The sequence below is a fragment of the Thermoactinomyces sp. DSM 45891 genome, from assembly GCF_900119485.1.
GTDB lineage: Bacteria > Bacillota > Bacilli > Thermoactinomycetales > Thermoactinomycetaceae > Baia.
Genome location: NZ_FPJZ01000020.1, coordinates 1 through 41,806 on the forward strand (window position 1 = coordinate 1; position 41,806 = coordinate 41,806).

The 41,806-nt window shown below is 40.8% G+C and carries 37 protein-coding genes, 9 tRNA genes, 1 rRNA gene and 1 pseudogene; 13 read left to right on the forward strand and 35 right to left on the reverse strand.

Features of this window, described 5'->3' with window-relative positions; all coding sequences use genetic code 11:
• The 9 genes from BT147_RS12870 to BT147_RS12910 all read right to left on the reverse strand — a co-directional run.
• On the reverse strand, positions 1–288 hold a 288-nt coding region (locus BT147_RS12870), incomplete at its 3' end, for a helix-turn-helix domain-containing protein (RefSeq protein WP_143187890.1).
• Positions 289–305: 17 nt separating this feature from the next.
• Complete coding sequence (locus tag BT147_RS12875) at positions 306–569, reverse strand: nucleoside/nucleotide kinase family protein (protein WP_072336110.1); 264 nt, start codon at positions 567–569, stop codon at positions 306–308.
• 327 nt (positions 570–896) lie between these two features.
• Positions 897–2,288, reverse strand: coding sequence for a 23S rRNA (uracil(1939)-C(5))-methyltransferase RlmD (gene rlmD, locus BT147_RS12880; RefSeq protein WP_072336113.1), 1,392 nt, complete (start codon positions 2,286–2,288; stop codon positions 897–899).
• A 91-nt stretch (positions 2,289–2,379) separates the two neighbouring features.
• Complete coding sequence (locus BT147_RS12885) at positions 2,380–3,393, reverse strand: fumarylacetoacetate hydrolase family protein (protein WP_286119490.1); 1,014 nt, start codon at positions 3,391–3,393, stop codon at positions 2,380–2,382.
• A gap of 42 nt (positions 3,394–3,435) precedes the next feature.
• Complete coding sequence (locus BT147_RS12890) at positions 3,436–4,560, reverse strand: MGDG synthase family glycosyltransferase (RefSeq protein WP_072336119.1); 1,125 nt, start codon at positions 4,558–4,560, stop codon at positions 3,436–3,438.
• 83 nt (positions 4,561–4,643) lie between these two features.
• Positions 4,644–4,922, reverse strand: a complete 279-nt coding sequence (locus BT147_RS12895) for a small, acid-soluble spore protein, alpha/beta type (protein WP_072336122.1) — start codon at positions 4,920–4,922, stop codon at positions 4,644–4,646.
• A 105-nt stretch (positions 4,923–5,027) separates the two neighbouring features.
• The gene (locus tag BT147_RS12900) at positions 5,028–5,657 is read right to left on the reverse strand and encodes a cell wall hydrolase (RefSeq protein ID WP_072336125.1); all 630 of its coding nucleotides are present in this window, start codon (positions 5,655–5,657) and stop codon (positions 5,028–5,030) included.
• Between the two features lie 178 nt (positions 5,658–5,835).
• Positions 5,836–6,450, reverse strand: coding sequence for a superoxide dismutase (locus tag BT147_RS12905; protein WP_072336128.1), 615 nt, complete (start codon positions 6,448–6,450; stop codon positions 5,836–5,838).
• 91 nt (positions 6,451–6,541) lie between these two features.
• Positions 6,542–7,687 (reverse strand): HAD family hydrolase, encoded by a 1,146-nt coding sequence (locus BT147_RS12910; protein ID WP_072336132.1) that lies wholly within the window; start codon positions 7,685–7,687, stop codon positions 6,542–6,544.
• Between the two features lie 177 nt (positions 7,688–7,864).
• On the opposite strand from BT147_RS12910, the gene BT147_RS12915 reads away from it, so the two are divergent.
• Both BT147_RS12915 and BT147_RS12920 read left to right on the forward strand, forming a co-directional pair.
• Positions 7,865–8,785 (forward strand): L,D-transpeptidase family protein, encoded by a 921-nt coding sequence (locus tag BT147_RS12915; protein WP_072336136.1) that lies wholly within the window; start codon positions 7,865–7,867, stop codon positions 8,783–8,785.
• Between the two features lie 171 nt (positions 8,786–8,956).
• Positions 8,957–9,898 (forward strand): L,D-transpeptidase family protein, encoded by a 942-nt coding sequence (locus BT147_RS12920; RefSeq protein WP_072336139.1) that lies wholly within the window; start codon positions 8,957–8,959, stop codon positions 9,896–9,898.
• Positions 9,899–9,961: 63 nt separating this feature from the next.
• On the opposite strand, the gene BT147_RS12925 is transcribed toward BT147_RS12920, so the two are convergent.
• Complete coding sequence (locus tag BT147_RS12925; RefSeq protein WP_072336142.1) at positions 9,962–10,888, reverse strand: glycosyltransferase family 2 protein; 927 nt, start codon at positions 10,886–10,888, stop codon at positions 9,962–9,964.
• Between the two features lie 158 nt (positions 10,889–11,046).
• Between BT147_RS12925 and BT147_RS12930 the strand changes: the two are divergent.
• Positions 11,047–11,829: pseudogene (locus BT147_RS12930) on the forward strand (TylF/MycF family methyltransferase); the annotation flags it as partial.
• 160 nt (positions 11,830–11,989) lie between these two features.
• Here the strand turns inward: BT147_RS12930 and BT147_RS12935 are convergent.
• Complete coding sequence (locus tag BT147_RS12935) at positions 11,990–12,907, reverse strand: glycosyltransferase family 2 protein (protein ID WP_072336148.1); 918 nt, start codon at positions 12,905–12,907, stop codon at positions 11,990–11,992.
• Positions 12,908–13,108: 201 nt separating this feature from the next.
• On the opposite strand from BT147_RS12935, the gene BT147_RS12940 reads away from it, so the two are divergent.
• Together BT147_RS12940 and BT147_RS12945 are read left to right on the forward strand one after the other, a co-directional pair.
• Positions 13,109–13,489 carry a BlaI/MecI/CopY family transcriptional regulator gene (locus BT147_RS12940; RefSeq protein ID WP_072336150.1) on the forward strand — a complete coding sequence of 127 codons (381 nt, stop codon included), beginning with the start codon at positions 13,109–13,111 and terminating at the stop codon, positions 13,487–13,489.
• A gap of 42 nt (positions 13,490–13,531) precedes the next feature.
• A complete protein-coding gene (locus BT147_RS12945) occupies positions 13,532–15,103 on the forward strand; it encodes a M56 family metallopeptidase (protein WP_286119494.1) in 1,572 nt (523 codons plus the stop codon).
• A 113-nt stretch (positions 15,104–15,216) separates the two neighbouring features.
• Here BT147_RS12945 and BT147_RS12950 read toward each other — a convergent pair whose 3' ends face one another.
• Together BT147_RS12950 and BT147_RS12960 are read right to left on the reverse strand one after the other, a co-directional pair.
• Complete coding sequence (locus BT147_RS12950; protein WP_072336156.1) at positions 15,217–15,570, reverse strand: hypothetical protein; 354 nt, start codon at positions 15,568–15,570, stop codon at positions 15,217–15,219.
• A gap of 215 nt (positions 15,571–15,785) precedes the next feature.
• Positions 15,786–16,043, reverse strand: a complete 258-nt coding sequence (locus tag BT147_RS12960; protein WP_083426564.1) for a lasso peptide biosynthesis B2 protein — start codon at positions 16,041–16,043, stop codon at positions 15,786–15,788.
• Positions 16,044–16,142: 99 nt separating this feature from the next.
• Between BT147_RS12960 and BT147_RS12965 the strand changes: the two genes are divergently transcribed.
• Positions 16,143–17,045 carry a DNA-3-methyladenine glycosylase family protein gene (locus BT147_RS12965; RefSeq protein WP_072336165.1) on the forward strand — a complete coding sequence of 301 codons (903 nt, stop codon included), beginning with the start codon at positions 16,143–16,145 and terminating at the stop codon, positions 17,043–17,045.
• 71 nt (positions 17,046–17,116) lie between these two features.
• On the opposite strand, the gene BT147_RS12970 is transcribed toward BT147_RS12965, so the two are convergent.
• A complete protein-coding gene (locus BT147_RS12970) occupies positions 17,117–17,518 on the reverse strand; it encodes a hypothetical protein (protein ID WP_072336168.1) in 402 nt (133 codons plus the stop codon).
• Positions 17,519–17,693: 175 nt separating this feature from the next.
• On the opposite strand from BT147_RS12970, the gene BT147_RS12975 reads away from it, so the two are divergent.
• Positions 17,694–19,460 carry a HAMP domain-containing sensor histidine kinase gene (locus BT147_RS12975; protein WP_072336171.1) on the forward strand — a complete coding sequence of 589 codons (1,767 nt, stop codon included), beginning with the start codon at positions 17,694–17,696 and terminating at the stop codon, positions 19,458–19,460.
• A 63-nt stretch (positions 19,461–19,523) separates the two neighbouring features.
• Here the strand turns inward: BT147_RS12975 and nadA are convergent, their stop codons facing one another.
• From nadA to BT147_RS12990, 3 genes are read right to left on the reverse strand one after another with little or no spacing between them, the layout of a single operon-like run.
• The gene (gene nadA / locus BT147_RS12980) at positions 19,524–20,627 is read right to left on the reverse strand and encodes a quinolinate synthase NadA (protein ID WP_072336174.1); all 1,104 of its coding nucleotides are present in this window, start codon (positions 20,625–20,627) and stop codon (positions 19,524–19,526) included.
• Positions 20,618–21,475 (reverse strand): carboxylating nicotinate-nucleotide diphosphorylase, encoded by an 858-nt coding sequence (gene nadC / locus BT147_RS12985; protein WP_072336176.1) that lies wholly within the window; start codon positions 21,473–21,475, stop codon positions 20,618–20,620. Before nadC ends, nadA begins: the two co-directional genes overlap by 10 nt.
• Positions 21,476–21,487: 12 nt before the next feature.
• A complete protein-coding gene (locus BT147_RS12990) occupies positions 21,488–22,999 on the reverse strand; it encodes an L-aspartate oxidase (protein WP_072336180.1) in 1,512 nt (503 codons plus the stop codon).
• A 183-nt stretch (positions 23,000–23,182) separates the two neighbouring features.
• Here BT147_RS12990 and BT147_RS12995 point away from each other — a divergent pair, with 183 nt between their 5' ends.
• Together BT147_RS12995 and BT147_RS13000 are read left to right on the forward strand one after the other, a co-directional pair.
• The gene (locus BT147_RS12995; protein ID WP_143188008.1) at positions 23,183–24,331 is read left to right on the forward strand and encodes a cysteine desulfurase family protein; all 1,149 of its coding nucleotides are present in this window, start codon (positions 23,183–23,185) and stop codon (positions 24,329–24,331) included.
• 58 nt (positions 24,332–24,389) lie between these two features.
• Entirely contained in the window at positions 24,390–25,049 is a 660-nt protein-coding gene (locus BT147_RS13000) for an Asp23/Gls24 family envelope stress response protein (RefSeq protein WP_072336186.1), read from the forward strand.
• A gap of 45 nt (positions 25,050–25,094) precedes the next feature.
• Here BT147_RS13000 and pepV read toward each other — a convergent pair whose 3' ends face one another.
• The 5 genes from pepV to BT147_RS13025 all read right to left on the reverse strand — a co-directional run bounded on the left by pepV (position 25,095) and on the right by BT147_RS13025 (position 30,334).
• Positions 25,095–26,519: a dipeptidase PepV gene (gene pepV / locus BT147_RS13005; protein ID WP_143188009.1), complete on the reverse strand. Its 1,425-nt coding sequence runs from the start codon at positions 26,517–26,519 to the stop codon at positions 25,095–25,097.
• A 142-nt stretch (positions 26,520–26,661) separates the two neighbouring features.
• Entirely contained in the window at positions 26,662–27,657 is a 996-nt protein-coding gene (locus tag BT147_RS13010) for an inorganic phosphate transporter (RefSeq protein WP_072336189.1), read from the reverse strand.
• A complete protein-coding gene (locus BT147_RS13015) occupies positions 27,650–28,270 on the reverse strand; it encodes a DUF47 domain-containing protein (RefSeq protein WP_072336192.1) in 621 nt (206 codons plus the stop codon). The genes BT147_RS13010 and BT147_RS13015 overlap by 8 nt, the downstream gene beginning before the upstream one ends.
• 244 nt (positions 28,271–28,514) lie before the next feature.
• A complete protein-coding gene (locus BT147_RS13020) occupies positions 28,515–28,853 on the reverse strand; it encodes a hypothetical protein (RefSeq protein WP_072336195.1) in 339 nt (112 codons plus the stop codon).
• On the reverse strand, positions 28,850–30,334 hold the full coding sequence (locus tag BT147_RS13025) for a vWA domain-containing protein (protein ID WP_072336198.1): 1,485 nt from the start codon (positions 30,332–30,334) through the stop codon (positions 28,850–28,852). Before BT147_RS13025 ends, BT147_RS13020 begins: the two co-directional genes overlap by 4 nt.
• Before the next feature lie 282 nt (positions 30,335–30,616).
• Here BT147_RS13025 and mnmA point away from each other — a divergent pair, with 282 nt between their 5' ends.
• Both mnmA and BT147_RS13035 read left to right on the forward strand, forming a co-directional pair.
• Positions 30,617–31,720, forward strand: coding sequence for a tRNA 2-thiouridine(34) synthase MnmA (gene mnmA, locus BT147_RS13030; RefSeq protein ID WP_143188011.1), 1,104 nt, complete (start codon positions 30,617–30,619; stop codon positions 31,718–31,720).
• A gap of 126 nt (positions 31,721–31,846) precedes the next feature.
• Positions 31,847–33,148, forward strand: coding sequence for a hypothetical protein (locus BT147_RS13035; RefSeq protein WP_072336203.1), 1,302 nt, complete (start codon positions 31,847–31,849; stop codon positions 33,146–33,148).
• A gap of 226 nt (positions 33,149–33,374) precedes the next feature.
• Here the strand turns inward: BT147_RS13035 and BT147_RS13040 are convergent, their stop codons facing one another.
• The 3 genes from BT147_RS13040 to BT147_RS13050 form a co-directional block, all read right to left on the reverse strand.
• Complete coding sequence (locus BT147_RS13040) at positions 33,375–35,291, reverse strand: FtsX-like permease family protein (protein ID WP_072336206.1); 1,917 nt, start codon at positions 35,289–35,291, stop codon at positions 33,375–33,377.
• 160 nt (positions 35,292–35,451) lie between these two features.
• A complete protein-coding gene (locus BT147_RS13045; protein WP_286119492.1) occupies positions 35,452–36,039 on the reverse strand; it encodes a GH25 family lysozyme in 588 nt (195 codons plus the stop codon).
• A gap of 128 nt (positions 36,040–36,167) precedes the next feature.
• Positions 36,168–37,889 carry a SulP family inorganic anion transporter gene (locus BT147_RS13050; RefSeq protein WP_072336221.1) on the reverse strand — a complete coding sequence of 574 codons (1,722 nt, stop codon included), beginning with the start codon at positions 37,887–37,889 and terminating at the stop codon, positions 36,168–36,170.
• 257 nt (positions 37,890–38,146) lie between these two features.
• Between BT147_RS13050 and BT147_RS13055 the strand changes: the two genes are divergently transcribed.
• Positions 38,147–39,094 (forward strand): Rieske 2Fe-2S domain-containing protein, encoded by a 948-nt coding sequence (locus tag BT147_RS13055; protein WP_072336209.1) that lies wholly within the window; start codon positions 38,147–38,149, stop codon positions 39,092–39,094.
• 89 nt (positions 39,095–39,183) lie between these two features.
• Here the strand turns inward: BT147_RS13055 and BT147_RS13060 are convergent.
• The 3 genes from BT147_RS13060 to BT147_RS13070 form a co-directional block, all read right to left on the reverse strand.
• Positions 39,184–39,260 (reverse strand) — tRNA-Arg (locus BT147_RS13060).
• A gap of 41 nt (positions 39,261–39,301) precedes the next feature.
• Positions 39,302–39,378: transfer RNA gene (locus BT147_RS13065), tRNA-Arg, on the reverse strand.
• A 40-nt stretch (positions 39,379–39,418) separates the two neighbouring features.
• Positions 39,419–39,495: transfer RNA gene (locus tag BT147_RS13070), tRNA-Arg, on the reverse strand.
• A gap of 181 nt (positions 39,496–39,676) precedes the next feature.
• Between BT147_RS13070 and BT147_RS13075 the strand changes: the two genes are divergently transcribed.
• Positions 39,677–40,297 (forward strand): hypothetical protein, encoded by a 621-nt coding sequence (locus BT147_RS13075; protein WP_072336212.1) that lies wholly within the window; start codon positions 39,677–39,679, stop codon positions 40,295–40,297.
• A 51-nt stretch (positions 40,298–40,348) separates the two neighbouring features.
• Here BT147_RS13075 and BT147_RS13080 read toward each other — a convergent pair.
• The 7 genes from BT147_RS13080 to rrf form a co-directional block, all read right to left on the reverse strand.
• Positions 40,349–40,422 (reverse strand) — tRNA-Cys (locus tag BT147_RS13080).
• Positions 40,423–40,431: 9 nt separating this feature from the next.
• Positions 40,432–40,505: transfer RNA gene (locus BT147_RS13085), tRNA-Trp, on the reverse strand.
• A gap of 7 nt (positions 40,506–40,512) precedes the next feature.
• A tRNA-Thr gene (locus BT147_RS13090) sits at positions 40,513–40,585 on the reverse strand.
• Positions 40,586–40,664: 79 nt separating this feature from the next.
• A tRNA-Thr gene (locus BT147_RS13095) sits at positions 40,665–40,737 on the reverse strand.
• 10 nt (positions 40,738–40,747) lie between these two features.
• Positions 40,748–40,823: transfer RNA gene (locus tag BT147_RS13100), tRNA-Phe, on the reverse strand.
• Positions 40,824–40,826: 3 nt separating this feature from the next.
• Positions 40,827–40,920, reverse strand: a tRNA-Ser gene (locus BT147_RS13105).
• A 640-nt stretch (positions 40,921–41,560) separates the two neighbouring features.
• Positions 41,561–41,677 (reverse strand): 5S ribosomal RNA (gene rrf, locus BT147_RS13110).
• Positions 41,678–41,806 lie beyond the last annotated feature (129 nt).

The following is a 41,806-nucleotide window of genomic DNA, read 5'->3' on the forward strand; positions in this document are numbered from 1 at the left end:
CCAAGTCCGTACGGTTTGAGGAGAAGGTATGTTGAAAACAGCGGCTGCTCTTCTAATGGACGCTCCTGTTTCGTTTATAAAATTAAGTACGTCCATTTTAAACTCGACAGAGTGATTTGTATATCTTTTCTGTAAAGCTTGGTAACCATGTTCTTGATATAGAGACACCCATTTCACTACATCCATTTCTCCTACTTGATACCGTTGAGCAATGGTTTTGTACGACTCGACGCCGTCGAGATAGGCTTGTACAGCTTTCAATTTTATTTCTAATGAATATTTAGCCATAGAAAAAGCACCTCCAACTATTGGATTTTAATTTCATGTCCAACAATTGGGGTGCAGTTCAATTGGTCTACAGGCTTACGTAGTTCTTGTAGTAGATTACTCCATCGAATACGATCCCACTGCAGATAATAGTACTCACACCACTGTGCCTCATCGGTATCATATCGCTGTTTTCTCGGTACAATGTGATCGTCCATATGAATGATGGTAACAGGGATGTTGCTCAGCAAACACAGATCTTCCAGTTGGGCTGTAAGGGTTGTTTTCCCTGATCCGCTCAACCCATCGACTCCTAATAAAAAGGGCTGGTTTAAATGGTATCTCTCGAGGCATCGGTCTATAATATGGGATGCTCTTGAAGTCGTTTTCAATGTTGTTCCCCTTCCGTTGTTCTTTCCAAAAACACTTCTTCATCAAACTATCTTCTCATCCAAGATCTGTTGATTAACGATAAGGAAGTACAGACTAGGGACAATGTGTCTGATCACTCATTGCGGGTTTCGCCACTTGCCATTGCTAGCGGACTTGCTTTTCACATCCTCACAGGTCCACTATTTGAGCTGTGGTCAGATATATGCCCCAGGCTTACTTCACACTAATCAACACAATCACTTCTTATACACAAACCGACAAACCGCTTCAATATGAGCTGTTTGCGGAAAAAGATCCACCGGAATAATATTTTCTAACTCGTAACCCGCTTTTAATAGTTGCTCACTATCTTTAGCGAGTGTAGCTGGGTTACAAGACACATAGATAAACCGTGGAACCTTCACTTCGCATAATGTATCTACCATAACCTGCCCTAATCCTGCACGCGGGGGATCAACGACGATCACATCAGGTGTCAGTCCCTGCTCTACCCACGAAGGAATCAATTCCTCAGCTTGTCCAAAATAGAATTCGATATTATCGACCTCATTGATCTCCGCGTTCTCTTTTGCATCTGCCACTGCTTCTTCAATGCTCTCAATCCCCATTACTTTCTTCGCATCTGCAGCTAACCAAATCCCGATCGTTCCCACTCCACAGTAGGCATCAATAACCGTTTCGGTCCCTGTCAAAGAAGCCACTTTCTTTACTTGGTCGTATAAAACCTCTGTCTGCTGTGGATTTAATTGATAAAAGGCCCGTGCAGATAGGTTGAACATATAATCACCAAGACGATCTTGTAGCTTCTCTTCTCCCCACAGCACTCGTGTCTCTTCGCCAAATACCAACGAGGTATCCTCTGGATTCCAGTTGTACACGATACTGACTAACTCAGGTGCCCGCTTACGGATCCCTTCCACTAGCTGTTCCTCTTGCTCCAATTGACGAATCGACGATACGATAACGAGCTGAACCTCATCCGTGCGAAATCCTATCCGCGCAACTAGATGCCTGATCCCTTTACTCCGCTTGCCACCGTCAACCACAGGGATTCTCAGGCGCTCCACTACTTTTCGACAACGCTCTAAGATATCATTTAGCTTCGGATGATGTACTTTACATTCACTTGCATCTACCAGATGATTCGAGTCAGCTGTATACAATCCCATCGCTACTTTTCTTCCTATTTGCTTTACAGGAAGTTGGGCTTTATTGCGGTATTTCCACGGGTCCTGCATGCGAATCGTTGGCTCTATCGGTAATTCAGTCAATGAAGTATAGCGCCTAAACGATTCTTCAATCTGTTCCCGCTTCAGCCTAGCTTGGAAGCGTTTATGAATATGTTGAATCGTACATCCTCCACATCGATCATACACAGGACACTCCGGCTCCACACGATAAGGGCTACGCTTGATTACTTTCATTAACTCACCATAGGCAAACCGATCCTCAACCTGACCTATGCGAACTTGGACCTCTTCTCCCGGTATCGCGCCCTCTACAAAAACCACTTTCTTTTGAACGTGTCCTACTCCTTCACCATTAATCCCTAATTTTCGAATCGGAATCGTAACAACCTGTCCTTCTTCTAAGCGGCTCTCCTTCGATTGCCGTGTCTCTTTTCTCATTTGCTGTTGTTGCTGTTGTTTTCGAATAATCTATCGCTCCCGTTCTCTAAGAAATAAAAACCCTCTCCTATGGATGGAGAAGGTAATGATACTAATCCCTACTAATCCGATTACAGAGTATACCTAACCGCTCAACTTCTAACTCTATGATATCACCTGGTTCTAGATAGCGATGTACCTCTGTACCTAATTCTAATAAACAACCTGTGCCTACTGTCCCAGAACCAAATACTTCCCCTGGAACCAACTCACAATCTTGAGAAGCATGGGAAACCATCTCAGAAAATGTCCAAGTTAAATCGCGTAAATTCCCTTTTGATACCTGCCTCCCGTTAATTCGGGCAACCATTTTCAGATCCCAATGGTCTCCTTTTCGTCGATCCTCTAGTGCAGAAAGTGGAACAAAGTAAGGCCCCGTCGATGTAGCAAAATCTTTTCCCTTAGAAGGGCCTAAGCCCACAGCCATCTCTTTTCGCTGGATATCCCTAGCACTCCAGTCGTTTAGAATCATCAAACCAGCTATGTGATCACGTGCATCCTCTACCGCGATATTTTTGCCACGCTTTCCAATTACACAGGCAACCTCTAGTTCAAAGTCTAAGCAAGTTGTATAGCCTGGTTTTTTAACCTTATGATCCATTCCCACCATGGCCCGATGATTCGAGAAATAAAACACAGGGAGTTCATACCATTCTGGAATCATGCTAAGCCCGCGCTTCTCACGACATGTTCTCACATGCTGCTCAAAACCATAAAAATCACGAAAGCTAACTGGCACTGGGAGTGGAGGTAATATCAGAAGTTCATCTGATTCAAGAGCAATTCCTTCTCCCTCCACTTTGCATTTAGAGACATCAAACTGTGCCACTTTGTTTACGACACTTTCTAAGATGCGAAACTCATTCTTACCTCTTTCTAACAAGGTTAGTAAATCCGTTGGTAGCAAATGTGGAAACACTTCCTGCTGTTCCTGAATCAGCCATTGCTGAGCGAATACCGCATCTACAACCCAATCATCTTGCATAAAGCCTAAGCGGGAACTCGCTACATCATGGGTTTGGATATTTAATTCATCCGCCTTTATCTTGTAGGTTACAATTTGCAAAGAAGTTTCCTCCCCTTTTCTAATATCTAGAAACTTCGTCACTTACAGCATATAAATTTTATTAGGGGTTAATGCAAAAGTTGCTTCTAATATTTTTGATGCCGAATCTGAAGATATAATTCCTTCAAAACGATCCACACACTGACGGGAGTTAAAGCCTACTAGAAATTGCTTGTCTAATTGCAAACAAACCGTAGCTAATCGTGTAATGACGGCAACACGATGCTTCACTAAATATGCTTGGTTTGCTTCTTCTTGACCCGGAAAAGCCTGAAATAAAAACATAGGTAAACGTTTAGCAATTGCTTCGGTAATCGTAATGCCACCTGGTTTCGTCACCAGTAAATCCGCCGCCGACATGTACAAATCCACTTGATCACAATACCCCAACAAACGGACTGGCGATGCAAACAGGCGTTTACTAAGTCTCTCTAATAAAGCTTCATTGCGACCTGTAAACACAACAAACTGAATATCAGAAATCGAGCTCATCTCCATCACCATCTGCTCCATGGGTCCAAGCCCCATTCCGCCACCCATGACTAGTACAACTGGCTTCGTAGCAGGTAAAGCGAGTTCCTCACGTGCTTGTTCCCGAGGAATCGTTTGATAGTAACGAGGCTGAATAGGAATTCCGGTTTCTATTACTTTACACCCTGATTTCCATGTAAGTTGCTCCATCTGTTGCTCATCTAACAACTTTTTAGGCACACATAAAACATCTGGCACCTGTACAACCCACATAGGATGAAGTTCATAATCGGTAACCACACCCACTGTGGGAATATCCCTCCATATTGGTGGTAGCAATAAAAGAGAGAATGGGTGTGTAGTCACAATTCGTGTAGGATTAAATTCATTTAATAAGGACAGGACTTTTTTTCGAATTGTGCGCCCCAATTTTTCAATAATTTCACTAGATAATTGCCGTATCACTTTCGATTGATAAGTCCAGTCATAAAGATAATGATAAAAAAATGGAACCTTTGCCAACATCCCATGATAGCCTGATTGCACCAAAGGATGAAGGGACTTAGGAATCAACTGTAATAGGTCAACTGTCTCCGCTTCCACGCCTGGTACTTTACTAAATTCCGCTTCCAACGCTTTGGCCGCGGCGTTATGTCCTGTACCAAAGCCCATGGTAAGCAGTAAGACTCGCTCCATTTTGGATGACTCCCCCTTAAATATGCTACCCCCATTATACTAGTTTCCACTAAAAAAACTGCTGTTTTTCTTTATTTTTTAAGTCAGCGGTTCTTCGAAAGCGTTTCCATCGACATCCGCACTAACTCTTTTACCAGAATCCCGCCCATCGTTCCACCCATCTTACCAGCATCCTCCGCCCTCATCGACCGATTCGATCCTTTGCTTTGATAAGGAATATCAAATTGTCTCGCTATCTCCACTTTGAGGTCCTCTCTACTGGTAAATGCGGTTCCTAACTTGCGATTTAACACATCTGTTTGGAGCCGATCCACCTCAGACCTAGCCGATCCTACTAACAAGCGTTTTCTTTTGCGTGCCATGAAACATTCCTCCCTTTTCGTTATTGTGTGTCATATAGAGAAATTTCATGAGTACATAAAAAGCCATTCCTTCACATACAAGGAATGGCTCGAAAGAAATAGCTATTATTGCATAAAGACATGGTTACCGATACGTTTCGTACTACTTTTCTCCGCTTTACTTTTCATCCACTTGGAAGTAGCTGTCTTAGGATTATAATAATACAAAGCTCCATCTGTTGGGTCAGATCCATTTATTGCTAATTTAGCCGCCTGATAAGCTTCTGCATCTGGCTTCAACCAAAACTGTCCATCCGAAACAGCCGTAAAAGCATTCTTTTGAAAGATCACCCCTCGGATACTTCGTGGAAACGCCCCTGATTCTGTACGGTTAATAATGACAGATGCAACAGCAACCTGGCCTTGAAACTCTTCACCACGAGCTTCACTGTAAACAGCACGGGCGAGTAATTCTAAGTTAGGTTGATTATCTATTTTTTTATTTTTACGATCTTTACTCATCTCTTGACTCTTATGCGCAGACATAGCTGTCTTCTTCTCTGGTGTTGCTTTCGCAATGGTTGCGCTCATCGCTTGATAAACATCAGTAGGAGCTGACATCGTAGAAGGCACAGCAGGCTCTATATGGAAAACATTAGAAAATGTTTTTTTGGCAAAAACAGTGGTGCAGGTTAGGGCAATCATCATCCCCAAACTGAACAGACCCCATCTGCGAACGAATCGTTTGATATCCATTCGTAGTTCCTCCTTTCAAATATGAAATTCGGCGTCTTTGTTTGAAACACGTGTTTCATTATATGGGACGAACCAGACCTGAACAATAGGAAGTCATTCCCTGTAATCCATTTCCATTGACAAAATAAAAAACAGCCTCCTACATTCATAGGAAACCGTTTTTTATGATGATTTAGTCTTAACCTCGAGCGGCAAGATAACGTTTGTTTGCTTCATCCCAGTTTACTACATTCCAGAAAGAACCGATGTAGTCAGGGCGTTTGTTTTGGAATTTCAAGTAGTAAGCATGCTCCCAAACATCTAAACCAATAATAGGAGTTGCACCTTCCATGATCGGACTATCTTGATTCGCTGTGCTAGTAACAAATAACTTACCATCTTTTAACGCCAACCAAGCCCAACCAGAACCAAAACGTTTCACAGCAGCATCTGCAAAGAGTTTTTTAAACTCTTCATAGCTACCAAATGTTTCTTTCATAGCGGTTGCTAGATCGCCAACTGGCTCCCCGCCACCATTTGCACTTAGGATTTCCCAGAACAATGTGTGGTTTGCATGGCCACCACCATTGTTACGTACGACTGCACGAATCGATTCTGGTAGAGAATCCAATGAAGCAATCAAATCTTCAACTGATTTTGAAGAAAGTTCTTCATGCTTCTCTAATGCTGCATTTAAGTTATTTACATATGTAGCATGGTGACGATCGTGATGGATCTCCATGGTTAGAGCGTCAAAGTGTGGTTCCAAAGCGTTAAAAGCATAAGGTAAAGCTGGAAGTTCATGTTTAGCCATAATAATAGTCCTCCTTTTATGCCTCACTCAAGTTGAACAGTTGAAACAACATACAAGCTGCCCATATCTATTATGCTTAAAATGATTTCCGTTAGTCAATGTCGAATATATCCAGAATTTCAGTTACATCATTCAAAATGTAATCTGCCGCAAGCTCCTCAAACTTACTTCGAGCAGCTTGTCCGGTAAGTCCTGTTAACGTAGCGGCAAAGTCACATCCCATTTTTCTAGCCGCTAAATAATCGGCAACCGAGTCCCCTACTATTAGAATTCGTTTCCCTTGATTCGGAGGGAGAGGAAGGGATAACTGTACACACTCCTCTACTGTCGATTGCTTTGTTAAGTATCCTTTTACATAAGTAAAGGGACCCGGCTTTCCAAGAGGGGCATAGTGTGGATACTCTTGTTCAGCCTCCACAACATCCGTTGCACTAACAATGCGATCTTCTTCAAAGTAATCGTACAGGCCCAGTTCTTTTAAAGGAATCTCCGTCTCAATTGTTGGGCGACCTGTTCCAATCCCTAGCCCAATCCCTTGCTTCTTTAACTTTTCTATCGTATAACGAATGTTTTCCGGCTCTGCTAAAGCAATCTCTTGATATACATATCCTTTCTTCCCTCTCAATCTCGGTACTTGTGTAGATAACTCCTCCCCCAAGTACCACTCTTGGAATACAGAATGCCCGATCTTCCATAAATCACTATTGCGAGAAAATTGCCTTGTATCAACATCTAAGCTTTGCTTTGAAAATGAGTTAAAGTAACACAACAACTCTTGTCGATTTAACTTAGCCTCATTTTCTTCAAAAAAATGAAGGAAATTCTTAAAATTAGGTTGAAAAGACAGACGATGTTGTCTCATTAAACTTCCACATTCTCGTAAAGCATTCTCATCGATTCCCTCACGTAGCCATAAAGTTACCTTCTCTTCCTCCACTTTCTTTATATCCCTAAGCATCAAACATAGTTGCACAGTAAAAGTGAGATATACCATATCCCAATTCGCATTAATACCGCGATCCTTCATCCACGTTAACACTTGATCATCACAAAAAACTTCTCTACGAATCCGCCGAATCTCTTCTTCCATCGGGTTTACCGTAAAATGTTCCCCGCTTAGTCCCAAAAAATGAGATCCATAAAGTAGCTCCCATACTGCTAAGGCAGAGGTATCGAAACAGCGCTCTTCACTTAAGAAAACTCCATCTACATCAAACAAAACGAGATCATATATCATGTAAACACCCTATCCATGGATTGATATTGTAATACTATGTCGCTTCATTGTAATGAAACATATATACCTAGACAAGTTATTCTTCATAACTTCACCTTGTTTTTCAATTATAATTATTTATTTATTCTAAATAATCTAGTATCATGAAGTCATAGCAAAGATAAGGAGAGGAACAGAATGAAAAAACGTCATTGGTATTCTTGGGTAACGCTTGCTCTCATTTTCACCCTCATCATCGGCCTATATCAGCCCACTCAAGCCCAAGCCGCATCAGCTCCCGATTATAAAATTGAGATTAACAAAAAAACCAACTACCTCTATTTGTACAATGGGAAAACCGTTATCAAAACATATCGAGTCGCCACAGGAAAGACAAAAGCACTTACCCCTGAAGGAACATTTCCTCTAGCAGTCAAGATTGTGAAGCCTGGTTGGAAAGGGATTCCGGGTGGGGTTCCGAACAACCCTCTAGGTGAACGCTGGAACGGAATCAGTGTAAATGGTGATAATGGCCGTACGTATGGAATCCACGGAACGAATAATCCAAAATCAATCGGCACTCACGCCTCAAGTGGCTGTGTACGCATGAAAAATAGTGATGTCATGGATTTGTATAGTCGTGTCTATGAAGGAACCCCGATATGGATTCACAGTGGGAAAAGCAATAAAATCTGGCGAGGCAATACATCCGTTGGGTTAAAAACAGCCTCTGGGACACTAAAAACAACCACAACGGTAAATGCTCGTACAGGTCCTTCTACAGGATCATTCATCGTTACGACACTAAAGGCCAAGGTGAGCCTACCCCTCATTGGAAAATCAGGTGATTGGTATCACGTGAAGTTATCAAACGGCCGTAAGGTGTTTGTTCATAAAAACTATAGCACAATCTCTATACCCACGCCTCCTAGCAGCGGGAAGGCAACCGTATTTGTGGATGTAGCTAATATTCGCTCAGCACCGTCTATGTCAGGTTCGATAGTAGGGAAAGCAAAGAAGGGCACTTCCTTTGTGAAAACAGGAATGAAGGGTGATTGGCATCAAGTAAAGTTGTCGAATGGGAAAACGGCTTATCTTCATAAAACGGTAGCTAAGTAAGCAAACGATTGATTATTTGCCCAGGCCTCTTTTCCCAAATAAACCGATTAATCCATCATTTCAAAATGTCACATAAATGTTACATTCCTCACTCTAAAAAGGATTTTCCGTATTGTACAGTGAATATCTTAAGCTTGGTTTATCGCTCTCATCATGTAGGAGGTTACAGAATTGAAATACACCAAATGGTTCCTCGTATTCGCACTAGCATGTACAGTTTTACTAGGAGGTCTAATCCCGTTCTCAACTGCTCAAGCATCAACGCATGAATATCAAGTGGAGATTAATAAAAAGACCAATAAGCTTTATCTTTATCAAGATGGGCGAGTTACGAAGACGTACCCTGTCGCAACAGGTAGAACCAAAGACCTTACTCCTGAAGGTACTTTTACCATGGTAGTCAAAATCGTGGCTCCTGGCTGGAAAGGAATTCCGGGTGGCGTACCTGAGAACCCACTTGGCAAGCGTTGGATGGGCATTTCAGTTAAAGGTGACTCAGGCCGTATCTACGGAGTTCACGGCACGAATCAACCTGCATCGATTGGTTCAAATGCTTCCAGCGGCTGCGTCCGTATGGGTGAAGAAAATCTACTTGAACTCTATCAACTGATTCCAGAAGGGACACCGATTTGGATTCATAGCGGAAAATCAACAAATAAATGGCTTGGAGATTCCTCCTATGCTGTTCAACCCTCCACAGGTCAACTAAAAGTAAAAGGAAATAAAGTCAATATACGAACAGGCCCTTCTACAGGAGCCTTTACCATTGAACAAGTAAATAACGGTCTCGTCCTAGAAAACACTGGATACGTAAAAGATTGGTATCAAGTGCGTCTTCAGTCAGGAAAATTTGGCTTCATCAACAGCTCCTTTGCCACAAAACTGGAGGACCAAAAACCATCAAGTGACTTTACTGATGCGTCTGGCAAGATTGTAGCAATAGAGAATGTCGTGAATATCAGATCCAATCCTTCTCTAAGCGCTTCCGTCGTTCAGCGAGTATCAAAAGGCACTGCAATGACCCTCACGGGTGTCAGTAATGAATGGTATCGAATCAAAACATCCTCCGGTGCGACTGCCTACGTCCATAAGAGTGTAGCAAAAAAGGGATAAACATAAAAAGCAAGGGCATTTGTTCAAATCTGCCCTTGCTTTTTTATCTTTTTTATCTCAGCATCAAAGTTGTTTTGACCGAATAAAATCTCGATCAAATATCTCTACATACTTTGCACGCACGTCCTCTGATAGATATGGATTTGTACATTGCGAAATTCCTAATATACGCTGTTCCCCGTGCTCTTGGATATATCCATTGATTTGAGAATCACGCTCAGCTTGATCTATAAATGAATTCTCATGAATCAAAATACCCCATTCATAATATGTTCCTTCTTTCCACGCTTCATGATTATTCCCCTGATCTGCGTGTCTCCTGAAAAAACTTAATGGTTCTGCGATATATACAACATCTCCATGATTAAATAGAGTCAACCAACTAGCAATGTCAACAAGCGCAAAATACCGAATCCCTTGATAGTTAGCCCATCCTTGCGGCAGAGCACTTTTCCGAAATAAGGCCGTTGTAGGCTCCCCGACAAAATTGATCCGGTGCTTCATGAAAAAGGACCCAAATTCCTTACCAGTTACAAGGGTGTCCTCAGAAAATACTGGTCGACTAAATCCTTCTACAGGCAATGCATTTCCATTTGCATCAATTAACCCTCGATAGGAAGTAACTAGCGAAACATTCGGATGCTTTAAAAAGTAATCCATCATCTTTTGTATCTTCTCAACATGAAAAATATCATCATCCATTAGAAAATTAACAAACTCTCCAGAAGAAACTCGAAAACACTGGGTCATATTATCGTAAGGTACACTCGCAGCTCTTCTAAAGTACTTTATGTAATCATATTGCTTTAAATAAGGTCGCAACATATTTTCTGTTTCGTTATTCGTACTATCATCGCCTATAATAATTTCGATATTCGAATACGTTTGAGCCAAAGCACTATCTAAAGCTAGTTTCAAATACTCTGGTCGATTATAGGTCGGTATTAAAATACTTACTTTCGGAAGACTTCTACCTTTCCATAAATCCATATCCATGCCCCCTCTTTGGGTTCAATATCTCGAGCCTCTCCTATTCATGTATATAGATGGTTCTTTTCTCTTATGTCTTGAACCCATGTTAAGGGTCATAATCCACAGCTTTCCTCCATATTATGTGGTATGTGACTTAAGGGAGAGGGGCTTGTAACATGATATTCACGCATAAAGATCAGTCAAATACAGATTCAAATGCAGAACTATATCTCGAGTTATTAAAAAAGACAATTCTATTTGAAATTTGGCTGGAAGTAGAAAGAAATTTTCATAACCCAGATAACATCGTATTTGACCCTACAAAAGAAAAACGACAAAAAGGGTTAGACTGGCCCTCCATTGCACACAGTATGATTGGCCGAGAACGTATGAATAACTTACATCAATGTATGGATTCTGTAATAAAAGAAGGCATTCCAGGTGATTTCATTGAAACGGGAGTTTGGAGAGGCGGCTCATGTATCTTTATGAGAGGATTTTTAAAAGCCCATCAAATTACAGACAGAACCGTTTGGGCCGCTGATTCATTCGAAGGATTACCAATGGCTGATCCAAACTATCCTGCTGATCAACACTCCTTAAGCGTTGCTTTCCATACGATGAACTTTTTAAAAGTTTCATTGGAAGAAGTACTTGAGAATTTTAGAAAATACGACCTACTAGACAATCAAGTTGCCTTCTTAAAAGGTTGGTTTAAAGACACCTTGCCCGCCGCTCCGATCCAAAAAATTGCGATTGCTAGACTAGATGGAGATATGTATGCCTCGACTTGGGATGCCTTAAGCAATCTCTATGATAAAGTCTCTTTAGGTGGATATGTGATTATTGATGATTACTTCTTGCCCTTCTGTCAGGAAGCAGTACATGATTTCCGAAATCAATTCGGCATAACAGACACTCTGGTCGATATTGATGGATCTGGTTCTTATTGGAGGAAAACAAAAGAGCGCTCCACAGCAAGTCCTAATCAACAGCAACAGCAACAACAGCAACCTCCTACTGGTTTCCCTAGCGGTTTCTATAATTAAAATAAAGCAAAAAGAAATCGCCTATTGTCAAACGGCTTAATATCGCCGCCCTTTACAATAGGCGATTTTCTTATTTTCTTGAATTCGTATTAAATATTTCTAGATACCTCGAACGCATCCCTTCTGCAATATACGGATTGGTACATTCAGATATGCCATACACAAACTGCTCTCCATGTTTTTGGATATACGACTCGATTAAAGCCGCTCGTTCAGCCCGATGCTCGTCAAGAAAATCACTATCATGAATCAACGTTCCAAATTCATAGTAGGCTGCCTGCTGCCACTGTAGACTATGATTACCTTGACCCGAGTGGATTCGAAAACAACTTAATGGTTCAACGATATATACAAAATCCCCTTTAGTAAGTAAAGTAAGCCAGCTAGCCATATCTACAAGGGCCACATACTGAATCCCTTGATAATTCGCCCATCCTTCAGGAAGATCCCTTTTTCTAAACAACGGAGTGGTCGGTTCACCGATAAAATTAACTCCATTCCTCATGAAAATGGTTCCTAATTCCTTCCCGTTAAACACTGTATTCTGAGCAGCGACATGTTTATGAAAACCTGGTATATGAATGATATTTCCATTTTCATCGATTAAATCTCTGTATGATGTAACTAATGAAACATTTGAGTATTCGAAGAAATAGTCCATCATTTTCGCTATCTTCTCTGGATAAAAAATATCATCATCCATCAAAAAATTAATAAACTCTCCAGACGCTAATTGAAAGCATTCTGCCATATTATCATAAGGCAGGCTAGCTGTTCTTTTCAGATACTTGATGAATGGATACTTCTTTAAATAAGGTTGTAACATCTCCCTTGTCTCGTCATTTGTACTATCATCACCTATAATGATTTCGATATTCGGATACGTTTGGGCTAATGCGCTATCTAAGGCCAACTTCAAATAATGAGGACGATTGTAAGTAGGGATTAAGATACTCACCTTTGGAAGGCTTATTTTCCACTGATCCATACAAATACCCTCTCTTCATCATTCTAATTCATACTATCTATCTTATTCTTTTTTTGATAATCCGTTCCCCTATCTAGTTGATTTCGTCATTACACAAAAAAATTATCGTCTTTTTTAATATTTTAGTTGACCAAACCGGATTACTAATGTAATATAATAAATAAGGATTACAACAGTAATCTCAGAAAGGAGAAAAAACAAATGGGAGAGTTACCGAAGATATCTCAATCCGAGTGGGAAGTCATGAAAGTTCTTTGGTCGAAGTCACCACTGACAGCCAATGAAGTGATCGAAACACTTGCGGTACATACCGACTGGAAACCGAAAACCATTCGAACGCTAATCAATCGATTGGTTCTAAAAGAAGCGATTTCGTACCATCAGGAAAATGGCAGTTCCTATGCGTACTATCCGTTGGTTTCGCAAGCTGAATGTGTCCAAGAAGAAACAACCTCGTTCCTCAAACGCGTCTCTGGTGGAGCACTGAAACCGTTTCTAGTAAACTTTCTACAAAAAGAAAAACTATCCACGGAAGAGATTAACGAACTAAAACAGATTCTCGATGATAAGGCTGACAAGTAGCATCGGCAGTAATGAAAGAAGGGAAAAAACATTGTGAACACTATGTACATCTATCTCCAGTACTTTTTTAGTTGGGTATTAGACGCATCGATCATGGCGAGTGTCTTAGTTGTCCTCGTGCTATTGATGAAGGGGCTATTACGAGACAAGTTAACAATACGGTGGCAGTATCTGTTATGGACCGTCGTCATGGTACGATTGCTTCTCCCATGGGCACCAGAGAGTTCGTACAGCATTTACAACTTTCTTCCCTCGATTCATGACGTTTCGTCCCTATTTGATGATGCCGTTTCAAACCAAGAAACCGCAACAACAGATGTCTCGTCATCTGAGAAAGCAAACCTTATTTCCGAAAAGAATGCTGTGTTCCCAGTGGTAGGGGAGCAACAGCAAAACCCATACAGTATTTCACATTATATCCCAAGTGTTCCTAGCGATATCTCTTTATTATACGTCTGGCTTTCTGGTGTCGTCTGTCTAAGTGTTTTACTTATGTTTATTCACAAACGCATTAAATCCAATCTAAAAAAACAACCGCTTATCACGGATGAACGAGTCGTTCAAGTATTTGAGCAATGCAAAAGGGACATGTCGATGATGAATCAACACATCCCCTTAGTTCACTCAAATAAAATTCCGGGTCCAGCTGTCTTCGGTTTTTATCGTCCTCGCATCATCCTATCCGATACACATATCCGTGATCTGGATGACGATGAATTACGATATATTTTCTATCATGAATTATCTCACATCAAACGTAGAGACGTGGGAGTAAATAGTCTGATGAACGTGTTCCTCATCTTGCACTGGTTTAATCCGATTCTCTGGTACGCATATTACCGTATGCGTGAAGATCAGGAAATCGCCTGTGATGCACTAGCTCTCACTTTTGTTGGATCAGAACAAAAAGAAAGCTACGGACACACCATCATCCGACTACTCGAGAATGAAATAAAACCTCATTCCCTCTCGCTCTCCATCTCAGCGCGACTTGTGGGAAAAAAATCACACCTAAAAAGGAGAATCATCATGATTAAAAAATTTAACAAAAAAGCATACCGTTTGTCAATCTTAGGAATCGCCGCCGTTGCCGCTCTATCTGTAGGAGTATTCACGAATATCAGCAGTAATGACGCTCAAGCCAAAGAAGGAAAGCAAAGTACCCAAAGTGAGAAAAAGCAAGAGTTGAAGTTGGAGACAACCGTTCTTGGATCTATATACAACACGTTTGATACAATTGAGTTTCCCACAAAAATTAGTGGCGTAGACCCAAAAACCATGGATGGAAAATGGGAATTAGATCTACTAGAGGTCGGGAATTCGCATCCAATTGACGGGTCGGGCGCATTCGAAGTTGATCGAACTGAGAAGGGGGACCCAATTAACTATTTCAATGCGGGTTTTGATGCTACTAAAGTATTAAAGCAAGGTACTAGCTACAATTACGTTGTTACCTTTAAAGGGAAAGTTGATGGAAAACAAGTATCACTAAAAAGCACAGGCAAATTTAAGTATGTTAAGTTCCCTACAAAATTACCTGCTGATAAGATTGTTAAGTCTGTGTATGGTCATGATCAGACAGCGTTTGGTCCCTACTTTAAAATTAGTGAGTAATTGAAGAGTTGCCGTTAGTCAGCGATGACTAGCAATCTGACAGTAGACCTTATGGGCGGGTCTACTGTTTTTTATAAAAAAATCCTCCCCTATCCGGGCAGGATCGCTCACTGTCATGCTCTTCTCTTGAGTTTCCATACATCTTTCTTCATTTCCACTTGCTGATCGTTAAGAAACTCCATGTTTTCTTGGAAAGATGCGATATCCTCTTTAACCTCATCGACTTTTACGTTTAAATCAGCAATACCCTCGCTGTTTTTGATTACCTGTTCTCTTACAGAGTTCAGGTCCTGTTTGATTTCATCCACCTTAGACTCAAGGCTATCAAAACGGGTGTCCATCTTGTCCAAACGCGCGCCCATCTTGTCTAGGCCTTCCGTTACTTTTACTTCCATATTATCAAAACGAGAATCCATACTATCCAATCTCGAAAGAATTTTTTCTAAGACATCTTGGGATTTATCCATACATGTATCCCTCCTTTTTACTAACAAATCTTCATAAGCTCTTTTGGCGGATAAGACATTCATTTCTTATATAAAACAGTATCACGTGTTGTGTTTCTGTTTTTCGTTCTCTTTTTCCATGATGCATCCACTTCGAAAAAATCCTCTGCTGAAACCATATCACATAGTTGACAATATCTACAATATAAAAAAACCGAGCCTCTTTCTGTAAGGATCTAAACAACCAAAATCCTCTGATATCGATTGAGTTCCTCCGATTCTTGAAACGGTACACCATTCACTTCTACCCATACCCATGCATGAGACGAAAAAGGAGCTAGCTTCACTCCTATACACCAATCAATTGCTTTCCCATTCATGAATGCTAGTAACACAAATGCTAACGATTCTTCTAGACAAGCAACTCGCACAAAGAAAAAGGGCTTTACTTTCTGAATAGCGTGCCAAAATTGTAGTGCTTCTTCTTCTGTTATAGATGATAATCACCCTTTTATCTATAGCTATAGTCTATTATTACTATACCATGCTCTAAATTGAAATCCATCCAAACAAAACGGGGGGACTGCATTAACTTGAATATCTCCATACCATTACCGAAGGACTACTCCTTTGAAAAAACAGCACATCGAGTAAAGACATTTGAAAAAACAACCGAAATAGAACATGATGGAAAACTATGGCGAGCCCTTCGTCTTTCTTCTAGGGCAATTGTGACAGGCGTCTGTTATAACCAAGGTAAACATTTGCTTATAGAATCTCATGATGATTTAAGTTCGGCTGAGAAAGTGGAGCTAGAGAAATGGATGACATATCGTTGGGCTACGAATGTAGACCTATCTGACTTTTACATTGAGATGTCCAAACATCCCGTGCTTTCTACCATTGTGAAGGAACGCATCGGGTTACATATTGTTCGTGATCCCGATCTATATGAATGCCTCATTCGAACCATTATCTCTCAGCAACTCAACCTTGCATTCGCAGGTACTCTGATTAATCGGTTCATTGATCAATTTGGTGAAAAGATTTTATATATGGATAAGTGGTTCCCTGTATTTCCAACAGCGGATCAGATAGCAGGTTTACATTATCAAGATCTTACTAATTTGCAAATGACTCTACGAAAAGCAGAGTATATTATCGATCTGTCTCGATCTATAGTAGAAGGAAAAATGGATTTATCATTACTCCATAAAAAATCGAATGAAGAAGTGATGGACTACTTATTATCATTTCGAGGAATCGGGAGATGGACTGCAGAGTGCCTCCTTATCTTCGGATACGGTCGATCTAACTTATTGCCAGGCGCTGATATCGGGCTTCGCAATGCACTTCAAATGGTATACAACCTGAAAACACGGCCTAATGAAGCCGACGTGAGAATACTAGCTAGGGATTGGAACCCATATGCAAGCTATGTTACCTTTTATCTCTGGGATTTCGTAACTCAGCAGAACAAGCACCCAAAGAAGTAGCAGAATCTCCTAAAAAAGCTATCTACAAGTAACATTCTACTCGTGGATAGCTCTTACATCATGCAAATAGTCTACTCATTACACTCAATCTTGTCTTCAAAGTTAGAAGAATGCATATAGGTATCTGCCCACCAATTGTGAACCACATACCATTTATCTGATCCGTTTACCATTTCACCCTTAACAGCACCTGCAAACATATGCGTACCATAAAATAGTTTCGTTGGCAGACTTTCATGAGGCTTCGAAGAAAGGGACGGAGCCATTAGAGAGACAACCCCACCTTTATCAGCCACTTCTTTTTTGATCGTTGCATTAAACTGGATATCAGCTCGTGTACAAGTATGATCTTTCCCTGTATATAGAATCGGTTCATAAGGAGCCGGCTCCTCACTAGCAAATGCTTGTCCGCCCATTGCCATGCCTATTACCGTACAACATCCCATTGCCAATAGTAAAAGTTTCTTTTTCAACTAAATCACTCCCTCTTAATATATGGTGAAACCTCTACTCAATATAACGAATCATATTTACTTAAAACAGTTCGCAAAGTTGCATAAAAAATAATAAAAGGACACAAGATCCACACGAAACTCAAGTATTTTGGTTATCATAAGGGGAAGAACAAACATCGGGAGAAAATAATATATGAAAACCGGAATTGTATTTAAGTTATTTTCATTTACAACTGGATTATGCATGCTTATTATTGCAACGATTTTTATAGGGCAAACTGTGTTCTTTAAAAAATATTATGAAAATCAAAAAGTAGCAAATACGAAAGAACGAATCGTAGCCTTACAGAAGAAATTTGAGGCAGAAAACTTCTCTAATATTAAGGACCTTAAACAAGAGTTTTATCGCGATGCAACTTGGATGACCATATTAGATAATCAAGGAAAAATGTTATATTCGGATGACTTCTCCCTAGAAGTGCAAGTAGACCAAAAACGGAATCCCGCTCAGAAAGAGCCACGAGTCCTGCATCTTCCCCTGTACTATTTTTTTACGATAGATGAGATAAAGAATGACGAGTCTGTAAAAGTAGGCAATGAAATTAACTTTGGTGGGTTCGAAAAAGACGACACCTTGATTCCCACATGGGTAGTACTCGGAGATAAAAGTCAACGGTCTAAACGGAATGAACAGTTAGATAATAAGCTACGACGTGAGTTAGGAAATCAAAGTCAAGCCCAATTCTTAGGAACGATCAAACATGTAGAGTTCCCGACTATGTCATCCAGCTATATTTACTCAAATAGCCTATTCCTTGAAAGAATTGTATCTTTCCAAGGCACCATGGCCATGAAAAAGCCACCTCGTATGTATACAGAGTCCACTGAATTAGTGGAAGAAAATGTAGACGGGGAGGGCGTTAAATATAAATTCTTAACACAACCATTTAAAGGTCCCGAAGGAAAAACATATTACATTAGCGCCATGACTTCACTACAGCCTGTTAGCGAAGCCGTTCAAATGTTGGAAGGGTATTATATTTATCTCGTTATTCTAGTACTCCTTCTCACCATGCTCCTTTCCTTTTATTATTCGAAACGAATTGCACGCCCTCTTCTTCAAATCAATAAAACGACGCAAAAGATAGCACACCTTGATTTTTCAGAAATGGTACCCATCCATTCAAAAGACGAAATTGGTGATTTATCAAAAAACATTAATGAACTATCTAATAAATTACAGTCTTATATCGAGAAATTACAGGATGATATCGAAAAGGAAAAGCAGTTAGAGGAGACTCGAAAAGAGTTTATTGCCAGTGTCTCTCATGAACTGAAAACCCCTCTAAGTGTGATGAAAAGCTGTGTATCGATACTAAAGGATGGGGTTGCTGCTCATAAGAGTGATCATTACTTTAATGCCATGGAAAAAGAAGTAGATAAAATGGATATGCTGATCGTAGATATGCTCGAGCTAGCAAAGTTTGAATCGGGTACATACAAAATGGAGATGCAACCCTTTTATATCGACGAATTGGTAGAACAAGTTTGTGATCAGTTATCATGGGAAGTAGAAAAAAAGCAATTGCAACTGGATCGAAAGCTGGATCACATTCAAGTCATTTCCAATCCAAATCGGATCGAGCAAGTCCTTACCAATTTTATCACCAATGCCATTCGATATACCCCAGAGCAGGAACGAATCATCGTCTCGATCGTAGAGGAGAACGAGCAGGTAAAAGTGTGTGTAGAAAACAAAGGAACCCATATATCACAGTCACAAATCGATAAAATTTGGGATCGTTTTTATCGAATTGATGCTGCGCGTAAGCGTTCAACAGGGGGGACTGGATTAGGTCTGGCTATATCCAAAAAAATATTAGAATTGCATGGTTCATCCTATGGTGTACATAACACAGAGGATGGCGTGCTATTTTATTTCTATTTAAAGAAAGCATAGGTAAAACAGCGGCTATAACGAAGGGAATCCTTCTGTTACAGCCGCTGTTTCTATATTAGACAATCACACAGCTAACATCCGATCTAACGCTACTTTTGACCAATAAATCGTATCTGCATCCACTTCAATCTGGTTCACTGGATTACCTTCGATAATGCTATCGAGTGTCCATAGTAGATGGGGTCGGTCAATCCGGTTCATCGTAAGACACGGGCACATCGTCGTGCTGAGTAGCTGGATGTGTTGGTCCGGGTACTCTTGAGCGAGACGTTGGACAAGGTTAACCTCTGTTCCAATCGCCCACTTCGTTCCTGGAGCGGCCGCAGCTACTTTTTTGATAATGTAGTCCGTCGATCCGTTATAATCCGATGCTTGAACCACTTCAAAACAGCACTCTGGATGAACGAGAATATTAATTTCAGGGTCTAGTTTGCGCAGGCGCTCGATCTGCTCAACAGTAAACTTCTGATGAACAGAGCAATGGCCTTTCCAGAGGATCATCCGAACATCTTCTAGATCCCCTTTTTGTTGTTCAAATTCACCGCTTCCCGGACTCCAGATCACCATCTCTTCCAGTGGAACTCCCATTTCAAAGGCTGTATTACGTCCCAAATGTTGGTCAGGGAGGAAGAGAATGCGCTTTTTCTGTTCAAACGCCCATGTTAACACCTGATGCGCATTAGAAGAGGTACAAGTTGTTCCTCCATGCTTCCCAACAAATGCTTTAATCGCCGCAGTGGAGTTGACGTAGGTAACCGGAATCACAGTATCGCCAAATTTCTCGGTGATCACTTCCCATGCTTCCTCTACATCCTCAATATCAGCCATATCGGCCATCGAACAACCTGCTTTTAAATCCGGTAGAATGATGATTTGTTCATCTGCCGCCAGGGTATCTGCTGTTTCCGCCATGAAATGAACTCCGCAGAAGATGATGTACTTCGCACCTCGTTGCTCTGCACCAATTCTCGCCAGTTTTAACGAATCCCCTCGATAATCAGCGTGCAAAATGACATCATCCCGTTGGTAGTGATGCCCAAGGATAACAAGATCATCTCCTAGCTGTGCCTTAGCTACACGAATCCGGCGATCTAGTTCTTCATCTGATAAGCTACGGTACTCTACTGGTAGTTGGTCAGCCACATTTGGAACCATTCCTACTGCCATGAGTCTCCCTCCAATTCTTCCACAAAGTCTAAACTAATATCGAGTGCCTGTGCTGAATGGGTTAAGAATCCGAGAGACACAGCATCTACACCCGTCTCTGCAATCCCTCGAATGGTTTCAGGCGTGATTCCCCCGGAAGCTTCCACCCACACTTTCCTATCAATCATGCGAACGGCTTCTCGCAGGGTATCGACAGACATGTTATCAAGTAAAATCGCATTTACATCTACTGTAAGAATTTCTTTCACCTGCTCCAATGTATCGGCCTCTACTTCCACCTGCACCATATGACCGACACGCTTTCGAACAGCCTCCACTGCCTTTTGGATGCTTCCTGCCATCGCGATATGATTATCTTTTAGCATCACACCGTGGCTAAGTCCAAAGCGGTGATTCGTTCCGCCACCCATGCGAACGGCGTACTTCTCGAGTTGCCGCAAACCGGGGGTCGTTTTCCGAGTATCTAATACGTGGCAAGGAAGCCCCTCTACTAAGTCGACTAATTGACGGGTCAACGTTGCAATCCCAGACATCCGTTGCAGAAGATTAAGTGCGACGCGTTCACCTGTTAAAATCGTACGGGTAAACCCCTTAATGCGAGCGATTTCTGTTCCTTTACCTACTCTCTCGCCTTCTTCCACTATCATGGTGAAGCGAATGCTTGGATCTAACTCTTGAAAGACCATCTCTGCCACCGGCAATCCTGCTATCACACCATCCTGTTTCGCAAGTAAAATCGCGACACTCTTATGATTCACAGGTACAATGGATTCAGTAGTTAAATCTCCCGAACCTACATCTTCGTTCAATACATCACGAATAAACTGACGCAATTGAATGGAATTCATCTTTTTATTCTCCTAGATTACATGATGTTTTTCTGCCCAATTATCCTTCGTTTCTGGGAAATCTTCCCTATAATGACCCCCACGACTTTCTTCTCGAGCGAGCGCAGATTCTAAGATGATTTGTGCAGTAATTAACATATTTCTACATTCAAAAAAGCCACGTCCTATTTTATCACGTAATTGCCTAATGTGTACCAATCCTGTTTCTAAACGTTCTTTATTTCGCACAATTCCACAATGATCCCACATAATCTCACGAATCTCGTTTTTCCAGATCTTCGCTTGTTCTGGATCTGTGTAATCATGAACATATTTTGGAAGATCGATTTCTTGCGTAGGAAGATCAGGAAGAGCAGAGATGCTATCCGCCACTCGCTGGGCGAAGACAGCACCTTCTAATAAAGAATTACTAGCTAAACGATTCGCGCCGTGAACCCCTGTACAAGCCACTTCTCCACAGGCAAATAGTCTTTCTATATTAGTCCTACCATCTAGATCGGTCTGAATTCCTCCCATAATAAAATGGGTAGCGGGTGTCACAGGGATTAAATTCGTCCGAGGATCGATCCCATGCTTCATACAATGTCCGAAAATCTTCGGGAATCGTTCCTGAAAGGAGTTCCCTATCCTGGTAGCATCTAGGTATACAGAGCGGCCTTGTTGCATTTCTGTATAAATAGAGCGAGATACGACATCACGAGGGGCTAAGTCTTCCCAGTCATGATAATGTTTCATAAACCTCTCACCCACATCATTCACGAGAAATGCGCCTTCCCCTCGAACCGCTTCGGAGATGAGAAACATAGGATTTTGTTCCACTGCGAGTGCAGTTGGATGAAATTGGATAAACTCCATATCTACTAACTTCGCACCAGCTCGATGCGCTAAAGCAAATCCATCACCTGTGGTAACAAGATCATTGGTTGTGTAACGAAAAACCTGTCCACAACCACCAGTAGCCAAGATAACCCCTTTGCGGGCAGTGAGGACTTGCCGACTTCTTTCTGCATCCATCATGACGACACCGTGACAAGTTCCATCCTTTACGATTAGTTCCTGTACCACTGTGTGCGGATATAATTGTATATTTGATTGTTCATGTACTTTTTCTAAAAGGGACGAGGTAATCCCAGCACCCGTAGAGTCTCCTGTTACGTGCAAAATCCGTGAGACACTATGAGATCCTTCTCGACCTAACGACCAACCATCATCTGAGCGATCAAAACGAGTTCCCCACTCAGATAGCTTATCGATGGTGTTCGGTCCCATCTGAACTAACATGTTAACGGACTCGACATTACATAGTCCTACCCCTGTTCGCAACGTGTCTTCTTGATGTAATGTAGGAGAATCATCTTTCCCAACAGCAGCGGCAATTCCACCTTGGGCACGCCAAGAATTACTCTCTTCTTGCTTTGCCTTTGTGAGAATCATCACATGACCAGTACGACCAAGAGACAGAGCAGTAGTAAGACCTGCAATTCCACTGCCGATAACGATATAATCGGTTTGTACCATCGACATCGTTAGGCATCCTTCTTTCACAAAATGTTAACAATTTACTTCAGTTTCATTTTCTCAGGAAATCAAATAATGTCAATAACCAATTCCACAAACCCTCCAATTTCAATCTTAGAAGAGGATGAGTTTGATCTCTAATTCGGTATAATGAATAATAAAACAGACCTTACAAAGGGGAATCTCGCATTGAAGACCATTTATTTAGACTACGGTGCAACAAGTCCCGTCCGCGAAGAAGCCCTTCATGCTATGATGCCTTATTTTCAATTAGAATATGGCAATCCAGGAAGCATCCATGATTTGGGACAACGATCAAGCGATGCGATTCAACATGCAAGGACCCAGATCGCACAAGCGATCGGTGCAACGCCCCGTGAAATCGTCTTTACCAGTAGTGGTACCGAAGCCAACAATCTAGCCATCATTGGTGGCGCGAAAAAAAGAAAGCATCTCGGTAACCATATTATTACCAGTTCCATCGAACATCCAGCTGTTTTAGAAGCTTGCCGTTATTTGGAACGAGAAGGTTTTCATGTAACCTATTTACCTGTGGATTCATACGGACAAGTAGAAGTAAAAGATGTTGCAAATGCCATAACCGAAAAAACGATCCTCGTCACGATTATGTCCGCTAATAATGAAGTGGGAACGATTCAGCCAATTGCGGAAATCGGTCAATTGTTACAAGATAGTTCCATTTTGTTTCACACAGATGCGGTACAATATATAGGAAAGGTTCCTTGTTCAGTCGCAAACCTAGGAGTCGATCTCCTATCCATCGGAAGCCATAAGCTATATGGCCCTAAAGGAATCGGTGCTCTTTATATCCGGAAGGGAGTGCGGATTGAACCCCTTTTCCACGGCGGTGGACAGGAGAGAGAAATACGCCCCTCTACTTTGAACACACCCGCTATCGTTGGCTTCGGAGTAGCAACTACGCTAGCAGTACAAGAAATTCAGCAAGAATCCGAGCGTTTAACCGCGCTACGAGAGTATGCTTGGTCGCGTATTCATCAGGAAGTCAAGGATGTGGACTTAAACGGACACCCAACCGACCGCCTCTCTAACAACATCAATCTCAGTTTCCATCGAGTAGAAGGGCAGGCAATCCTTCTAGAGCTAAACCGCCAACAAATCTATGTATCAAGCGGTTCTGCCTGTAGCGCCGGAAAACATCGTCCTTCTCACGTACTCCGTGCCATGGGTCGATCAGACGAGGTCGCTCATCAAAGTATGCGTATCACCCTAGGAAAAGAGACCACCAAAGAAGATATCGATATCATGATCCATCATCTCTCACAAGTGCTTACCTACTTACGTTCCTTGTTCATATAACAAAATTGGTTAATGACCCTGTAACCCATCACTTTAGAGAACGGAGGGATTCTTACAAATGAAACTTGCTAGGTGGCTCTTTAAACTATCCCTATTTGCTATCCTCACTGGAGGAATATGGACCCTACTCATGTACGCCCAACAAATCAACTATCATGTATCCAATCAAAGCTATCTAATGAGTACCCATCTCTCATATACCATCTTTTTTATATTTGCTCTTCTGCTTCCTATATTCTTGTACAACATCTTTCGAAATCGAAAAAAAGTCACCGCGCTCAAACACAGCTTCTACCTATTTACGGCTTTTTATTTTATCATGGCTCCAACCGTCGTTTTAGCCTTTGATAACTACTTACTGGCTACACCTCAAGGAATTACATACAACACGTTTACGAGCTTAAATCAAAATGAGATTGAAGAATGGTCCAGTATCGAGAAACTAACGTTAGACTATAGCAAGGAACAGTCGTTCACTGGAAAAGACGGATATCGTCTCAAGTTTATCGTGGACAGCAAAGATCGTGACCCCATTGACTTAAATAATTATAATTCTCCACTCTATAAGAAAGGCCAGTTTTTAATTATCTACGAAAGAATAGCCAGTCACGGTGTCCCAATCGAAATGGCCCGTCCATTGCCAAAAGAAGGTGTTGATCCAGACTCACTGGTAGCAGAAATATATCAACTCGCACAAAAACAAAAAGAAAGACCGTAAGCAGTTCAATTTGCTTATAGGTCTTTCCATCGTTTTCAGGAAAAATTATTTCGCTAATTCATAGATCGCTTGGGCATAAAGCGCCGTAGCGCGAACCATATCGTCCCATTCAATAAACTCATCTTTTTGATGTGCTACTTCGAGGCGTCCTGGGAACAAAGGCCCAAATGCCACGCAATTTTGTGCTGCACGTGCATAAGTAGCTCCCCCGATTGCCATCAATTTAGCTGGCTCCCCAGTCTGTTCTTCATAAACACGAGAGAGTGTGGATACAAGCGGGTGATCTGGTGAGAGGTAATGCCCTCGTTTGCGATCATAATGATCAATCTCTAGATCATACACGGCTAGTTTCTCACGAAGTTGCTCAAGTAACTGATCATCATCAATCGAAATGGGATAACGAATGTTAAGTCGTATCCCTTCACCTTCACCCATTGTATAGTTGAAGACTCCAGCATTTACAGTAAGTGCTCCCGTTCTCTCATCCTCTTGCGCAATTTCCATTTTCTCACCAAAAAAGCTATCAACCAAATAGCTATCAATCAGCTTGATATAACGGCCACCTACTACATCCAACTTGATCGTCGTTAAAAACCGGGCCAATTCTAACGCGGCATTTAACCCTTTTTCTGGTTCCGAACCGTGATGAGAAATTCCGTGAACAACTAAAGTCACATGCTCATTCGACTCTTCCGCATATCCTTGAATTCCCTTTTGTAATAGGAAATCTTGGAATTGCTCCTTTAACTCAAACACGTCCTCGTCTCCTACAAGCACAGCCTTAGCTAAATCAGGAACCATGTTCACACGTTGTCCTGATTGGAACGACTCCAGCGTCCAGACATCTGCTACAACTTCCTTCACCGAAGCCGCTGTCGTTCCATTTGCCTGAATATCATAAAACCCTTTTTCCGCATTGATAATCGGGAAATCAGCGTCAGGCGTAAAGCCCATCGAAGGCATCTCTTCCTTAGAGAAATAGTGCTTCATACAACGCCATAGGGACTCTTCATCTCCCCCTAAAATAAGACGCACACGCTTAGATAGAGGTAGCCCTAAATCTTGAATCAATTTCATTCCATAATAAGCCGCCATCGCAGGGCCTTTATCATCAATCGCACCCCGAGCATAGAGACGTCCATCCCGGATCTCTGGCTCAAATGGAGGGGATGTCCAACCTCCGCCAACTGGTACAACATCCACATGAGCTAACACACCAATCAACTCAGAACCTTCTCCCATCTCCACATGCATTGCGTAGCCATCTACATTTTTCGTTTGGAAGCCATCTCTCTCTCCTAGATTGGCTACATATTGAATCGCATTTGCAACCTCTGCACCAAATGGTGCTCCCTCGTGAGCAGTCGACTCATCTAAAATACTAGGAATCGATAATAATCCTTTTGTATCTTCTAATAATTGGCTTTCTCTCTTCGAAACTTCTTCCAACCAATTGATCCGCTTTTCCAAAAGAAAATCCTCCTCTTATGTACACACCAAAAGCCTTATAGATATCTCTTAGTATCCTATATGCCACATATCATAGCATGTTATCTGAAAAAATACACCGATTTCGAGTATAGAAAAAACCTGAAGTCAAGCGACTCCAGGCTTAATGTTCCAAGAAACTAAGTACGGTATACAAGACATAACCCATGATAGCTGTCCCTGGTAGGGTGAGAACCCATGCATACACGATTTTCTTCGCCACTGTCCAACGAACACTGCGAATTCGTTCCGCTATCCCTGTACCGATAATCGACCCTGTAATCGTATGCGTCGTACTAACCGGAATACCCATCCCTGCAACTGTCGTCAAGATTGTAGCTGCCGCTGTCTCAGCAGCAAAGCCATGTGGTGTCTCCAAGCGGCTCAAACGGGAACCAATCGTTTGGATCACCTTCCACCCACCGATTGCTGTACCAAATGCCATTGCAAATGCAGCTGAAACCTTGACCCAAGTAGGGATATTTAATTCAGTTTGATAACCGCCTACTAGTAAAGCAAGAGCCATGATTCCCATTGCTTTCTGAGCATCTGCCGCACCGTGACTAAACGCCATAAATCCAGACGAGAAAATCTGCAAAGGCTTAAATATCCTTTTCACACGAGAAGCAGGCTGATTTGCATAAATAACTCGAATGATCTTCATAAAAATATACGCAACGAGCGCGCCCAACACCGGCGATATAAGCAAACCAATCAAAATCGTAATAAGTCCTTTGCTTTGCAGAATATCAAATCCTGCCGAAGCAACGGCCGCACCTACTAAACTACCAATTAACGCATGCGATGAACTAGTTGGAAGACCCATTAATACGGTAACTACGTTCCAGATAATAACAGCTGCCAGTGCCGCCACTAACACTACCAACGTCACCGCTTTGGGATTTACAATATCTTTACCGATCGCCTTTGCTACAGCTGTCGAGAAAAATGCGCCTACTAAATTAAGACCTGCAGCCATCAAGATGGCGGTATATGGTTTTAACGTACGCGTCCCCACGACTGTCGCAATCGCATTTGCCGTATCATGCCAGCCGTTAGTAAAATCAAAAATTAACGCTAAGGCAATAACAGCTACGACGAGCCAAAATGGATCAAGCATACTTCAAAATCACACCTTCCATAACATCCATCAAATCTTCAAACAAATCGGTCACACGTTCTAGTTTCTCGATAATTTCTTTCATCTTAAATAATTCTAATCCATCACTCGGATTTTCAAATAGAGTATATAAACTATCGCGCATCAATTTATCACCTTGGTTCTCCAGGTCATTGATTTCAATCGATATTTTGCGTATGCTTTGAAAATCTTTCTTTTCTAGCGCGATAAATGATTCTTGTAACAATTGAGCAGAACTTACAATAATCTCAGCAAATTGAACTAAGTACGGAGCTGATTTATCAACATGAAAATAAACAAATCGAGCCGCGCAAGCTTCTATACCATCTAATACATCATCTAGTTTAACAGCTAAATTTAAAATATCTTCACGATCTAACGGAGTAACAAACGTAGAATTTAATTCTTTAATCAACAGGTGGGTAAAAGCATCCCCTTTAGACTCTAATTCCTTAAGTCGTTCTGCGTACTTTTCCTTTTCCTCTAACGTCTCCACATTTTCACGGAAAAGCTGTACCGCTTCCACAATATTGCTTGCCGCATCGATAAGGGTTTGATAGAAGATACGATCTTTGGTACGATTAAAAATCACAATTACCCCTCCTGTACTGAATTTCCATTAAATAAGGCTAATCTTACTCTTACTATTTAGGTATTGAAAAGAGAGAAATTAATAATGCATGAATAAATTTAATCTAAGTTAAAATAATCTTTACAAAAACTTAACACTATCCTGTTAGGTACTTATTGCTGTCTTATTATGGGATTAAACGTTTGAATTCATACAAAAAAAAGCCAGTTTTGGCTCTGTAACCAAAACTGGCTTTTTTTGTATATCATGAGTGAACACTCTGAGTCACAAAAGACCCTTCAATATGGAGAAATAGAATATTTAAATCACTAATTCGACTAGAAAGATCGTTTAATTGTTCATTAATAGCAAAGAACAATTTTTCATCTTCTACCTCTTTAAGCGAATCAAAAGTCATAAGGTATTCAATCTCGAAACACTTTATCTGCTCTGGAATACACGCACATACTTGTTGACAAAGAAGCTCAAACTCCGCCTGTACATCAGACTCTAATTCATCATAATCAACATGAAGAATCGGTCGACGAATCTGTAAGCGACTATCATAAATCATCTCATATGGCATATTCAAATCGCGGTTCATTTCGCATCACCCAAAATCTCCGTTTTCTTTTCAGCAAATGTATTGGGTGTATTTTTGGGATTTGTTTTATCCCATGATTTTTCCAAGTTATCTACTTGAGTTAACCAATCTTTACGGAGCTTTTTATCTGATTTCTGATACTGCTTTTTGATATGTCCATCCACTTGTTCATATCTCTGATCGATCCACTGACCAATACGTTCATAATCTGTCTTTTCAATTTTAGATTGATTAAAAATGTATTCATTAGCCGCTTGTAGGTGCTCTTGCTCATTTTTCGTCGTCTCACTCACACTTTGGTGCCCATCTTTTAACTGCTCACGCGTGTTTTGAAGGGTTTTAGCCGATTTTTCCAAAGCACGCACCTGCCACGGGGTATCCATCTGTCTAATTTCTTTTGTAACGGATTGGAGAGCCTGTGTAAGTTTCTCCCCATCTTTAATAGAGATAAACTCTCCTCCTGATTGACTTGCAATCGAAGAACCCTGCTTTTCTTCTTGGAGCTTTGAACCAAAGGAAATCACATTAATAGCTGCGTGTAAATCAGAATCACTCAACTGCTTTGCTTGTTGAACTGGATTGGTATTACATTTATCTACACCATCGGTAATGAGAACAACACGATTTTCACGACTTTTCTCCTTATGAGCAGATAAATCTTTGGTACCTTCCTGAATCGCTAAGCCGGCTGGATTCCATCCTTCTTTTGATTCCAATTGATTCATCGACTTTGACCACACAGGTACTGTCCATTCAACCCCTGAGTATAGTAAAGAGGTATCTTTACAAGATTGCCCTGGATCTTTATCATTCACTCCGCCCTCTTTTCCAAACATCCTCACATGAATCTGAGTACCTTTTGGAATCGTTTTGGTCACTTGAGTGAGTGCTCCTTTGATCCATTCCATCTTACTTTTACCCTGTATATCTTTTCCCATCGAACTACTTGCATCGACGAGAAACAAAATTTGGTTATTTTTCACTGCTCCTGCATGGATCGCAGCTTGTTCTTCAGCCGTAGGTGGCTTCGCTTGATGGTCTTTCGCAATCTCAGATAGTACTCGTGCCTGTTCTTTCAAGTCAACCATCTCTACATCATCATAAACGGTTACAAGTTGCTTATAATTTTCTCCCAGAAGACCTAGTAAATATTGAAAGGCAGCATCTCTCTCTAATCCAATCGGCATCTGATCCAACGCTTGATATACCTTTGATGGGTTAAATTTATTGCCCGAAAAAGATCCCTTGCCTGGGTCCTGTAAAATATCTTCAATCTTCGTATGAGGACCTGGGCTTGCATCGATCTCTTTCATCACTTGCTTTGATTTAATTTCCGTCGGTGCAGAGGCTTTAGATTCTTCCACTTTACGAATCTCATTTCCGGTTGTCTCTTGAATTTGCTGTACGACTGTAGAACAACCGCTCATAAGTACTGTAGCAGCCGTCACACAAATTACTTGTTTGAGTGGTAGTTTCCTCATAAATCCTCCTATCCCTCGGCTCATATTCTTATATGTTTGTTCTTAAAGCTTACTTGATTCAATTCCCTTTGACAACGAATTACCTTGTTTTATCGAAGACTTTTCATAGTTGTTACAGCGCAGAGTAAATTTCATATTAATATATCTATTATATACATTTTGATTTCTTCCTAAAACCCCTTAGGTGATAAGATTTACCAATTCCTTTTTGTTCATTCTTGACTTAATCGTTTATAATAAAATTACATACAATTGACAGGGAAGACAAAAGAAAAGAGATGCATAATGAACAATCAAAATAAACGTGTAGTTGTAGGAATGTCAGGTGGGGTAGATTCTTCTGTGACTGCTTGGCTTTTAAAACAACAAGGATACGACGTAATCGGTTTATTTATGAAAAACTGGGATGATACCGATGAATTCGGCCATTGTACTGCCACAGAAGATTATGAAGATGTTCGCCGGGTAGCCACGCAAATCGGCATTCCTTATTATTCCGTTAACTTTGAAAAAGAATATCAAGAAAAAGTCTTTTCTTATTTCTTAGATGAATATCGCAAGGGCCGGACTCCTAACCCTGATATTATGTGTAATCGAGAGATCAAGTTTGGTGAATTTCTTCAAAAGGCTGAGCAATTAGGAGCAGACTATCTTGCAACTGGTCACTATGCTCAGCTAAAAGAAGTAGATGGAACGAGACAGCTTTGTAGAGGCGTAGACCCTAACAAGGATCAAACATACTTCCTTTCCCAAGTACCACAAAGCAAATTTGCAAATACGCTCTTCCCTCTGGGACATCTAGAGAAAAAAGAAGTTCGTAAAATAGCGGAAGAAGCTGGATTATATACAGCAAAGAAAAAAGATAGCACTGGCATTTGCTTTATAGGTGAGCGTAATTTTAAAGAGTTCTTAAGCAATTATTTACCTGCACAGCCCGGTGACATGAAAACATTAGATGGCACAATCGTAGGGAAACATGATGGTTTGATGTATTATACGCTCGGTCAGCGCCAAGGTTTAGGAATCGGTGGTGGAGCAGGTGAAGGAGGGTTACCTTGGTTTGTCATTAAGAAAGATGTGCTCCAAAACACCCTCTATGTCGCTCAAGGACACGATCACGATGCACTCTATACCAACGGATTAATCGCCACAGAAGTAAACTGGCTAGCAGATACCGAAGCACCCACAAAGCCCTTCTCTTGTACAGCCAAGTTTAGATATCGTCAAAAAGACCAAAGCGTTACTGTAATTCCTCAAGTAAACGGCAACACATGGAACATCCAATTCCATGAACAACAACGCGCTGTCACTCCTGGTCAATCGGTCGTATTTTACGATGGAGAAGTCTGCCTGGGTGGCGGTATTATCGACTCTACCTATGTATAAGAGAAACGGAAGGCACACATTTCGAGGGGATAGCAAATAAAGCTATCTCTTTTCTTTGAATTTATCTTTCATAATTTTGTAAATTATAGTAAGATGTTACCAAATATTGTCGAGGAGGATCAGAATTTGCGAAACGAATTTTATCTAGAAGATCACGATCCAGATCAACACCTATTTGAACAACCGAAACCACGGAGATGGAGGCCGAGCTTAACCTTCTTCCTTATTATCCTGGTGATCGCTGGAAGCACTGTCATCACGTACTTCATAACTCAGACATCCTCCAGTACCCTTACATCCCAGTCATCAAAGCCACAACCAGAGCCTGTCAAGGAACCAATAGCAGACCCTAGTACCCAGACAGAACCCGCTGAACCTGCTTTAGTTGAACCATACCGAGGAGATCAAGCTGGTTTTCCCGAATTGATCGCTCAAGTCCCGAACGATGATGCAAATAAAAAGGATCAGCCAATAAAGGAACAAAACTCCGATCAAAGCATTACACCTGAAAAGGAAAAGATGCCTATTACACCCAAGCCAAAAAATCAGTTAAGTAAAGAAAATAAACCTGAACACACAGTCGTGAACACTGACAAGCAAAACATTTCTACTCAAACTTCTACTGTTGACACAGCGAAGAGAACCAAGGATAAACAAAAATCGTTGAATCCAGAAAAACAAACAGTCTCTCCAACTCAAAAACATCAAGATAATCCATCCGAGAAACAACCCCTCAAAACGGTTGCAACTCCAGAAAAACAAATAATCTCTGCTACAAACACTCAAAAAACAATCACATCACAAACGAGTAACCAGCCGAAAATCCTACAACAGATGATGGCAGGCGATCAAAAGCAAACAACCAGCATTGAAAAAAAGACTTCATCGTCCACGAGCGCCTCAGATAAGTCTATTCAGTGGGTTGTACCTAACAACCCAGAAGAAAACCCATCCAATCAACCAACCAATACCCTTCAACTAGAAACCTACTTACTAAACCAAGCAGGTGAATTATTGCCCTTGCTCTCAACAAAAACAACCGAACCAAAAGATCTGTTGAAGAACGATTCGACTCCATTCATCCAAGTCGAACCACCTACTCGTTTAGACACACTGTTCTTGCAAATACAGAATATCCAAAAATTCATCACTCAAAGTACCGCCTCAGAGGTTCACATTCTCATAAATAATGGACAAAAAGAGCCATCCGAAAAAATCAGCTATATCCAGACCATCCTCACCTCATTCATACGCCAGTCAACTCAGCAGGCAAACAAGAAACTAATTCTACATAAACCTAATACACAATCTACATCACTCTATTTCTCACTCCTTGAAAATGCGGATGGACTCTCCACTCAGATCGAGCCTATTACTACAATTGGTACAAGGCTCAATCGAATCTCCACACCACCCATTAAGGAATAAATAAAAAGAGCCCTTGATGAATCCCTCAGACTGCCTCTATTGTCTGAAAGATTCATCAAGGGCTCTTTTTTGGTGTAAACACTCTATTTGCAACAAGTCTCATCTACTTCCACCAAGGAATTGGAGCAACTCTACTCAGCTTCCGGCTTTCCGAACATACCCAAACCAACAAGAACCTCTAAGGCTGTACTAAACAATTCTTCATAAGGTCAAGTATATGTCGTCGTTACACTATATGACGTTTCATATGCTTTATATATCGGGAATTTGCAAAGGAAAAATAGACAAGTTGGAAGATGAAAAATATGCTTATCCCACTAAAAATAACAAAAGGATTTACACCTAATTGTCTACTCATCACGAGTATAGAGAATCCAGAGTAGAGTACAGCTACAAAAAACGGTAAGAAAAATAGTACAGCGATTTGAATCGTAATAGTCGATCGTAGCTCTGATAAAGTAAGTCCTATTTTAGAAATAGAGTAGTATTTTCGCTGATCCTCTTCTAAGTCTGCGTATAGTCGGAAATAAAGAAAGCTAGCGGCAGCTAAAAAGAATATCATAGCAATGAAAATACCAATAAACATCATCACATCAAACACTTGTTTTGCCTGAACAAGCTGGGCGCCTCGGGCTATGAAATGTTCGTTGATCCCTTTCGCCTCTTGTTGCAATTTCTGCCCTATTTGCACCTCAATCGAATCTCGTTTCGGAATTTCATCATTCCACGAAGGGACAAAATAGTTATAAAGTGTCTCTTCTGTAAGGTAAGTCTTATTCTCTTTCGATGAGAGTAACAACTCGGTGTAGTCCGTATCGTTTACAACAAATTCATATGGTATTTGAGGCCGGACGTGATCTTTTTTAGGGAGTATTTTTCGCTCTTGAATATGGAATTTTTTCTTTCCTACCTGCATAGAGGAAGGGGAGGGTGCATCTTCTTCCATCCTACTAGTAGTGAGAAGGATCACCTCACTCGATTTTAACAAGGGGATAATCTTTATCCCATTACGTTTTGCCCAGTTCTCATATTCAGAAAGCTTCATAAAATCATAGGTCTTATCTAATTGACGATCACGGATAGTTAGAATAGTAGTCGTCATTTTCAAATAGGAAACACCCGCATTTTTTAATTCTTGACCTACCTTTTTATCAAGAGTTGACTCCTTTTTTCCATTCTTATCTTCAAATGGAGTAACTTGAAAATGAAAACTACTATCAAGGGAATCGATAATAAATTCCTTTATAGCTAAGAATCCACCCGCACTGGTAAAGGCAACGGTAGAGACAATCGTCACCAGAAAGAACAGACGAGCATTATCTTTAATCCGATAAGAGAGATCAGATAGCCATAACAGCTTAGTCCCTCCCCAAAAGAAAGAGCGCTTCTGTTTTAACAAACGTATGATGACGACACTTAAATGTGAAAATAAAAAGTACGTACCAATGATCAGTAGGAGTGGAGTAAGTACAATGCTTATTGTATTAATCCCGAGACTCACCAGAAACAAGGCACTACAAATCGTTCCAGCAGATAGTAGAGCTAGAAAAATAGAGATTCTCGGTTCTTTTTTTGGTTTTACAGACCCCTGAATCAGAGTAAGTATGTTGTTCTTTCTGATCATAAATCGAGTGAAGAATGAAGCGATGAGAAATAAGAGAAAAAACGACCCAGCAGTAACCTGAACGGCTGTGATGGGAAAGTAAAACGAGAGTGGAGGCATATCGATAATATTCGTTGCCCCAAGGAAGAATAGTTGCATGAACAATAGTCCAGCTAATATCCCCGTCCCGATCGACATCGCTCCAATGATGATATGTTCTAAAAAGACAAGTCGACTTAGCTTATTAGAAGTAGCCCCCATCAGGGTTAGTAGTCCAAACTCCTTACTCCTGATTTTCAAAAAATTACCTATGGAATAGATAACGAACAAGAACGAAAAGAAATAAATAATAAACTCAGCTACTATCATCCCGATTTGAACGGTATTTCCAATCGTTTCGTCTTGAGTGATACGAGGATGGAAGATAAAAGCAGCATAAGAAAAGAAAATCATAACTGAAAACGCACTACTAAAAAAGAAAGCTAGATAATTCCGTATACTTCTCGAAATATTTCGATACGCAAATTGCCAAAACGTCATGAATCGTCCTCCTGACGTTATAGTATTGGAATATTGTAATCGATCTATTCATTCGAAGATATGGAGTAAGCTTACACCTATCTTACTCTTGTGTAAGATTTAGACCTCGTCCCGACACCATTCTAAAAAAGCGGATTTACAAGAAATCCGCTTTTATTAGTCATTTAAATCTTTGCTTAAACTCTTCCAAGGTTCCATTAAAGACATTGATATCTACATAACTATTAATCCCATTCACTCTTCCTCTATTACTGTACTGCCATAATGCCCACTTTTGTCTACCCAGTGTAGGAAATTTGAAGATATCTCTAATCCAAATATCAAACTCATTCAGGTGATCTTTGATATATGTATGATAGGTATCATATGTAACATATAAGATAGGCTTCGTCTTATATTCTTGTTCCATTTTAAATGCTAGCGTCCGCAACTCTTTTCTTACTTTATCCTGATTATGTTCCAGATGGATCTCCACATCGATCACAGGGGGCAAGCTATCCGACTGCTTCGGTACAGTATTGATAAAATGGATCGCTTGTTCTTCTCCGGAACTCCCCATAGAAAAAAAGTGATATGCACCTGCTAAGAATCCGTATTTCTTTGCCTCTTCCCAATTGGTTTCAAACTTGGGGTCGACGAAATCACGTCCTTCCGTCGCTTTCATATAAACGAATTGAAATTCGTCCGCTTCTTGAACCACTCGCCAATGAATATGTCCTTGATGGTGTGATACATCTAAACCTTTCACTTCATACCCTACTGCAAACAATGAATTATGCCATATTATCCCCTTAAACTCTAAAAAGAACAGAGTAATGATCAAGATTGTAAGGATAACCAACCATCTAGAGCGTTTTATATATATCCATCCTTTTTCTAAATTGATTGGTGAGAGAATTTTGCGCATTCATGAAAAACAAAATGCTTACATCCGATACATTTATTCAACTCGATTTGCTCTAGAGCATAATCAATAGCTCTTCCTGTATGATCAAAGAAATGTTCCCTTCCAATCTCGTCAAATAATCCATTTTTTATCAAGCTTTCTTTTAAGGAGGGGATCATTCCTGATACTAATAATAAGCCACCTTGTCTTTGTAATGAATGAAGAAAGAGCCGAAAAGATGCTTCCCCTGTTACATCCATAAAAGGAACTTGTCTCAAACGTAAAATAAAGACTTTTGGTTTACAGCAGACAGCTTTCATAATGTTTTGTTCAAACAACTGAGCCGTTCCAAAGAAAATAGGACCTTCAACTGTATAAATGCTAATTTGCGGGCAGTCATGAGTGTCATTGACAACATGGGGCAACACTTTTTCATGATTACTACTATGATCAGGAAGTACTTTACTCATCACAAGCATACCACTCATACGCTTGGCAAACAGAAGAACAGACAAAAAAAGCCCGATGCCGACCGCTGTAGTCAAGCTTGTGAAAATAGTAAGGAAAAAGGTTACTAGTAATACAAGGGAATCCCCTGTTTTTGTTTTCAGCACTCGTATAAAATGTTTTCGTTCACTCATATTCCAAGCCACTACCATTAAGATAGGAGTCATACTTGCCAGCGGAATATGTGCTGTGTATGGAGCCAGTAATAGCAACGTCAAAAGAACAAATAAACCATGAGTGATTCCCGAGATGGGGGACATCCCTCCACTTCTAATATTAGTGGCTGTCCGAGCAATAGCACCAGTAGCTGGAATTCCCCCAATCAAAGGTGTGACGATGTTTGCGATCCCTTGACCCAACAACTCACGATTACTATTATGTTTTGTGTGTGTCATTCCATCTGCCACAACAGCGGATAAGAGAGACTCGATTCCACCCAAAATAGCAATGACAAAAGCCGGAACCAACAACATTTGAATTCGTTCAAACGTAATCTCAGGCATGTGGAGGGATGGAAGAGTACTCGGAATTGCACCAAATACAGTACCGATCGTAGGAACATGGCCTGAGAAAAATAACATTGCTATCGCAGTAGAAACAACTAAACCGACTAACGATCCTGGAACTCGGGGAAATAGCTTCGTTGTAAGCAGCATAACCCCCAAACAAATCACAGCAGTAGTAACACTATATAGGTTAACAGAGCTAAGATGATCGATGATTTCTGCGATATTGGCCATAAATTGCTCATGCTTTTCCATTCCCGTCAAACCCAAAAAGTCCGCAATCTGCCCTGTGAAGATAATAACCGCTATTCCTGCAGTAAATCCGATGATAACCGGTTGTGGGATATATTTAATAAATGAACCCAGTTTAAAAATCCCCATCAAACACAGGATCACTCCCGCTAACAAGCCAGCCAACAGTAAGTTTTCATATCCATATGTTAGTACAATCCCTAAGAGAATCGGAATAAAAGCCCCCGTCGGGCCCCCAATTTGAAATCTCGAACCACCTAACAGTGAAATCAATACACCCGCCATAATCGTAGTATAAATTCCATACTCAGGCTTCACACCCGAAGCAATAGCAAAAGACATAGCTAGAGGGAGAGAAATGATACCTACAATCGTTCCTGCCAGAAGATCTTTTCGAAGATGTTTCCATGAATATCCTCTATACCGACTAAAAAATGAGTCTTCCATGATGTGTTGAACCCTTCTTTTCCATATAATTGATATGCGTACATTATAGTATTCAGATATTAGGATGTACAATACTCCTTTGGTCGAATAGCTCTTCATGAGGCCATTTATAGAAGCTCTATGAAATTCAGTAATAGGAATTAGCTCTGCAATCATTTTTTGCTCTCTGGGTCCACCTCCATATAAACTATATGGAAAGGGTAATTTCTTTTCATTCCTATTTTCTATTCAAGATTACTTTTATTAAGGAGAAAAAAATGACTCTAAAAATTAACAAGGTATTCCCACGTAATTGGTATGCTGTAAGTTATTCAAAAGATTTGAAGCAAAAACCAATAAAGAAAAGAGTTTCTGGAAAAGATTTCGTGTTATTTCGGAATGAAAAGGGCCAAACCCAGGCCTTATTTCCTTACTGTCCACATCGTGGTGCTGACTTATCGCTTGGAAAAGTAGTTAATGGTTCACTAGTCTGTCCCTACCATGGTTGGGCCTTCAACGGCTGTGGTACCTGTATAAGAATTCCATCCCAGCCCACTAAACCGATCCCAAAATTTGCTCATACCCTATCCTACCCTGTAATAGAAAAGATGGGGTTGATTTGGGTATACCCTGATAATGAGGAAGCCCCGCCAGAATGGAAAACATTCCACACAATGGAGAAAGTTCCTTTTAAACTCTCCCCTTTCCAGGCCACTTGGAAGGCACACTTTACTCGATCAATCGAATCTGTGCTGGATATTGCTCACCTCGCTTTTGTACATAAAAAAACGATTGGCAGAAAAACAAAAGCTGAATCGACTCATTATAAGCTAGAGGGGACATTGGATCAGTTTGTATTCTCAAACGGTAATGCTTACCTCGAATACCAATTTCCGCATCAATGGATGCTGCATAGTGGAAAACAAGAGAATGAGTCATTTATTCAGTACGTTACGTTTACTCCGATTGATGAAGAAGAAACCTTAATAATGGGATATGCAGGAAGGACTTTTTTAAAGCAACTCTCGCTACTAGACCGTATCTTAACTAGATATAGTCTAAAAGTACTAAAAGAGGATCAAGCGATTGTAGAAAGTCAACATCCTAGACCTATACCAGAAGCATTACAAATGGAAGCCCACGTCTATGCGGATATGGCTCAAGTTCAGTTTAGAAAGCGTTGGTTTCAGTTTCTACAAAGTGAGCCTTGCTTTTCACTTGATTAAAAAGAGATCCCATTCAACTTTTAGCCCCAACACATAGCGAAACCCCGCTTATACCAAGGGATTCTGGCATAAGCGGGGTTTCATTCATTTGGCGTGCCCTGAAGGATTCGAACCCTCGACCTTCTGATCCGTAGTCAGACACTCTATCCAGCTGAGCTAAGGGCACATCTCACTATATGATTCAATTCCTTACTCTAAGAGAGTAGATGGCGTGCCCTGAAAGATTCGAACTCTCGACCTTCTGATCCGTAGTCAGACACTCTATCCAGCTGAGCTAAGGGCACATCTCATTATATGATTCAATCTCTCTACTCTAAGAGTAAATGGCGTGCCCTGAAGGATTCGAACCCTCGACCTTCTGATCCGTAGTCAGACACTCTATCCAGCTGAGCTAAGGGCACATATAACTTGTCAACGAAAATAATCTTACCATATGACAAAATACAATGCAATATCTTTTTCTACTTTTATTACAAAAGAGGAATCTATTCGATTTACGCTCATACACTCGTAGATAAGATACTCTGGTTACAGAAGCAATCCACAAGCATAGTACAAATTACATAGAAGGGACTAATAACATTGAAAAAAACTCTTTCCTTTTTTCTCGTTTTCAGTATCATTCTTATTACAGCAACTAGTTGCGAAACAAGTCAATCCGCTCAAGAGGCAATGAAAAGTGAATCTTCCATACAACCTATTGTTTCAAGTATGAATGAATTGATCCAACAAGAAAACCAAAATGATATATTGCTTCAAAAAATGGCTGTATCTGTAGAGGAGGCAAAACTAAAAACCATTTCCAATCAAAAGGTCACAGAGCTAGAACAAAATATGATCCTTAAAGTAAATCAAGCCAAATCTCAAATTGCAGAATATAAAAAAGCAGTGGAAAGTGTACAAGAAAAATTCAAAAAGGTAAAACAACAAGTAAGCACACTAATAAATCCTTCTATCCAACAACCTGCTCAGCAATTCCTCACAGACTTTGAAACAAGTATTCAGACGGAATTATCCATTGCAACAAAATATGAACAACTACTTCAAAATCAATCAGAAGCAATCCAAGCCATTATCAAGAGTAAACCCTTGCCCACTGACAACTCTGATCAATTAGTGACAGAAATTGATCAATTAGTATCGTTATTTCAAGAGCAGGTGGCTAAACTAAATGCTTCTTATCAGAAAGTATTATCCGTATAAACAATAAAAAGCTTGCTCGTGACTCTTAAAGTCAAAAGCAAGCTTTTTATTTGGAGGCGACACCCGGATTTGAACCGGGGGTAAAGGTTTTGCAGACCTCTGCCTTACCACTTGGCTATGTCGCCAAATAAAGATGGCAGGGGTGGTAGGAATCGAACCCACACTAGAAGTTTTGGAGACTCCTGTTCTACCACTAAACTACACCCCTACGGAAATGCTGGCAATAGGACTTGAACCCACAACCCCCTGATTACAAGTCAGGTGCTCTACCAATTGAGCTATGCCAGCGTATTATCAATCGTGACTGAGTGAAACAAATTCACTACACAGGCACATTTCATATTCTGTACTACAATCTTATAAAGGATGCTGGCAATAGGACTTGAACCCACAACCCCCTGATTACAAGTCAGGTGCTCTACCAATTGAGCTATGCCAGCACATTTTTTATGGTGGTTCGGGACGGAATCGAACCGCCGACACGAGGATTTTCAGTCCTCTGCTCTACCGACTGAGCTACCGAACCATCTGGCGGAGAGAGAGGGATTCGAACCCTCGAGACAGGTTTTGCCCGCCTACACGATTTCCAATCGTGCTCCTTCGACCAACTCGGACATCTCTCCAGACTATCATATTCATCTTAACTGTTTATTGTGCTCTGATTGAAGTCAATCCAGCAACAACTCACAAATAATATAGTACTGTGATTTAAGGATAATGTCAACAAGAAATAGAAACTTTTATATAAAAATACACGCTCTGAGTTATCGGATAGGCCTCTACTATCTCTATCAGGAAGATAAGCTAAGGATTCTTCAACCTTCTAGGGTCCATAACCACCGTTACTCATGTTATATCTTAGAGATACCATACAAATATCTTGCTAGTTCCCAGTCATCTCAATGGTAGCCGCTTCTAAGATAAGATCCTAGTTATATCTAGACAAAAAAGAAACCATATTAAATGATCATTTAAACGTGCTTCTTGCGACTCTGATCAAGTTAATTCCGCATTAGATACCTACACACCATCACAGTAAAAAGACAGCTGTAAAATAAGCTGGTTTTCGCGCTTACAAGCTCTTATTTTCTCACAATCACAATCAACCTATCATCATAGATTGCGAACTAAGTAGTGATAGTGCCTCAGAACTCAGTAACACCGTGAAGATCCGAAGGAGTACACTTCTTGATTCTTCATAAGTAGAATTTGGAATAACAAAAAAGCACCCAGTTCACTGAGCACTTTTTTGTTATTATGTATGCCTGGCGACGTCCTACTCTTCCAGGACCCTGCGGTCCAAGTACCATCGGCGCTAGAGGGCTTAACGGTCGTGTTCGGGATGGGAACGAGTGGATCCCCTCCGCCATCATCACCAGACTAAGTTGTAGAAGGTGAAACACCTTCAAAATTAGATCAGAAATGAGAGAAAGAAAGTTGCATCTCGAAAGAGATGATTGAAATAACAATTGAAGTTCGAACGACTAGAAAGCGTCGTCGAACCGCTGA

What these genes read in the sequence shown, in the direction of transcription:
- rlmD (WP_072336113.1), bottom strand. Translation starts at nt 2,288, where the DNA reads ATGAGAAAAGAGACACGGCAATCGAAGGAGAGCCGCTTAGAAGAAGGA.
- BT147_RS12890 (WP_072336119.1), bottom strand. Translation starts at nt 4,560, where the DNA reads ATGGAGCGAGTCTTACTGCTTACCATGGGCTTTGGTACAGGACATAAC.
- BT147_RS12895 (WP_072336122.1), bottom strand. Translation starts at nt 4,922, where the DNA reads ATGGCACGCAAAAGAAAACGCTTGTTAGTAGGATCGGCTAGGTCTGAG.
- BT147_RS12900 (WP_072336125.1), bottom strand. Translation starts at nt 5,657, where the DNA reads ATGGATATCAAACGATTCGTTCGCAGATGGGGTCTGTTCAGTTTGGGG.
- BT147_RS12905 (WP_072336128.1), bottom strand. Translation starts at nt 6,450, where the DNA reads ATGGCTAAACATGAACTTCCAGCTTTACCTTATGCTTTTAACGCTTTG.
- BT147_RS12910 (WP_072336132.1), bottom strand. Translation starts at nt 7,687, where the DNA reads ATGATATATGATCTCGTTTTGTTTGATGTAGATGGAGTTTTCTTAAGT.
- BT147_RS12915 (WP_072336136.1), top strand. Translation starts at nt 7,865, where the DNA reads ATGAAAAAACGTCATTGGTATTCTTGGGTAACGCTTGCTCTCATTTTC.
- BT147_RS12925 (WP_072336142.1), bottom strand. Translation starts at nt 10,888, where the DNA reads ATGGATTTATGGAAAGGTAGAAGTCTTCCGAAAGTAAGTATTTTAATA.
- BT147_RS12935 (WP_072336148.1), bottom strand. Translation starts at nt 12,907, where the DNA reads ATGGATCAGTGGAAAATAAGCCTTCCAAAGGTGAGTATCTTAATCCCT.
- BT147_RS12940 (WP_072336150.1), top strand. Translation starts at nt 13,109, where the DNA reads ATGGGAGAGTTACCGAAGATATCTCAATCCGAGTGGGAAGTCATGAAA.
- BT147_RS12945 (WP_286119494.1), top strand. Translation starts at nt 13,532, where the DNA reads ATGTACATCTATCTCCAGTACTTTTTTAGTTGGGTATTAGACGCATCG.
- BT147_RS12950 (WP_072336156.1), bottom strand. Translation starts at nt 15,570, where the DNA reads ATGGATAAATCCCAAGATGTCTTAGAAAAAATTCTTTCGAGATTGGAT.
- BT147_RS12975 (WP_072336171.1), top strand. Translation starts at nt 17,694, where the DNA reads ATGAAAACCGGAATTGTATTTAAGTTATTTTCATTTACAACTGGATTA.
- nadA (WP_072336174.1), bottom strand. Translation starts at nt 20,627, where the DNA reads ATGGCAGTAGGAATGGTTCCAAATGTGGCTGACCAACTACCAGTAGAG.
- nadC (WP_072336176.1), bottom strand. Translation starts at nt 21,475, where the DNA reads ATGAATTCCATTCAATTGCGTCAGTTTATTCGTGATGTATTGAACGAA.
- BT147_RS12990 (WP_072336180.1), bottom strand. Translation starts at nt 22,999, where the DNA reads ATGTCGATGGTACAAACCGATTATATCGTTATCGGCAGTGGAATTGCA.
- BT147_RS13000 (WP_072336186.1), top strand. Translation starts at nt 24,390, where the DNA reads ATGAAACTTGCTAGGTGGCTCTTTAAACTATCCCTATTTGCTATCCTC.
- BT147_RS13010 (WP_072336189.1), bottom strand. Translation starts at nt 27,657, where the DNA reads ATGCTTGATCCATTTTGGCTCGTCGTAGCTGTTATTGCCTTAGCGTTA.
- BT147_RS13020 (WP_072336195.1), bottom strand. Translation starts at nt 28,853, where the DNA reads ATGAACCGCGATTTGAATATGCCATATGAGATGATTTATGATAGTCGC.
- BT147_RS13025 (WP_072336198.1), bottom strand. Translation starts at nt 30,334, where the DNA reads ATGAGGAAACTACCACTCAAACAAGTAATTTGTGTGACGGCTGCTACA.
- BT147_RS13040 (WP_072336206.1), bottom strand. Translation starts at nt 35,291, where the DNA reads ATGACGTTTTGGCAATTTGCGTATCGAAATATTTCGAGAAGTATACGG.
- BT147_RS13050 (WP_072336221.1), bottom strand. Translation starts at nt 37,889, where the DNA reads ATGGAAGACTCATTTTTTAGTCGGTATAGAGGATATTCATGGAAACAT.
- BT147_RS13055 (WP_072336209.1), top strand. Translation starts at nt 38,147, where the DNA reads ATGACTCTAAAAATTAACAAGGTATTCCCACGTAATTGGTATGCTGTA.